This window comes from Zwartia sp. (assembly GCF_049655405.1).
GTDB lineage: Bacteria > Pseudomonadota > Gammaproteobacteria > Burkholderiales > Burkholderiaceae_B > Zwartia.
The window spans coordinates 172,077-229,747 of sequence record NZ_JBASJR010000016.1; the positions used below are offsets into that span (position 1 = coordinate 172,077).

The following is a 57,671-nucleotide window of genomic DNA, read 5'->3' on the forward strand; positions in this document are numbered from 1 at the left end:
TCAAAAATGTGCGGATTTGTTTCTGGATACGCTGCCTTACAACGCACACACGACCACTAGCGATGCGTTGTGGGTGGGTCTTCCCGTCCTCACCTGCATGGGCGAGGCGTTTGCCAGTCGCGTTGCAGCCAGTTTGTTGCGCGCGATTGACCTACCAGAGCTGATTACAGCAGACGGTCAGGCATTCGAAGCGCGTGCGATTGAGTTAGCTTCCGATCCGACTCAACTCAATGCCTTGCGCGACCGTCTGGCTGTCAATCGTATGCAGGCACCTCTGTTTGATATTGAGCGTTTGGCGCGTTCAATCGAAAGTGCTTACGAGCAAGTTCATGCGCGTCGGCAAGCGGGGCAGCCACCCGTGGCGCTTCGCATCGCCGACACGCATTGAACGAACGTTAGATGGCTTCTGGAAAGGGCAGGGTTTTGCCCTCTGGAATAGGCTCTTCGCCCAAGCTCAGCAGCATGGCAATCGTCACATAGGTGCCGCTGACAGCGATGAGATCGACAAGTTGCTGTTCGCCTAGCACTTTCTTGGCATGTTGAAAGAGCTCTTCGCTGATTTTGTGATTTTTGCTCATATTCATGCACACGTCATAGACAGCGTCTTCGTCAGGCTGCATATTGCGTGGACGAATGTTTTGCTTGAGATCATCTGCAACATGTGCGGGCAAATCGTGGCGTAAGGCGATTGGATAGTGCGCCACCCATTCCACTTGCGAACTCCAGAGGCGGGCCTGAATCAAAATGGCAAACTCGCTCAGGCGCATGGGCAGAGAGTTGTTAAATCTCAGGTAGTCGAGCAAACGCTTCATACGATCTGCAAAGACGGGGCTGCGCAGCATCACGTTGTAAGGACCCGCAAGACCCAGGCTGGAAATGTCCAAAATTTCTTGAGCAAGACCGCGCGACTCTTGTGGCAAAGTCTCAAGCGTCACTTGTGGGAATCTTTTTTGTTTTGCGTTTGACATAGGACATCCGAAGTTATGTGGAATTGAAATGTAGTGGTGCTCTTGAGAGCAAATGCAGTCCGACGCTCAAGAGCACAACAGGTTTTATAGCCTAGATTTAACGAATAGATGTTTGCGTGCGCTGCAGCAATTCTTTGTACTTAGCCGCATCAGTTTCGAGACGCGCTTTGAACTCTGCCGGCGTGGACGTCTGAACCTCCATCCCTTGCGCGGCTAACTTCTCGTAAAACTTAGGGCTCAAGGCTACTTTTTTGATCGCATCATTCAGCTTGTTCACGACTGCAGGTGGCGTATTGGCGGGTGCGATTACACCTTGCCATGTATAGGCCTCGTAACCTGGAAGCGTTTGTGCAACGGTAGGCACTTCTGGCGTGGAGGTGCCGCGCTTAGCACCTGTTGTGGCCGCGAGCGTCAGGCGTCCCTCTTTAATGTGATCCGTATTACCGACAAGTGAGGTGAACATCATGTCCACACGACCTGCCAATAAGTCAACGAGGGCAGGGCCTGCGCCTTTGTAAGGTACATGGACCAGATCAATGCCGGCAGCGACACGAAACGACTCACCCGCCAAATGTTGGGCGGAACCATTTCCTGAGGAGGCAAAATTCAATTTACCCGGATTCTTTTTGGCATAGTCGATTAACTGTTCGACTGTTTTAATGTTGAGTCCCGGTGTGACAAGCAAGCCAAGTGGTTGAATGGTTGTGAGTGAAACCGGAGCAAAGTCTTTGACCGCATCATAGGTTGGTGTGGTGTGGAGCAAAGGCGTGATCACAAAGGCATTGGTGCCAAACAAAAGGCTGTAACCATCAGGATTCGCACGCTTGATGGAATCGGTACCAACCAGTGTTCCGCCACCAGCCCTGTTCTCCACAATCACGGATTGCCCCATGAGTGCCGTCAGCTCTTGGGAGAGCATGCGTGCCACGATGTCTGTTGCACCACCTGGAGCGTAGGCCACAATTAGTCGGATTGGTTTGTCAGGGAATGTGTTGTTGCTTTGAGCGGAAACTGCACCGCTCATTAAGCACATAAGTGCGAATAGTCCGTTTAGAAAAAGTCTCTTATTCATTTTCTTATATCCTGGCTTTAAAAACTAAAGGTTCACTTGTGCCTCTTGGTCCAAACAGGCGATCTGCCATGACCTGACAACGTTGCATGTAGCGGTGCTCGTCAGGTCCATAGTCTGCAACCGCATTGTGTGTTGTCCCGATGTTGTCCCACATCAGGACAGAGTCTTTGCTCCATTGATGCGTATAGAGATACTGAGCTTCGAGCTGACGCGCAAATAACTCCTCTAGTACCTCGTCGCTTTGCGTCTGAGACAAACCGTTGATGGAGATCGCGTAACCTGGGTTCGCGTACAACACCTTTTTACCCGTCAGGGGATGAGTCAGAAAAGCAGGGTGGCTGGCAGGGGGTCTTGCATTTCTTTCTTTTTCGCTCAGGGGCGGGCGCGTACTACCTGGACGTGCCCGCATCATGTCCCAAAATTTATTGAAATCGTGAGTGATCGTTTTATCGGCCAACAGCGTTTTGAGGGTCTCTGGAAGATCCTCATACACGGCATGCATATTTCTGAATTGCGTGGCGCCCAGAGGTTTTCCATCACGATGGGGAATCTGAGTGCCATACAGAATGTTGGCCAGGGCGATCACGGGTGCATAAGACATGTCAGTATGCCAAGACTGACCAGCGTCTTTTAGACCAAGCGCTTGACCATTTTCGACGATGTTTGACAGGACCATCACCTCAGGAAATCCGGGCACTTGCGCACGACCGCCGGGGCTGATGTAGAGCCCACCAAAACCTTGGCTAAACGACTTGAGCTCAGCGGTGGTTAAAGATTGCTTCGGAAACTCTAATACGCCATAACGACCAAGCGCTAATAACAGCGCATCTGTTTGCGCCGAACTCAAAGGTTGAGATAAATCCAGATCCTCAACGCGAGCACCGAGTGTTTCAGGCATCGGAGTAATGTTCAATCTGTTGTCTCCTAATGTTTTTATGTCAGACGATTAAACAGGGGGACGCGCCTGATGCCAGGTCGTGTCGCGCTGATACGCATCTGCAACTTTTAAAATAGTACTTTCTCCAAATGGTTTACCAACCAGCTGAAAGGCTAAAGGCATTCGGCGGCTGGAAAATCCTGCGGGTACGCTCATTGCGGGTAGCCCCAAGTAATTGATCGCCCGGTTAGTGGAGGTCAGCTGGCTGATAGACTGAAGAACATTGTCGAGATCGCCGGAGGTGGTGGCTGCTATCGTGGGCGTATGCGTGCGCGCCACCGGAATATGCAACGCGTCACAGTCTCCGAGACATAATTGCAAATACTCCCTCAGGAATTCATCTCTAGCGCGTAGCGCTTCGACATAAGCAATCCCGGATTGCTGAAAACCTGGCGCAATGCGCGCGCGCACCTGATCGCTATAGTCTTGGGGCCGCTGTTCAAACCATTTTTTATGAATGTGTCCGGCTTCGGCTGTCAAGACAATCGCTAGCATTTCGTGCATTCGCAACATGTCTGGAACTTTGACTTCAGCCAGTGTCGCCCCACGACCTTTCAACACTTCCAAGCTTGCCTCAAGACAAGCGGCCATCTCAGGATCCAGATTTTCACGATAAAAATCTTGTGGAACGCCAATTCTTACGCCCCTCAAATCTCCCGTTAATCCCTGTTCATAATCCTCATTGGGATGCAAGGTACACCAGGGGTCATTTGGGTTCGGACGGCTGATGTGCGTCAATAGACGTGCACAGTCACGGGCAGATTGAGCAAGTGGTCCAACGCAGTCCAAGGTGTGTGACAGAGGAAACACCCCGTCGATGCTGACCCGTTTTGAGGTGGGTTTGATGCCAGTGACACCACACATGAATGCGGGTTGTCGAATCGAGCCTCCGGTATCGCTTCCTAAGGAGCCAAAGACGAGCCTGGCCGCAACAGCAATACCTGAGCCACTCGACGAGCCGCCACAGGGGTATTCTGGGTTCCATGGATTGAGGCCATGACCGTAATGACCATTAAAGCCAGTTGGACTCATAGCAAATTCTGCCATGTGCAGGCTACCCACATTCACTTGTCCAGCGGCATCCATCTCATCAATGACCCACGCATTTTTCTTGGCGATATTGCCTTTTAAAATTTTGGAGCCAACATGCATTTCTTTGTCAGCGACTTCAATCAGGTCTTTGTGCGCCAAGGGAACGCCATGCAGAGGGCCGAGTGACAGGCCACTGGCTTGAAGGGCATCGAGCGCTTTCGCGCGTTTAAGCGCTTCCTCATGATCAATCCGAAAAACAGCGTTGTATTGACGGCCAACAGTTTCTAGTCTGTTGAGCGACCAAGCGGTGAGTTCATGTGAGGAGAATTCTTTTTTTGCAATACCTTCTGCCGCGCGAACAAGGTCTAAATTCTCAAACTGACTCATGAATACGTTCCTGTTGGATGTGTCTATGTGAAGTTTTAACTTTATCTAAAAAATCACCTTCAGTGTCCAGCATAACGCCGAAAATGTGGCTTGAGCAGAGTGGTTTCTCTATGTGGGCGCTTATTCAAAAGGTAAATCAGGCTGATGGAATGGGGCGAGGTGATCCAGAGAAGATAAGGGTAATAAACTGCCCGCCCGTACGCCAAGCAAACGAATTCTTTGCTCAAGCGGTACGCGGCGCAAACATTCCGTTGCAGCATTTCTGATGGATGCTCCGTCATGTATCGCTGCAGGTATCGTTAAATCTCGGGTAATCACTTGAAAATCAGCATATTTAACTTTGATGCCAATAGTTTTTGCAGCGTAGCCCTTGCGCGCCAGATCATCTGCCAGGCGATGGCAGAGATCTGTAAAAACCTTCGATAAACGGGTGCGGTCTTGCTTGACGTGTAAATCTCGTTCAAACGTGGTTTCACGACTCAGAGATTTGGGTTCAGAAGACGTGACAACAGGTCGATCGTCAACGCCATGCGCGGCTTGATGCAGCCATTGTCCTGTGGACCGACCAAAATGTTCGATCAGTATTTCAGGCGCGGCTTTGGCGAGTTCGCCAATTGAGTGGATACCTAATTGAGCGAGCTTCTCGTTGGCTTTGGGGCCAATGCCATTGATTTTTTTTGCAGCCAAGGGCCAGATTCTTGTGGAAATCTCCGCTGGCTTCAAAATAGTGACGCCATTTGGTTTGTCTAAGTCAGAACAAATTTTTGACAGTAATTTATTTGGACTCACCCCAATCGAGCAGCTAAGACCTGTTGCTTGACTCACCGCCTCTTTGATCCGGATTGCCAGTGGTTCTGTCTCTTCCTCAATGTCAGTGAGGTCGATGTAAATTTCATCGATACCGCGATCTTCAATTAAAGGCGCAATACTGGCGACGGTTGCTTTGAACAGCCTAGAGTAGTGACGATAAGCTTCAAAGTTGGCGGGTAAAAGAATTGCCTCAGGTGCGAGGGCCGCAGATTTCATCAAGCCCATACCGGAAAATACCCCCATTGCCCTCGCTTCATACGTGGAGGTAGTAATGACTCCCCGGCCGACATAATCTCTGAGACGCGCGTAAGTTCTGACGCCTTGCGCATTGACGGTGGGTGCCTCCGTGCTTCTGCCGCCTACAACAACAGGGTGCCCCTTGAGTTCTGGGTAACTCAATAATTCGACTGATGCAAAAAATGCATCCATATCCAGGTGGGCGATTCGGCGGCTAGACGGCATTTTTCAAGTGTATTTGAAACTTACAGGCTTTTGAGAGGAGTCCTCAGATCAAATGTCTTAAACTAGGAAACTTACATCGTGCACGTCTCATTACTGTCACATAACCCGACTCTGAACATCATGAACTCTGCTTCTTCTGACTCTTCAACTGAAAACCTGCACGTTGCTGCTTTTCTTGCGATGCCTACACCGCAGCAGCTTCATGAACAGCTGCCGCTGACCAAGCAGGCGGCCAATACTATTGAGGTAGGACGCGAATCGCTGAATAAAATTTTGCGCGGCGAAGATAAACGTCGGTTTGTGGTGGTGGGGCCGTGTTCAATCCATGATCCGATCGCAGGCATGGAGTACGCCCGTCGTTTAAAAGCCTTGGCAGACGAGGTTTCGGATGTCTTACTGATCGTCATGCGGGTGTACTTTGAAAAGCCTCGCACGACTGTCGGTTGGAAAGGCTACATCAACGATCCGCATATGGACGACTCCTTCCGAATCGACGAGGGTATGTCTTTGGCCCGCAAGTTTTTGCTCGAAGTCAACGAATTGGGCTTGCCTGCAGGTTCAGAGGCGCTTGATCCAATTTCTCCACAGTATTTGGGTGATTTGATCGCATGGAATGCCATTGGTGCCCGAACGACGGAGTCGCAAACCCATCGTGAAATGTCTTCAGGCTTATCTACTCCGGTTGGCTTTAAAAATGCGACGAATGGTGACACGACGGTTGCCGTCAATGCTATTTTGTCCGCCGCCAGACCCCATCGCTTTCTAGGTATCAGCGCCCAAGGGCAAGTCTCGATTGTGCACACGACAGGTAACCCTTATGGTCATTTAGTCCTGCGCGGTGGTGATGGTCGTCCCAACTATGACACCGTATCCATTTCTTTGGCTGAGCAGTCAATGGTCAAGGCAAAAATCCAGCCCAATATTGTGGTGGATTGTTCGCATGCGAATAGTTTTAAAAAGCCTGAGTTACAGCCCCTCGTGATGTCAGACGTTGTGAGTCAAATCGTTGCAGGCAATCGTTCGATTGTCGGCGTGATGATCGAGTCAAACCTAGTGGCGGGCAATCAATCCATTCAGGCGGATCACAGCAAAATGACGTATGGCTGTTCTGTCACGGATGGCTGTGTGGATTGGGCCACCACAGAAAACATGATCAAAGAAGCTGCGCAACGCTTGCGCCCCGTTTTAGCCTAACGCTCAAACCCGTACAGTTGTGCGGGATTGTGCACTAATATTTTTTCGATAATGTCTTGATGCTGGGTCCAACGCATTAAACGATCCAGCATTTTTGCATCGTCAGGCTTGTGTGTTTCGGTAGGGTGTGGCCAATCGCTACCCCAAACGAGACGATCAGGTGCCTGAGCGATCCAGTGGCGCGCCACTGCGTCGACATCACTAAAGCCATTCACCTCTCCGACCTGACTGTCTAGATACGCACCAGAAAGCTTAATCCAAGTGTTTCCATTGCTGAGCAGTTGTTCAATCAGTTTCACCGCAGGGTGACTGAGCCCAAGGGGTTGGGGCAGTCTGCCCATATGATCAAGCACCAGTGGGCAGGGAAGTCGCTTCAGCATTTCAGCGTGCTCCACAAATTGATCTGCAGTCCAGTGCAGTTGCAGATGCCAACCAAGACGATGAATGCGGTTGGCAAGGGGTTCGACCATATCAAAACTTGCTGCTGCATTTTTAGGCGTATAAAGCGAAAATCGGAGCCCTCGAATACCCGCACGATCAAGCTCATCCATGGACTGGTCCGTGGCATCGCTTCGCAGCACGGCTACGCCGCGCGCATTGTTTAGGCCTAGCTGAGCAATCGCATCCACAGTCACTCGGTTATCCGTGCCATAGCTTCGAGGCGTCACAATGACTGCACGACTTGTGCCCAAGCGTTTTTGTAAAAGTCGATATTGATGCACTGTCGCGAGTTCAAGCCCAGCTGCCGCAGCGACGGCTTGTGGAAAACGATCATCATAAATATGAAGGTGCGCGTCGCAGGCATTGTTTGGTACGAGAACACTCGGGCTGTCGGTGCCCGCACTATTGGGCACGGGCGTGCGAGTCGCCGCTGCATTGGTATGTGTCATGCCATCAGTCTTTATAGTTGCTTCTTAAGCAGACGAAGCCTGTTCGCCTCTGCCTGAACGAGTTCAGTATGTTGACCAAGCGTCGGGGCGGCAAAAGGTTCTGGACCCGGCGTGCGCTCGAAACGCACTCCGCGCTTGAGGCCCCGATACTGACCGACCACAGGATGTTGGTAGGTCGCAATCATGCCTTGGCTCTGCACTTGTGGATGATCAAACATATCCTCCACCGAACGCGCCGCCGCACAAGGCACTTCCTCTCCAAATAAGACCTCCCATTCAAGGGCAGTCTTTGTGGACAGAGCTTGATGAAGGGTGGGGACAATCTCAGGCTGGTGTAACGCGCGCTTACGAACCGTATCGTAACGCTCGTTGCCTAAAAACTCTGTCATCCCTGTTTTTTCACACAACGCATTCCAGAAGTGTGGCGTGTTGGCGGAAATGTACAGATAACCCTCTTTGGTTGGATGAATACCTGTAATGCCACCGGACCGCATGTCACGACCGACCTCTCGACCCTCGTTTTCCGCCCAAACCAGACGACCCGTTTGAAGTGTCATCGCGGCCGCCAATAGTGACACGCCTACAAATTGACCCATGCCAGAGCGTTCTCTTTCGAACAACGCCGAAGAAACTGCACCTGCCACAAGCGCCGAGGCATAGTAGTCAACAATTGATCCGTACAAAATCTCAGGAGGCCCTTCTTTTTTTCCTTGCAGAGTCGCCATCCCAGTCATGGTTTGTAAAACTTGATCAAACCCTGCCTTATCTTTTAAAGGACCGGACTCCCCATAACCACTCACGGCACAATAAATGAGACGTGGATTGCGTGCTTGTAATTGTTCGTATCCAATTCCAATGCGCGGAGCAACCGTTGGTCGAAAGTTGTGCACGAGCACATCGGCACTCTCAATCAGAGTCAGCAGCGTTTCGAGATCTTCTGGCTGCTTAATATCCAGCACAGCCGCTAATTTGCTGCGGTTCACGCCTAAAAATGCACGACTTTCAGTTTCCAGGGTTGAAGGATATTTTCGGAGATTGTCACCGGACGGAGGCTCAACCTTGATAATTTCCGCACCTTGATCCGCAAGCAAAGAGCAGCCATATGGACCCGCAATGTAGGCCGACATGTCGATCACGCGTATCCCGGAGAGGGGGCCAGGCGCGCCGGTCCTCCTCGGTAGACATGATGCGAGTTGAGTTTGCTCGGCCGGTTTGCCTGATTGCGTTGTCATTGCTTTGTTATTCCGCTTGAATGTTTGCAGCCGCGGCAACGCGTTTCCAGCGGGCGAGCTCATTTGAAATGTACTGACTAAATTCGGTGGGTGACATCGCGACGGGGCTTGCGCCTTGCTTGAGGAAAAAGGCTTTCATATCATCAGAACCAATAATTTTATTGATCGTGGTGTTGAGTTTTTGGACAACATTCTCAGGCGTTCCGGCAGGAGCTAGTACACCCCACCACAAGTCAACGGCACCCGCGCTGTAGCCATACTCACCTAAAGCAGGAATCTTAGGCGCAATTTCAGAGCGCTTGGCTGTTGTCACAGCGAGGCCGCGAATCTTTTCGTTATTGACGTGATTTAACAGCGAGGGAGCGCTTGCGATAATCATATCAATCTGACCGCTCATCAGATCGTTGACAGCAGGACCCATACCTTTGTAGGGTACATGTGTCATTTTGATTTTTGCGACATCTGAAAAGATTTCGCTCGCAAATTGATTAATACTGCCGACGCCCGAAGTGCCAAAGTTTAGTTTGCCTGGATTGGCTTTCGCAAAAGTGACGAGTTCAGGCAGTGTTTTAAAGGGTGTGTTGTTACCCACCGTAATCAATAACGGTCCTTTTGCCAGCATGGAAACAGGTGCGAAGCTTTTGACCGCATCGTATTGCAAATTATTTCTAACTGCTGCGCCAGTTGTAAAGGTCGAGGACAACACCACAAGGGTATAGCCGTCAGCGGGTGCTTTCGCGACCAGTGTGTTGGCAAGTACACCGCCCGAGGCAGGTTTGTTTTCAACTACTACTGAAACACCTAAAACATCCTGCATATGTTTGCCGATTGTGCGAGCAAAGATATCGTTTGATCCGCCAGGTGCACTTCCTACCAAAAGAGTGATCGGTTTGCTTGGAAAACTTGGCTGAGCCATAAGTGTTGCAGGAAGAAGGCTGGCGAGACAAAGCAGTTTGATTATTTTTTTCATGATGTTTCCGTAAATAAAATTTAGATTAAGCCAAGTCGTTTTGCGTGTTCAACCAATTTGACAGCACTTTTGTAGAAAGGCGGATCGATCATCTTTCCATCTACAACGTAAGCGCCTATGCCTTGAGCGTCCGCATCTTTCGCTGCTTCCAAGATACGCAAGGCATGCGCAATGGCCGCATCACTTGGACGAAATGCCTCGTTGGCCATGGCCACTTGGCTTGGATGAATACAGCTTTTTCCCGTAAAGCCCAGTCTGGCAGCGAAGCCTGCTTCTTCCTGAAACCCTTCGGTATTTTTAATGTCTGCGAATGCTGCATCGTAGGCCTCAACACCCGCTTCAGCCGCGGCTAATTTCATCTGCATCATGGCGTATTGGACAGCAAAGATCTCTTTGCGTGACACACTGATCGGTTCAAACAAATCAGCCAAACCAAGTTGAAGTCCTGCCACGCGAGGGTGTGCGCTGGCTAAATCAAACGCCGTTCTCAAGGCTTTCGCTGTTTCGATATTCAACAGGATTCGGATGGGCTTCTTGCCATCCATGTTGACACCATTTTTTCGCTCGGCCTGTTCAATTGCCGCGACGGCTTGCCGCACTGCCTCAGGGCTTTCTGGCTTTGGAAGGTTGATCATATCCAGACCCGCACGCACGCACTGTGCAATATCTTGCTCAAAGTGGGGTGTGTCCATGCCATTGACACGAACAATGATCATTTTTTTGCTTGCGCGAACGCTCTCTGCGTCCATCCACGCGCTTAAAATTTCTCGCGCTTCGGATTTTTTTGACTCTGCCACGGCATCTTCAAGATCGAAGGACAGGCCGTCTGCCGGACTGCTAAGTGCTTTATCAAATAGCTCTGGGCGCGAGCCAGGTACGAAGAGTTTGCTTCTCATATGATTGATTGCCGAAAAAGGAAAGTTCCTACTCCCTTATAGAATAGTTTCTGGCTGACAGCTACATGTTCTTTTTGCGTGTTCCTGTTGCGCTGCAGCATATGAATCTCTATACCTGACCTTTGAACTTGTATAGATTGCTTGCTTATCTGCGTAGTATTCTTCAGACATCGATTTTTGAGGATCCCTCATGTTTGCGACTCAAGTAAAAAAACTATTTGTTTACTCTGCACTAGTGGGCATGGCTGCAAGCATGTCCTCCAACGCTCTGGCTCAAACAAGTGCGGCGGCCACCTATCCCAACAAACCAATTAAGTTGTTGGTGGGTTTCGCGCCAGGAGGAGGTACGGACGCAGCCGCGAGAACAATCGCGATCAAACTGACTGAAATTCTGGGTCAAACGGTGGTGGTGGACAACAAACCCGGTGCTGGTGGAAATATCGCAGCAGACCTGGTGGCGAAAGCGCCTGGTGACGGATACACCATTGGCTTAGCAAATATTGGCTCTTTGGCTGTCAATCCCCACATGCCTAATGGTACGCCCTACAACACGTTGAAAGACTTCGCCATGTTGGGAAATGGTGTGTCCTTCGGTAACGTTTTGGTTGTCAAAACAGACTCAGATATCAAAACTTTTGCTCACTATCTGGTGGCAGCAAAAAATGCAGATAAGCCATTGTTTTATGGCTCATCGGGCTTTGGCAGCGCGGGTCATATGTCAGGTGAGCTGCTCAAACAGCGCGCCAACACAACCGCACAGCACATCAATTACAAGGGGGGTGGTCCAGCGATGAACGGACTGCTCGGCGGTGAAATTCAAGCGATTTTCGCAAGCGCTCCCACCGCGATCCCTTTAATCAAGGCGGGTAAACTTCGGGCGCTTGCCGTGACAGGCGCCAAGCGTGCTGCAGACTTACCCGATGTGCCCACCATCGCCGAACTTGGTTTTCCAGGGTATCTGGCGACAAACTGGTACAGCTTCATTGCACCGGCCAGTACGCCGCCCGCGATTGTGAAAAAGCTCAACGCAGCGATCGTGTCTGCAATCAATGACCAAGCAACGCTGACACGCTTAAGCGCGCAAGGCATGGAACCAGATCCCTCGACTTCTGAAGAAATGCGTGCGTTTGTGACCAAAGAGTACGACACCTGGGGCAAAGTAGCCCGAACCCTCAAATTTTAATTTTGTCAGGAAGCATCTTGGGCTCAACCATTGTTGAAAAAATTCTGGCTAAACACGCTGGACGAGACCGCGTGCAGGCGGGTGAAGTGGTGGTCGCTGAGGTTGACTATGCCATGGTCACGGATACGCGCGCAGTCAACACCATCAAAATGATCGATCGCTTTGGTGATCAACCGCTACAGTTCGCCAAAAAGACCTCGCTGGTGCTGGATCATTATTCACCTCCACCCAATCAAGAGGCTGCGGATATTCATTCGGAAATGCGTGCGTTTGCGGCTAAGCGTGGCACAGGTCTCTATGATATTGGTGATGGTATTTGTCACCAGGTACTGCCCGAAGGTGGCCATCTGACATGTGGTGATTTGGTTGTGGGTACAGATACGCACTCGGTGACCTATGGTGCGTTCAATGCTTTCGGAACAGGCATAGAGGGCACAGATGTCTCTGCGGTCATGATGAGTAGCAAGCTGTGGTTTCGAGTGCCTCAAACAGTGCGGATTGACCTACAGGGTGTGCTCGCGCCGGGAGTCTGGGCCAAGGACATCACCCTTGCCATGTTGGGAAAATTTGGCGCCGAGGGTTTGAATTATCGGGCCATCGAGTATGTGGGCGATGCCGTGCGTGCGATGGAAATTGATGATCGCATGACGCTTTGCAATCATGCCGCCGAGCTAGGTGCCAAGGCTGCCATCCTTGAAGCGGATGAAAAAACGTTTGCTTGGCTTGCCGCCCATGGCGCGAAAAAACCAGAGCCAGTTTTCGCAGATGCAGATGCCAAGTATTTCGAACATTTCAGCATTGATGTTGCAAATCTCGCGCCTCAGTTAGCGCGCAAACACGAAGTGGACGACATTGTGGGTGTGGATCAGATCGAGCGACAAAAAATTCAGTTCGCGCTGATTGGCACTTGTACAAACGGTCGTCTGGACGACATCCGTCAAGCTGCCTCAATCCTCAAGGGACGTAAGCTCGCCGCGGGTGTCCGCATGATTGTGACGCCTGCCTCCAGACAGATATACCTGGCTGCTCTTAGAGAGGGACTGATTGAGATTTTGACAACAGCAGGGGCTTCGTTTGAGTCTGCGGGTTGTGGAACCTGCGTGGGAATCACCAATCGTTTGGTCCCCGGCGATGGTGACACCGTCATTTCAACGGCCAATCGTAACTTTAAAGGCCGTTTGACCAATAAGAATGCGGATATCTGGCTAGGTTCGGCGGCAACAGTGGCAGCCTCTGCGCTGACTGGCTTTATCACCGACCCGCGTTCGGTTGAGGGCGGGACATGGAGGTCTGCAGCATGAGCGATAGTTTATTGATTACCGGTTCAGCATTCATGCTCGGAGATGATGTCAACACGGACATCAATTGTTCAAATAAATACTTGCCAGGTAAAGATGTCGCTTATGTTGCGCAACATGCCTTTGAACAGTTATCACCAGATCTGGCTAGTCAGATTGCCAGCCAAGGCGGCGGGATCTTAGTGGCGGGTGAGCACTTTGGCATCAACTCTTCCCGCGAGCAAGCCACGCATGTCCTGCATCAAATGAAGGTACGCGCAATTGTCGCCAAGTCATTCGGCCGACAGTTTTTTCGCAACGCCATCAACAACGGCTTACCCGTATTCGAATGTGACACCTCTTCGCTTGTTCAGGGCCAGTCTCTAGCGCTGGATTTAGCCAAGGGCGTGTTGTGCTCACAAGGACGCGTGCTGCAAGAGACGCATCCATTACCACCAGAGATCCTCGCGATTCTGTCGATGGGCGGACTGATACCTTTTTTACAAAAATATCCTGATTGGAATTTCGCATGAGCATGATTTCCGCATCACAAAAACGTCGGGTGTTACGACAACTGTTGCAAGGCGCACAGGCCGTTCAAGCACCTGGTATCTATGATGGTTATGGTGCTCGTTTGGTCGAGCAGGCGGGTTTTGCCGCGGCATACATGACTGGAAATGGTGTCTCCGCAACGTTGTTGGGACGCCCGGATGTGGGCTTGGTCGATCTCACAATGATGACGGATCATGCGCGTCGCGTGGCAGCGAGTGTCAATATTCCTTTGATTTGCGACGCAGATACTGGCTACGGAAATGTGGTCAATGTACGCCGCGCGATCATGGAATTTGAAGCCGCAGGTGTAGCGGCGATCCACATGGAAGATCAAGTCTCCCCAAAGCGGTGTGCCCAGATGCCTGGAGACCGAACCGTTCTTGATTTTGATGAGGCTGTTGCAAAAGTCGCAGCGGCGAGTGCGGCACGTTCAGACCCTGATTTCGTCTTGATCGCACGGACGGATTCGGCGGGAGCGCTTGGCTTGCAAGAAGCGATTCGACGTACGCAGGCGTTTGCAAAAGCAGGCGCTGACGCAGTATTTGTCGAGCTCAAATCAAACCCAAATATCCTTCAAGACATCTTGGCGATCAAAGCAGGTGTCGCAGTCCCAGTTGTGGTCAATGTAGATAGCGCTAAAGATTTGCGCAATCTGCAAGCCTCAGCGCTCAAGCAAGCAGGTGTGGACTTGGCGATTTATCCGGCTATGGCACGAGGAGTGTTTGGTTATGCCATGAGCGCCGCTTTGTCTCACTTGCAGCAGGCCGGTAACATGGCAGGATACGAGGGCAACATGTTTAGCTCCGCGCAATACAACGAAGCGCTGGGCTTAAGTGAAGTCGAAGCCTGGGAAAAGCGCTTCGACTAATCACTGAGCGGGTTTCAGCTGTTTACAGAAATTTTGTAAACACTGAGACCGGTTCGCGGTCACTAATGAGTGAGTTCTCGATCTTAGACATGTCGGCATAGCCAAGTGCCAGACCGCACATCAGGACTTCGCTTTCAGGAATGCCGGTCACTGCGCGTATCGTGTTGTGAAAGCGATTAAAGGCAGCCTGCGCGCAGGTATCCAGTCCCCGTCCTCGTGCCGCAATCATGAAACTTTGAAGAAAACACCCAAAGTCCAGCCATGAGCCTGTATTCATTGTTCTGTCTACAGTAAAAAATAGACCGACCGGGGCATCAAAGAAGGTGTAGTTTCGACTGTGCTGTGCACTCATACCTTCTTTGTCATCGCGCCCCAGTCCCAACAGTTTGTAGAGATCGAGCCCGACTTTACGGCGACGTTCAATGTAGGGAGATTCCCATTGTGTAGGGTAGTATTTGTAGTCTTCCTGAAGTGCTTCAAATTGAGCTTTGTCGTTGTAAATCTCAATCAGCGCATCAGAAACTTTCTGTTTGATTTCACCCGTCACGACATACACTTTCCACGGCTGCGTATTCGACCCTGAAGGCGCGCGCGCAGCGACCTCTAGCATTTGTTCGATGTCCTCACGTGGTACGGGTGTCTGAAGAAACGCACGCATGGAGTGTCTCGAGGTGATCGCGTGATCGACAATTTTTTGTTCGTTGCTCTGAATCATTATTCTGGTTCTCTTGGAGAAAATTGGCTCCCGTTACTGTAGTACATTTTTAGATTCAGACAAGCCGCCTGTTTCAGGATTTTTTAGGTTGGCGTTGTGATCGCACTTTCTAGGAGACAAAGCTGTGGAAACCATTCAGTTTGAAATACAAGAGGGCGTTGGCACACTGATCTTAAATCGCCCCACGCGAAAAAATGCGATTGATGCGGTGATGCGCGAAGAGCTCAAAGAGGTCGTGTTTTCACTTCCGCAACAGCGGGACTTGCGCGCATTGATCATTACAGGTGCCGGCGGCACGTTCTGCGCTGGAGGTGATATCAGCGTCATGGGAGCCGGGACACTTGCACCAGAGGATGGTCGCCACCGCATGCGTCACGATTACCTGTCATGGATCGAAACCTTGCTGCGTTTGGAAATTCCTGTGATTTCAGCAGTGGAGGGGGCTGCGTATGGTGCTGGTTTTAGTCTTGCGTTAACCGCGGATATCGTTCTTGCAGATCCTACAAGCCGATTTTGTATGTCTTTTATGCGTTTAGGGCTTGTGCCAGATTGTGCGGCCTTTTACACATTGCCACGCATCGTTGGTACCCAGCGAGCCAAGGAGCTCGCATTTTCCGCACGTGAGCTCAATGCCGACCAAGCCCATGCCCTTGGGATCGTGCTTGAGGTGCTGCCTCAAGGTCGTGTATTGGAGCGGGCTCAGCAAATGGCGCGCTGTTTTGCAATGGCCGCACCCGCTGCCCTGGCGATGACCAAGCGGGCGATGAACGTATCCATGAATAGTTCTCTAGATGCGATGATGGACATTGAGGCGGACGCGCAAGCCGTAGCGCGGACCAGTCAATGGCACACGGATGCGGTACAGAGATTCCTCAACAAAAAACCCTCAGCCTTTCAATGGCCTGGAAGCCTGGATTGAATCTGTTTCAGACCTCCCGACAAATCGGGCGGATTCCTCTTGTTTTGGTGCTGGGTGAGTGCGTCGAGGCCACGCGCGCGTTCTTGAAGCTTCTTTTAGTTCATCAAGCCTTTGATGACTCTGTTGTCATCAGTACAAAGAAGCCTCATGTTGCGCCGTTGGCGCATACGCACCTGATTGAATTGGAGCGTATGGAGGCGAACGCTCAGGACAGTTGCCTGTGTTGTGGGCTACACGGCGCGCTAGGAGACACGCTGCGGACACTTTTTTTTGGTGCGCTCAATGATCGTACTAAGCGACTGGACCGTATTCTGATCGAGTCTGATTCGATCAGTTCCCATCAGCTTGCTCACACCTTGAAACACACACCCTTTTTGGGTCAGCGTTATGTGCATCAGTTGACCTTCAGAGTGGTCGATGCCGCGCAGTTCTTTTTGGCTGGAGTAGATTCGCATAAAGGACTGGATCCTGTTCAGCATCGCTCGCACCAGTTTCTTGTGTTGGTGGATCAAGGCATGTCATTGCCCCCAGCATCCATGCCCGTTCCATTGTCTTGCCTTGAGCGTAAAGATTGGTCAAATCTGATTAAGGAGAAGCTGCCCTATCAAAAAGTGTTGTTTGTGAGCGCTCAAGCGTTGACAGAGTCAGGGGGTGGAGAGGGAGCTTTATTAGCGCTGGCGCAGCTATCAGAAGACTTCGATGAAAAAATCGAGACAAAATAGTTTTTGTAAAAGCTTGAAGATTAAGTAACGGATGCGGTAGAATGAGTTCATTGATTGGGTTACACCCAACTTAAATACAAGACAAGTTAAACAACGAGTCCATTAAAGCGCTTTGAGTACGGCGTTTTGCGTTCCGATCATGTGAAATCATGAATGACATCTAAGACCTTGATATTTAAGGCTTTGTTTGCACGAAATCCACGACTACACATTCAAGTTTTGTGCCGTAATCGGTGGTCATAGACTCCGTCTATGAGTTGAGCATGATCAAACAGCAACGGTTTTAGTCACGACTGAGCACTCTGGGCGCTATTCGCTTACGTTCGACAATGTTGTGTGATGGTTGATGTGGATCTTGGATGATGAGATCCATCAAGACATCGTTTTGTTATTTTGGTGAGTGAATTTGTTTTGATGCGAGGTCTGCACAAAATAAAACTGGCCGAGCGCTAGAAGCGATCGACCAGTTGTATTTGGTTGCGGGGGCAGGATTTGAACCTACGACCTTCGGGTTATGAGCCCGACGAGCTGCCAGACTGCTCCACCCCGCGTCTGAAGAATGAAGTATAGCGTATATCCCGATTCGGGACAAGTTGCCATTAGGCGAGCACAGGAAAAAGAACTTTCATGAATGATCGGTTAGACAAAAATAATGAAGCGCCAGAGGGGCGCAGCGATGCGCAGCCATCAGATGAGCGACTGGATGGCGGCTTGCAAACGCATTTAGATACGCAGGAAAACGAACAGCCGACTGAGCAGATAAGTGTTCATGCTGATTCAACGCAAACCGATGAAGCGGTAGAGATTGAGTTAGCAAAGTGTGTCATTGAGACCGCGCTTTTGTGTGCGACAAGTCCGATGCCTATTGCCGAGCTTCGTAAGTTGTTCGAAGAGGAGTCGCAATCTTCAAAGCGTTTAATCGATGTCTTAGAGTCGATTCAGCAGGACTGGCTGGATCGTGGCATGGAGTTAGTTGAACTCGCCTCAGGTTGGCGTTTTCAAAGCCGCGCTTCGATGCAGCGTTATCTCGAGCGGCTCAGTCCGGAGCGCGTGCCAAAGTATTCTCGCGCTGTGATGGAAACGCTTGCCATTATCGCGTGGCGCCAGCCTGTGACACGCGGTGACATCGAAGACATTCGGGGCGTGACGGTTTCCTCGCAGATCGTTAAGACCCTAGAAGATCGAGGCTGGGTAGAGGTCATTGGTCATCGAGATGGTCCAGGTCGACCAGGCTTGCTGGGTACAACCAAGCAATTTTTGGATGATCTTGGCTTGCGTGCATTGGATGAGTTGCCCGCACTTGGCGCGAATGAAATGACAGAAGCGATGCAATCACTCACTTTGGAAGCTGCTGCGCTCGCGGCCCAGAGCGCGCTACTGTCTCAAGAATCTCAAGAGGATGTTGCATTGACCGTCACTTTAGATCCAAACACGGCTGAGCTCGATTTTGCCGAGCCTCACAATCAAGAACAAACAGAACAAACAGAACAAACGGAACAAACAGAACAAACAGAACAAACAGAACAAACAGAACAAACAGAACAAACAGAACAAACAGAACAAACAGAACAAACAGAACAAACAGAACAAACAGAACAAAAGCAGACAGGCGAAGAAACATCGGCATCCGCTGAATCGCCAGAGTCTAACGAAGAACAAAGTACACATTATCCAAATCTGGAGTCCAAGTGACTAAACCGAATACCGAAGACGCAGTATTGAGTTCACAAGAAGCGGGGGCCGTGGCGGTTAAAAAAGCCGTGCGTAAAACGCCTGCGCGCAAAAGTGCAGCAAAAACGACGTCCGTCTCCGAGACATCTTCCCCTGAGCTCATTGCAGAACCAACAGCAGCGCCTCGCAAAACGACTGCGCGTAAAACACCTGTTCGTAAAACTGCAACAAAAACAGCCAGCATTGCAGCAGAGCCAATTGTTCAGGAGTCTGCGCCTATCTCTTCAGAGGCAGCAGGCGCGCCTGCTGAAAAGACTGTCCGCGCGCCTAGAAAGCCGCGTGCTCCTAAGCCCGTCGAGGCGGCGCAGGCAGAGCCTGCCCACTCGCGTGAATCTGTGAGTCGGGATGCCGTCGAGGTCCGCATGGATGTCGCTCCCGAGGCACCTGCAGCCGCATTTGTACCGAACGAAGTCAGCGATTCAGGATCTTTTACTGATGCGGCATCTTCCGCACCTAAATCACGTGGTCGAAAATTACGCACACCGTTTCGTCGTCGTCGCAGTGATGCGCCCGAGGCAGGTCGTTCATTCGAAGAAGGTAGCGCCCCAGCTCGCGCAGACTTTGTGTCGTTTGACGAAGATGCACGAGACACTGTGGACTTTGGTGATCCGGTTGAGGCTGAAAAAGAAGCTGAACAGGCTTTGTCATATTTGAGTCAAGCAGACCGAATTGAACAACGCCTGAACAAGTACTTGAATAGTGATGTTTTGATGCCAAAACTTCACAAGGTGCTTGCGGATGCTGGTATTGGCTCACGTCGCGAGATGGAAGAGTTGATCATCGCAGGTCGAGTGTCTGTCAATGGTGAACCGGCTCACATCGGTCAACGCGTAGGCGCCAATGATGCGGTGCGCGTCAATGGCCGACCCATTACACGGACCAATACAAAAAAACCGCCACGCGTGATTCTCTATCACAAGCCCGCTGGCGAGATCGTCAGTCATGATGATCCAAATGGTCGTGCAAATGTGTTTTCACGTTTGCCAAAAATGAAAGTTGGCAAGTGGCTGTCCATTGGGCGTTTAGACCTCAATACCGAAGGATTGCTAATTTTCACCACGTCTGGTGATCTTTCTAATCGTTTGCTGCATCCTCGTTACGGTAATGAGCGTGAATATGCTGTTCGTGTGCTCGGCGAGCTTGGTCCAGAGCAAAGACAGTCCTTGCTTGATGGCGTAGCACTAGACGATGGTCCTGCAAGTTTTGGAATGATCGAGTTTATTGGCGGTGAGGGAAGTAACCGTTGGTATCGTGTGACGCTGAACGAAGGAAGAAACCGCGAAGTGCGTCGCATGTTTGAGTCTGTTGGTTTAACGGTGAGTCGTCTGATTCGTACACGCTTCGGTGACATCGTTTTGCCAACCACGTTGCGACGTGGGCGCTGGGAAGAACTGGACTCAAAACTTGTGTCTGCTCTGATGGTTCAAGTTGGTCTGATTCGCGACGATGACTCTACGGATGGGCGGTCACGCTCGCCCAAACAACCCGTTTCGCACGATAGCGCCTTACCCCCTGGGTTTGGTACGCTCGAGCGAAACGGTACACACGGTGCCAAAATGGGCCGTCGCGGAAAAGTGCAAGGTGGTCGTTCTGGTAAGCCAGGGCCTTTTGTCCATCCATCTGAAAATGCTGCAGCTGTTCTGACGGTCGGAGGCGGTTATGCCAACGGTCACCCCCAAGGTGGTCAGGGGCAGGGAGCTGGGCGCGGTGGCCGAGGCAAACCTCCTGGTGCAGCGAGTGCAGGTCCTCGTGGCCCAGGGCAGCATGGCGGTGCCAATAAATTTGGTCCCAAGGGTGCTGCCCGGCCAGGGCGTCCCGCTCGTCCAGGTGGTCGAGGTCCGCAAGGTGCCGGCGCGCAAGCCGGTCAGGGTAGCTCGGCAGGTCGGGAGTTCGTTCCAGGCGCGGGTGCCGAGCAAGGTCGCGAACACAATCAATTTCGTGAACCCGGTCAAGGTAGACCAAGGGGGCCGGGTGGTCCTGGCGGGCAGGGGCGTCCACCCAAGCAAGGCGGCTCTCGCGGGCCGGGCACAGGCTCGGGCAAGCCGGGAGGTCGTGCCAAGTCCGGACCGGGCAATCCATCTGCCCGATCGGCACCCAAGGGTGATGATTGGCAGCCACGTGGTGCCTCTGCGCACGAGTCGCGTTTAGGATTTACCAAGTCTTCGCGTGGCGATCGATAGGTTGTTTCTCATGGCTTAGGGGTGAAAAGTTACTTTGTTGCACATCAATCTGTCGTAAATCGTTGCTGCAACAAGACTTTTTCCCCTGAACATGCTAAAATTTAGGGCTAATGAGTATTGACTAATGAGTATTGTCTAACCGAGATTGACTCACTTTTTAGCAGTCTTGATGTTTATTTGTTGCAAACGGGCTGTTTTCAGCCCTTTTTTTTTGGACGTATGGCAGATCTTTTTACAATTTCGCAGCAGGCACTAGCCTCCATGGATATCGAGTTTATCGATATTGAGCGCGCAGCGCTTGGTCTTTTGCGCGTCACGATTGATCGACCCGAGGGTATTCGAATCGAAGACTGCGAACAGGTATCCAAGCATTTGTCACGTGTGTTTGAGGTCGAAAATATTGATTACCGCAGGCTTGAGGTTGGCTCGCCCGGTGTCGATCGACCACTTAAAACCGAAGCGGATTTCAAGCGCTTCATCGGTGAGCGGATCGAAGTCAAGCTTCGCGAAGCCGTCGATAACCAAAAGATTTTTTCTGGCGAGTTAGTGGATCTGAGTGGATCTGTTAGCGCTACGGGTACCGAGGCGGTTTTGCCTTTCGGTATTGAGTTTGAGGCAAAAAAGGGCGAGGTCAAGCAGGTCGCATTTGCGTTTTCCGACGTAGAGCGCGCCAAGCTGAATCCCGTTCTGGATTTCAAGGGCAAAAAGCGATGAGTCGCGAAATTCTTCTGTTAGTTGACGCGTTGGCGCGTGAGAAAAACGTCACAAGAGACGTCGTATTTGATGCACTCGAAGGTGCTTTGGCTTCGGCCATGAAAAAGCGCTTTAAAGAGGACGCTGACATCCGCGTGTCTGTCAATCGCACGACTGGAGATCACGATGGTTTTCGTCGCTGGTTAGTCGTCCCCGACGAGTTGGGGCTCCAAGAGCCAGACCAGCAGGAAATGCTTTCAGATGCCCGCGAGATTGTGGCTGACATCGAGGTCGGTGAGTACATCGAAGAAGCCCTCGAGCCAATCGAGTTTGGGCGCATTGGTGCTCAGGCTGCCAAGCAAGCTATTTTGCAGCGTATTCGTGACGCAGAACGTGAACAGATTCTGAATGACTTCTTGGATCGCGGTGAGATGATCGTCTCAGGCTCGATCAAGCGTATGGACAAGGGCGACGTGATTGTCGAGACTGGCAAAATCGAAGCGCGTCTGCCACGTAGCGAGATGATTCCGAAAGAAAACTTGCGCGTGGGTGATCGCGTACGTGCCTGGGTGCTCAAGGTTGATCGTACTGCTCGTGGACAGCAGGTCATCTTGTCGCGTACTGCCCCCGATTTCATTCGTCAACTGTTTGAAAACGAAGTGCCCGAAATTGAACAAGGTTTGTTAGAGATCAAAGGCGCTGCCCGCGATCCAGGTATTCGCGCCAAGATTGCTGTCGTAGCCTATGACAAGCGCATCGATCCGATTGGCACCTGCGTGGGTATGCGCGGTTCGCGCGTGACCGCGGTGCGTAATGAGTTAGGTGGTGAGCAGGTTGATATCGTTCTCTGGTCCGAAGACCCAGCCGAATTTGTAATCGGAGCACTCGCACCGGCCAACGTTGAGTCGATTGTGGTGGACGAAGACCGTCATGCAATGGATGTTGTGGTTGACGAGGAAAACCTTCCCAAGGCTATTGGTTCAAAAGGCCAAAACGTTCGTCTGGCCTCTGAGCTCACGGGTTGGCAGATCAATATCATGACTCCCGAAGAAAGTCAGAACAGACAAGAAGTTGAACGCGCCCAGTTGCGCAGCACGTTTATGTCTCGTTTGGATGTCGATGAAGAAGTTGCCGACATCCTGATTGATGAAGGCTTCACTGGACTTGAGGAAATTGCCTACGTTCCGATGCAGGAACTCTTGGAAATTGAGTCTTTTGACGAAGACACGATCAACGAACTGCGTACGCGTGCCCGCAATGCTTTGCTGACAGAAGCGATCGCTCAAGAAGAGCGCGTTGAAACTGCACAAGACTTGTTGTCACTTGAGGGCATGACGCCTGAGTTGGTCGCCAAGCTTGCCGCAGGCGGTGTTACAACCCGCGATGAGCTCGCTGAACTCGCAACCGATGAGCTGGCTGAAATGACGGGTCTGGACGAGGCGGCATCAAGTGATTTCATTATGGCTGCGCGTGCACATTGGTTTGAAGATCAGTAAAAAATATCAGTTAGTAGGGCAACATGCGTTGCCCCGCACTTGAAGTTGTCACGCTGTAAAAAGGTAAGAGAGAGTCTAATGTCGAGTAACACAGTCGCCCAGTTCGCTATCGAGCTGAAAATGCCTGCCAATGTGCTGTTAGAACAGCTGCGCGCTGCAGGCGTCGAACTCACTTCAGTCGAAGATAACGTCACTGATGGCGATAAGGCTCGCTTGCTTGAGTCGCTGCGTCGCTCGCACGGAGCGACTGAGGGCAAGAAAATCACCTTGACCCGCCGTCAGACCTCGGAAATCCGTCAAGCCGACGGTTCTGGTCGTTCGCGTACGATTCAGGTCGAAGTACGTAAAAAGCGCGTCTTCGTCAAACGTGATACTCCTGAGCTTGGTGATGCTGCTCAAGCGCTTGACACGGATTCAGAAAAGGCTACTCAGCCCGAGACGCTTGAGGTTTCAGCTCCCGTGCAAGCGGTTGAGATGACTCCAGAGTTGGCCGCTCCAACAGCGCCAATAGTGCCTGCTGAGACCGCTCCTGCAAAAGCTGAGCCTGTGGCCCAAGAGCAGACTGCCGAGCCTGTTGTGGCGCCTTTGGCTACGGAAGCTGTGGATCGCGTGACTGAACAAGCCGCCGCGCAGGCTGCTGCAAAAGCCGCTGCGAAAGCATTGAACCAAGCTCTGAATCCCTCGCCAGCATCGCCAGTCGCCGAAGCTGCGGTTTCAGCTCCCGCTTCATCCTCATCCGTCGCTGCAAATGTAGAAGTCACCCCAGCGCAAGAGACTACATCTACTGCCTCGAGCGATAAGGTTTTAGCGACTGAGTCTTTGCCTCAGGCAGATGCCTCAATTGAGGCGCCTGCTGCTGAAACGAAAGTTTCTGCCGAGGCGGTCGCTTCAGCCCCAATCGACGCAACGCCTGAGCAGGCCTCCGCAGCTCCTGACGCATCAAAGTCTTCAGATGTTGCTGCGCCTGTCGACTCAGCCAAGCCTGCCAAGTCAGCGCGTGGACGTGCCATTCCTCCCGTGCATGCAGCACCGATCGAGGGCGAGGCGCGTGATGAAGCTCGTCGCGCCTCCGAGGCCGAGGCAGCAGCCTTACGAAACATGCTCAATCGTCCCCGCAAGGTGTTACGACCTGAGCCCGAAGCCGCCGCTCTTTCCGGCACGCTTCACAAACCGGCTGCCACGACTGCACCCGCCAAAGGTGCCAAGAAAGAAGGCGCTGTCGATACTGCTGGTAAAAAAGTGCTCAAGTCAGGCGAAATGGCCTCGACATGGACGGATGACGCTTCACGTAAAAAACCTGCTGAAAAGCGGGATGCTCCTGCGGCACCTGGTCGTGATGGCTGGCGTGCGGGTGGCAAAAGCAAAACAAGTGGCAAGAAGGGCGCACGTGGACAAAATAATGTCACCCAAGATCGCCGTGAGCCCGCTCCAGTTGAATTCATCGCGCGTGAAATTCACGTGCCTGAAACCATCAGTGTGGCTGATCTCGCCCACAAGATGTCCGTCAAAGCAGGTGAGGTGATTAAGCATCTGATGAAGTTAGGTCAGATGGTCACTATCAACCAAGTACTTGATCAAGAAACTGCGATGATTGTGGTCGAAGAGCTCGGACACAAAGCCATTGCGGCGAAGTTGGATGATCCTGAGGCTTTCCTCGACGAATCCGTACCGCACGAGGACGTTCAGCTGTTTGCGCGTGCTCCTGTGGTCACTGTCATGGGACACGTTGACCACGGTAAGACTTCGCTGTTGGATTACATCCGCCGTGCCAAGGTCGCCTCTGGCGAAGCTGGTGGAATTACCCAGCACATTGGTGCCTATCACGTACAAACAGAACGTGGCATGGTGACGTTCTTGGATACTCCTGGACACGAAGCCTTTACGGCAATGCGTGCACGTGGTGCCAAGGCGACTGATATTGTGATTTTGGTGGTCGCAGCTGATGACGGCGTGATGCCACAGACCAAAGAAGCGATTCACCATGCAAAAGCAGCAGGCGTGCCTTTAGTTGTAGCGGTCAACAAGATTGATAAGCCCGATGCCAATCCTGAGCGCGTCAAGCAGGAGTTGGTCGTTGAGGAGGTGGTGCCTGAGGAATACGGTGGCGATGTGCCCTTTATTTCTGTATCCGCCAAAACGGGTCAAGGCATTGATGAGTTGCTCGAAAACGTTTTGTTGCAAGCTGAAGTGCTTGAATTGAAAGCAGCGATCGAAGCTCCAGCCAAAGGCATCGTGATTGAAGCGCGACTCGATAAGGGGCGTGGTCCGGTCGCTACCATTTTGGTTCAGAGCGGTACTCTGCATCGCGGTGATGTGGTTCTTGCAGGCGCCAGTTATGGTCGTGTGCGTGCCATGCTGGATGAGAACGGCAAGCCTATTCAATCGGCAGGGCCTTCTATTCCAGTCGAAATTCAAGGCTTGACCGAAGTGCCTTCAGCGGGTGACGAGTTGATGTCGCTGGCAGATGAGCGTCGGGCCCGTGAGATTGCGCTATTCCGTCAGGGTAAGTTCCGTGACGTGAAGCTTGCGCGTCAACAGGCCGCCAAGCTCGAGTCAATGTTTGAAAACATTGTTGAAGGTTCACAGACCTTGTCCTTGATTGTCAAAACAGACGTTCAGGGTTCGCAAGAAGCTCTGGTCGCCTCTTTGCTCAAGCTGTCCACCGAAGAAGTGCGTGTTCAGGTGGTGCATGCGGCAGTCGGTGGTGTGTCCGAGAGTGATGTCAACCTGGCAATCGCCTCTGGTGCTGTGATTATCGGCTTTAACGTCCGTGCGGATGCGAGCTCTAAAAAGCTGGCGGAAAACAACGGCGTGGATATCCGCTACTACAACATCATTTATGACGCAGTCGATGAGATCAAGCTTGCCATGTCTGGCATGCTGGCACCTGAGAAACGTGAAGAGATCATCGGCATGGTCGAGATTCGTGAGGTGTACACAATTTCACGTATCGGTACTGTGGCGGGTTGTATGGTGACCGATGGTGTGGTGCGACGCGACTCACAGATCCGCTTGCTACGTAACAACGTGGTGCATTGGACTGGCTGGCTCGAATCATTGCGCCGTTTCAAGGACGATGCCAAAGAAGTTAAATCAGGCTTTGATTGCGGTATCACCTTGCGTGGTAACAACGACTTACAAGTTGGCGATCAACTCGAAATTTTTGAAATCAGGGAAGTGGCTCGTACGCTTTAATGCCCATTAATGAGTCGTCATAAACAAAAAACCTCGCCCGGCCGCAATTTAAGGCTCGCTGACCAGATCCAAAAGGATCTGGCCATCATCATTCAGCGCGAAATCGATATGAGTCGTGCTGGACTGATCACGCTTTCTGGGATTGAGTTGACCACTGATTATGCACACGCCAAGGTTTATTTCACAGTGCTTGGGGCTGAAGCCGAACTCGCCCAAGCATTGTTGAATGAAAAAGCGGGCTGGTTTCATTCTCAGTTATACAAGTTACTGCATATCCACACTGTGCCTACCTTGCACTTCTTTCATGATCCGCGCCTCAAGCACGGTATCGCGATGTCCGCATTGATTGATCAGGCGAATTTGCCTGGCCAATACGCTGGCGTCCCTGACGAGCCTGATGACAAGCCTTAAGGCTGTCGTTTTGGAAAACTGACGATGGCTAAAAAACGCGGGCGCGTGCTCGATGGTGTGTTGTTGCTGGACAAGCCTGTGGGTTTGTCGAGTAATCACGCGCTTCAGCGCGCCAAACACGCCATGGATGCCCAGAAAGCAGGTCATACCGGCACGCTTGACCCCTTTGCAACCGGATTGTTAGTGTGTTGTATGGGACGTGCCACCAAGATTTCTGGTGCAATGTTGAGTGCAGACAAGGGCTATCGAGCCACGATCGCGTTTGGTCGTGAAACGGACTCTGGCGACTTGACTGGAATTGTAGTGAGTGAAGCCTCAGCGGATTTTTCTGGAATGACTGAAGCGACATTGCGTCCTGTGCTTGAGCGCTTTATGGGAACCCAATTGCAGATTCCCCCAATGGTGTCTGCGTTAAAGCGAGATGGTAAGCCGTTATATGAATATGCGCGTCAAGGGATCGTTCTTGAGCGCGAGCCCAGAGAGATCACGATTCGGCAGCTTGAATTGCTCAGCATGACCCCGATGTCGGCTGAGGTGCAAGTGTTGTGTACAAAAGGCACTTACATCAGGACGCTCGCACAAGATATTGGTCGTGCACTCGGTTGTTTCGCACACTTGTCCGCATTGCGTCGCACTCAAGTCGGTCCTTTTTCGCTTGAGGGTGCGATTGAATTAGAAACATTACAGACGATGGAGTCACCAGAGAGTGTCTTAATCGCGATGGAAGATTTACCCGCTGAGCTTGTGCCAGCGAAAAAAAGCACAGCTTCGCCAGGCGTTGTTTCGCCTGGTTCCATTCATGTATCACCCGCGGACGATTTGTCCGCTCAGACTCACTAAAGGATTTGTATGTCACGCGCATTGCGTAACGTTGCGATTATTGCCCACGTCGACCACGGCAAAACGACACTCGTCGACCAACTTTTGCGTCAGTCCGGTACCTTCCGGACAAACGAACGCATGACTGAGCGCGTGATGGACTCCAACGATCTTGAAAAAGAGCGTGGCATTACGATTCTGTCCAAGAACTGTGCTGTTGAGTACGAGGGGACTCACATCAACATCGTTGACACCCCCGGACACGCTGACTTCGGTGGTGAGGTCGAGCGTGTGTTGTCGATGGTGGATGGTGTCTTGTTGCTGGTCGATGCTGTCGAAGGCCCAATGCCACAGACTCGCTTTGTGACTAAAAAAGCGCTGGCGCTTGGACTCAAGCCTATTGTCGTGATCAACAAAGTGGATCGCCCGGGCGCACGTTGCGACTTTGTGATCAATGCGACGTTTGAACTGTTCGACAAGCTCGGTGCAACGGAAGAGCAGTTGGACTTTCCAGTCATTTACGCGTCAGGTTTGAACGGCTATGCCGGTCCTTCCGAAGACGTCCGTGAAGGCGACATGCGCCCACTGTTCAATGCCATTCTTGAGCATGTGCCGATGCGTGAAGATGATCCTGATGCGCCTTTGCAGCTTCAGATCACCTCGATCGATTACAGCACCTATGTGGGCAAAATCGGTATTGGCCGGATTCGTCGTGGCCGTGTGAAAACCGGCATGGACGTGGTGTGCTTGAACGGCCCAGATGGTGCAACCTTTAAAGGACGCGTCAATCAGGTCCTGAAATTCAAAGGCCTTGAGCGCGAAATCGTGGACAGTGCGATTGCAGGCGATATCGTGTTGGTCAACGGCATCGAAGATATCGCAATCGGTACCACCTTGTGTGCGCCTGAAAAAGTTGAAGGTCTGCCGATGCTCAAGATTGACGAGCCGACATTGACCATGAACTTCATGGTGAACACCAGCCCGTTGGCAGGTCGCGAAGGTAAGTTTGTGACGAGTCGTCAGTTGCGTGAGCGTCTGGATCGCGAACTCAAGTCCAACATGGCCTTGCGTGTGCGTGACACGGACGACGATACTGTTTTCGAGGTGTCAGGTCGTGGTGAATTGCATCTGACGATTTTGATCGAAACGATGCGTCGCGAAGGCTATGAAATGGCTGTATCGCGTCCACGTGTAGTGTTCAAGGAAGAAAATGGTGTCAAACTTGAGCCATACGAAAACTTGAGCATTGACCTTGAGGACAATACTCAAGGTGGCGTGATGGAAGAGCTCGGCAAACGCAAAGCCGAATTGCTCGACATGGTCAGCGATGGTCGTGGACGTACCCGTCTCGAATATCGTGTGCCAGCGCGCGGTTTGATCGGCTTTCAGGGCGATTTCATGACGATGACGCGTGGCAACGGTTTGATGAGCCATACGTTTGATGCCTATGGTCCTGTCAAGGACGGCATGCTCGGAGAGCGTCATAACGGCGTGCTGATTAGCCAAGACGATGGCGCAGCTGTGGCGTATGCACTCTGGAAACTTCAGGATCGCGGTCGTATGTTTGTTGTTCACAACGATCCCGTGTACGAGGGCATGATCATCGGTATTCACAGCCGTGACAATGACTTGGTCGTGAACCCCATCAAGGGCAAGCAACTGACAAACGTGCGTGCTTCAGGTACGGATGAAGCCGTTCGCTTGGTTCCTCCTGTCGACATGAGTCTTGAGTATGCAGTCGAATTCATCAGTGATGATGAGTTGGTCGAGGTCACACCCAAGAGTATTCGTTTGCGTAAGCGTTATCTCAAAGAGCACGAGCGTCGCAAGATGTCGCGTGATGGCGCCTAATCACCGCCTGAGTCAATAAAAAACGCAGCCTAGGCTGCGTTTTTTTATCCGGCTACGATATTAAACCGTAGCCCCCCGAAAGGCTTAGATACCGCGGCTTAGATGCCGCCTAAGCACACGTATTTCATTTCCATGAAGTCGTCCATGCCATAGACAGAACCTTCGCGTCCTAGGCCGGATTGTTTGACACCGCCGAAAGGTGCCATTTCATTAGAAATCAGACCGGTATTGACACCGACCATTCCGTACTCAAGCGCTTCGGCGACGCGGAAAATACGGCCGATATCGCGACTGTAAAAATAGGAGGCCAAGCCGTAGTCGGTATTGTTCGCCAGACGAATGACTTCGGCCTCATCGGTAAACTTGACGATGGGTGCCAGAGGACCAAACGTCTCTTCACGCATGCAAAGCATATCTTCGCTGACTTGCGTGATAACAGTAGGTTGGTAAAAACGCCCACCGCGCGCATGCTTTGAGCCACCGCACAAGATCTTGGCGCCTTTGGCGACGGCGTCTTGAACGTGCTCTTCGACTTTGGCAACAGCCGCATCATCGATCAACGGGCCGGTTGTGACCTTGTCCTCAAAACCTTCGCCCACGGACAATGAGCCTGACACGCGCGCGGCAAGTTTTTCTGCGAAGCTATCGTAGACCTTGGCGTGGACATAAAAGCGGTTCGTACAGACACAGGTTTGACCTGCATTGCGGTACTTGGACACCATGGCGCCTTCGATGGCTGCATCGATATCGGCATCTTCGAAAACGATAAAAGGGGCATGACCGCCAAGCTCGAGTGACATTTTCTTGAGGGTCTGTGCAGACTGCTGCATCAAAATGCGACCAACGGGTGTTGAGCCTGTAAAGGTCAGCTTGCGAACAATCGGGCTATTGCACAACACTTTACCGATGGCGATCGATTGGTCGCTATCGGCGGTAATGATGTTGAGTACGCCTGCAGGGATGCCTGCTTGCTCGGCCAATACAGCCAGAGCCAACGCTGAAAGAGGCGTTTGCTCAGCAGGTTTGAGTACGATTGTGCAGCCAGCTGCCAAAGCAGGTGCGACTTTACGCGTAATCATTGCAGTCGGGAAATTCCAGGGCGTAATTGCTGCGCAGACACCAATCGGCTCTCGCAGCACCAGCATGCGGTTCGTGGCAATCGGTGCCGAGATCGTATCGCCCATGACGCGCTTGGCCTGTTCGGCAAACCACTCAACAAACGATGCACCGTAGGCGATTTCACCCTTTGCTTCTGCAAATGGCTTGCCTTGTTCGACGGTCATAATCCGTGCCAAGTCATCTGTATTGGCGATGATTAAATCAAACCACTTGCGAAGAATTGTGGAGCGCTCTTTGGCTGTGCGTGCACGCCAGGCTGGAAAGGCCGCATTGGCGGCTTCGATCGCGACTTGCGCGTGATCCGCCCCAAGGTTTGCAACGTGTGCAATGTGTCCACCGGTTGCGGGGTTGTCGACTGCGAATACGCCACCGTCTTTGGCATCGACCCACTTACCGTTTAAATAGGACTGCGAGCGCAGCAAGTCAGGGTTGTTAAGTTTGATTGGAAATACGGCGCGATCCATGTTGTCTCCGACAATAATCAATAAACGAACGTCAATAGATAAATATAAATCATTCTAGTGCAGTCGCAGGTTTTAGACGGGCGCATTGGGCTGGCGACTGACGATCCCGGGGTGATCACGGTAAAAATCCACTAAATGTTGCACGACGCGTGCTGGGTCGTCTTCAATGAGCAGCGTGTGACGATCCAAAGGGTTAATCAGGGCTGTTTGCTCGAGCTGCGTCCGGATCCAGTTCATGAGTCCCCCCCAAAAGGCCGAGCCAACCAAAATCACCGGTCCAGGTGGAATTTTTCCTGTTTGAATCAGTGTGACAGCCTCGAAAAGCTCGTCGAGCGTCCCAAAGCCCCCGGGCAATACAACATAGGCCAAGCTATGCATGAAAAAGGTGGCCTTGCGCGATACAAAGTGTTGAAAAGGCAGGGTAATCGTCTGAAAATCGTTATGTTTGGCTTCTTTTGCTAATTTGATATGCAAACCAATGCTCGCGCCACCCGCCTCAAACGCCCCTTTATTCGCGGCCTCCATAATGCCGGGCCCGCCCCCTGCAATGATCGTGAAGCCAGCCTTTGCCAATCCGCGCGCAATCTGCTCACTTGTTTCGTAATGCGGGGAGTCTTTTTTGATCCTCGCGCTGCCAAATATACTGATAGCAGGCCCTATCTTGGCCAGAGTCTCGGCTGCATGCAGCATCTCTGACATAATTTGGGTTGTTTGCTGGAGTGCCGGCGAAACTACTTCTTCTTTGTGGCCCATGAAAAAAACCTTGTTGCTAGTCGATGGATCGAGTTATTTGTATCGTGCCTTTCACGCGATGCCAGATTTGCGCAATGCGCAGGGCGAGCCGACGGGAGCCATCTACGGCGTCGTCAATATGATGCGCAAAATGTTACATGATTACCAGGCGCAGTATGCCGCATGTGTGTTCGATGTGCGCGGTAAGACCTTTCGCGAGGACCTCTACCCAGAATACAAGTCGCATCGTCCTCCCATGCCCGAGGATCTGGCTGCTCAGATTGAACCGATCCATGAGGCGATTCGCGCAATGGGTTGGGCGGTCATCGGTGTCGAAGGGGTGGAAGCGGATGATGTGATCGGAACCCTCGCACACTGGGCAACCGACCACGACGTTCATACGGTGATTTCAACTGGCGACAAAGACTTGGCGCAGCTCGTCACGCCTCATGTCACCTTGGTCAACACCATGTCCAACGAAAAACTTGATCCAACTGGCGTGGTGCGCAAGTTTGGTGTGGGCCCGGAGCGAATCGTTGACTACCTGATGTTAGTGGGGGATACCGTCGATAACGTTCCAGGCGTTCAAAAAGTCGGTCCTAAAACAGCCGCCAAATGGATTGATGAGTATGGCTCGGTGGATGCCTTGGTGGAGCGGGCAGCTGAGATCAAAGGTGTGGCAGGCGAAAATTTGCGTGCCGCGATTGCTCAGTTTCCTCTCACGCGAGAGTTGTTAACGGTCAAAATTGATTGCGATCTCACGCAGCAAGTCCCAAACATCGAGACCTTGGCACCCAAGAGTCCAGACCGCGAGGCTTTAATTAAGCTTTACGAACGGTATGGTTTTCGTTCTTGGTTACGCGAACTGACTGGTGAGCAAGAGCGCGTGCCAACAGGCGATGCGCGCGTGCCCGTCGAGGCTGTCAAACCGGTCGCACCTACCCATCAGCAGTATGAAATGGTGACGGACATGGCACAGCTTGATGCCTGGTTAATCAAGCTTGCTGGCGCCGACTGCGTGGCGCTCGATACAGAGACAACCTCTCTAGAGCCCATGCAAGCGCGGTTAGTCGGCATTTCCCTATCTGTCAAAGCGGGAAGTGCCTGCTACATTCCCGTCGGTCATCGGAGCACGGACTCGCAAGGCCAGCTTTCCAAGGAGGAGGTGCTTGCGCGGATGAAGTCATGGCTTGAGGATACTCGTGCCACTAAGTTGTTACATCACGCTAAGTACGATACACATGTGTTTGCCAATGAAGGCATAGACTTACGCGGTGTCGCCAACGACACAATGCTGCAGGCTTATGTTTTAGAGTCGCACCGTGGCGTTGGGCTCGAAGAGTTGTGCCAGCGGTACTTGGGCATCAAGGGCGTGTCCTACGAGGAGATTTGTGGCCGTGGCGCGCATCAGATCGGGTTTGACCAGGTTGATCTCGAGCGTGCGACCCAGTACGCCTGCGAGGATGCTGACTTTACGATGCGTTTGCATGCAGTTCTGCGCCCACAGATACGCCAAGAGCCAAAGCTTGAGTACATTTACGCACTTGAAATGCAAGCTTCACGGGTACTGTTTGAAATTGAGCGAACAGGAGTGGGGATTGACTCAGCGGAGTTAGGCCGACAAAGCCATGTACTCGGACAGGAGCTACTTGAGCTTGAGAAGCGCGCCTACGAACTGGCGGGTCAACCTTTCAACCTCAACTCGCCTAAGCAATTGGGAGAAATACTGTTCGGCAAAATGCAGTTGCCCGTGGTGCGCAAAACTGCAGGCGGAGCGCCTTCAACCGACGAAGAGGTGCTAACCAAGCTCGCCGAGGACTATCCTTTGCCCAAAGTTTTGCTGGAGTATCGTGGACTCGCCAAGCTCAAGTCCACCTACACCGACAAGCTCCCCAAAATGGTCAATCCGGCGACGGGCAGGGTACATACCCATTACTCTCAGGCCTCTGTGATCACTGGTCGCCTTGCGTCTTCTGAGCCTAATTTGCAAAACATCCCCGTTCGGTCAGAAGCGGGGCGTAGAGTGAGGGAGGCATTCATTGCCACCAAAGGGAAAATCGTCTCTGCGGACTACTCGCAAATCGAATTGCGCGTGATGGCGCATGTATCGAACGACGCCAATTTACAAAAGGCTTTTGCTGCGGGAGAAGATATTCACCGCGCAACCGCTTCAGAGGTGTTTGGTGTAGCGTTAGCTGATGTCACAGCAGAGCAGCGCCGCGCCGCCAAGGCGATTAACTTTGGTTTGATTTACGGCATGGGCGCCTTTGGTTTGGCGACCAATCTCGGTATCACTCGCGATGCCGCTCAGTCATACATCGACCGTTATTTCACTCGCTATCCCGGCGTCGCGCAGTACATGGCGGAAACTAAAACACTGGCGCATGCACAAGGCTTTGTCGAGACGGTGTTTGGCCGACGGCTATGGTTGTTAGACATTAATGCGGCGGGTGCCCGAAGGGCGGGGGCAGAGCGTGCCGCCATCAATGCCCCCATGCAAGGCACCGCAGCTGATCTCATCAAACTTGCCATGGTGGCCGTGCAAAATTGGCTCCACGATCAGCATTTGAACAGCAAGATCGTGATGCAGGTCCATGACGAACTGGTGTTGGATGTGCCAGACGATGAGCTCGAGCAAATCAAACAAAATCTCCCTCGTTTAATGTGCGAGGTGGCAAGTTTGAAGGTTCCTTTGGTCGCCGAAGTGGGTGTAGGACCAAATTGGGAGCAAGCGCACTAAGGCCACTTTTCACTGATTGGCTTTTATTGTTGAAAAAAAAAACGCGCCAATGGCGCGTTTTTTTAGCATTCGCCCATCAGCGCATTAGCGCACAGGCATATGTTGCAAAGCCTGAATACGTGCCTGGATAGGTGGATGTGTGGCAAACATGGCGCTGATGCCACCACGCCCAGCGATACCCGACGCCTCAAAGCTCTTAGGCAGATTGCCTGGCTCCAAACCGCCTAAGCGTGCGAGCGCGCGAATCATAGGCTCACGGGAGCTCAGCAGTTGGGCTGAGCCCGCGTCTGCGCGGTATTCACGTTGACGTGAAAACCAAGCCACAATCAAACTCGCAACAATGCCGAAAGCGATTTCGCACACAATCACGGTGATGTAGTAGCCCATGCCCAGACCCTTGTCATTTTTAAGGAGCACGCGATCTACAAAATAGCCGACGATGCGGGCAAAGAACACTACAAACGTATTCACGACACCTTGAATCAGCGTCAGGGTGATCATATCGCCGTTCGCAATGTGAGCGACTTCGTGTGCCAGAACTGCGGAGATTTCTTCTTCGGTCATGCCATCCAGCAGACCTGTGGAGACCGCCACCAGGGAGCTGTTACGAAACGCACCCGTTGCAAAGGCATTTGGCTCGCCTTCATAGATCGCGACCTCGGGCCGACCAATACCCGCCCGATCCGCCAGCTGATGAACGGTATCGACCAGCCATGCCTCACGCGGTCCGCCGGGGGCTTGTGGGTCAATGATCTGTGCACCCGTACTCCACTTGGCCATGGGTTTGCTAATCAGCAAAGAAATAATGGATCCACCAAAGCCGACAATCAAAGAAAAGATCAACAACATCTGCACATTGAGACCTTGTGCAGTAATAAACCGATTAACACCCAAAATGCTGAGCGTCACGCTGAGCACCAGCATCACAGCCAAGTTAGTGATCAAAAATAGGACAATTCTTTTCATGTTTTTAAATGATCTTTGAACGTTAAGGGAAACCGCAGCTCATGATAACTTAGCTGTGACACTCACGGATTGAAAGAGTTCCCGGAAGGGAAGTTGGCAGGGTGATCTTCGAGATCCTGGCCCATGGCAGCGCGATACCACTCGTGAAAGTGTTGCATCCCATCTTCCATGGGAGACTGATAGGGGCCCGTTTCAGAAACACCACGCTTGAGGAGGGCAAGCCGTCCTGCATCCATACGTTCTGCAATCTCGTCATCCTCAATAGCCGTTTCCATGTAAGCCTCTCGTTGCGCTTCGACAAACTCTCGCTCAAAAAGCGCGATTTCTTCGGGGTAATAGAACTCAACGATATTGACGGTTTCTTGCGGGGACTTAGGATAAAGCGTAGATAGCACCAGCACATGCGGATAGAGCTCGATCATATGTCCCGGAAAATAGGTGACCCAGACGGCGCCAAAATCAGGTGTCCGCCCCTGACGGAACTGCATCAGTTTTTCGTGCCAGGTTTTGTAGGCAGGCGAACCAGGCTGAGAAAGCGCTTGGTGCACACCGACTCTTTGCATGCTGTAGAACTCTGCAAACTCCCAGGATAAATCGTCGCAGGTGACGAAATGACCTAAACCGGGGTGAAAAGGAGCGACGTGGTAATCCTCAAGGTAAACCTCGATAAAGGTTTTCCAGTTGTAGTTGCATTGATGCACTTCAACGTGATCGAGCACATAGTCTGAGAAATCAAACTCAGGACGTTTAAACAGGTTGCCAATATCCTTCAGCGGATCGCGAGGACCTTCAAACATCAAACCGTGGCATTCCTTGATCGGAAAGCGTTCGAGATTGAGGCAGGGTTTGTTGTCAAACTGAGGGGCACCAAGGAGCTGACCCTTTTTGTCATACGTCCACCGGTGCAAGGGGCATACGATATTTCCGCCAGTACCCACAAGATTGCCATGGGTATTGACGTGGCCAGCAACGTTCCCGGTTTGTCCGCCGAGCATGAGCGCTTGACGATGGCGACACACATTGGACAAGAGTTCGACGCCATTTTCGCCGCGCACGAGTACACGCCCATTGTTTTCATGGGACAAACTCCGCCAGTCTCCAAGATTGGGCACACCTTTGTGGTGCCCGACATACATGGAGGACTGTTTAAAAATATTAGCTTGCTCGCGTGCAAAAAGCGCTTCGTCAGAATAGGCGTTGACGTGCAGCTGAGTGCGAGCTGGGGCTAAGTGCACCATCCGACCAATGTCGGTCATGATTCCCTCCGCATGGAAGCATGCCAATGCGTTCAGTGCCGCGCTGGCGCGAAGAAAAATCGGATTGGCCGATCACCATCACAAAGACCTGATTGTAACCCAAGCTATCGGGTACTTTGCCGGCGCTGATCTCGTACAATTGCTAATTATTCAAGTGTGTCTTTCCCAAGGTGGTTGTCCTCTATTTTCATCATCTTGTTTGGTCCGCGTGCTTAGCATTGTTTGTTAGGCATTGTTTATTGGAGTGTTGTTTGAACAAACCCGCAAAAGTTACAGGTACAGCGTCCGGCACAGAAGCGCCGTCTGACCTGCCTCAGGATTTTGAAACGGCGCTTGCGCAGCTCGAAGAACTTGTCGCAAAAATGGAATCTGGTGTCCTGCCACTAGAGGAGTCTCTCGTGGCGTATCGTCGAGGGGTCGCGTTGACCCGCGTGTGTCAGGAGCGTTTGGCCCAAGCTGAACAACAAATTAGTGTGCTGGAGGCAGGTTTGCTGCGCCCCTTTGATGTCTCGGATCGTCAGGCGGAGTGAAGCAAAACGTGTCTGCCTTTTCTGATTGGCTGAGTGAACGGGCCGCTCACATCCAGCAAGTGCTGGACAGGGAGATGCCGCAGTCTGATGTGGTTCCCGCGCGTTTGCATGAGGCCATGCGCTATGCCGTGCTTGGGGGAGGCAAGCGCGTGCGCGCAGCCTTGGTCTATGCGGCCGGCTTGAGTTGTTTGAAAAATAGCGCCGAGCCTGGTTCAGAACCTGCTTTGATGCGCGCACTAGATTGTGCGGCCGTCGCGGTGGAGCTGATTCATGCATATTCTTTGGTGCATGATGATCTGCCTTGTATGGATGATGATGTGTTGCGCCGCGGTCAGCCAACGGTTCATGTCCAGTTTGACGAGCCGACGGCTTTACTGGCTGGCGACGCTCTTCAGCCCTTGGCTTTCGCGTTTTTAGCGCAGATGCCCATTGCCCCAGAACGGGTGGTTCAAGCCACTCAGGCGCTTGCGCAGGCAGCCGGTAGTCTCGGTATGGCGGGCGGTCAGGCGATTGACTTGGAGAGTGTGGGTGTCAACCTGTCTCAGGACGAACTTCAGCACATGCATCGTCTGAAAACAGGTGCGTTACTGTCTGTGAGCGTCATGTTAGGTGGTTTGGCAGCAAGCGCTAGCGCACTGCAACAGCAAGCATTGATGCGCTATGCCGGTGCGATGGGATTAGCATTCCAAGTCGTAGATGATGTGCTGGATGTGACCGCAGACACCTCAACACTCGGCAAAACTGCCGGTAAAGATGCTGCGGCCAACAAGCCCACCTATGTGAACTTGTTGGGGTTGGAGCCAGCGCGAGTGTTGGCAAAAGAATTACATCGGGAGGCGATCGATGCGATCGCGCCCTTGGGCGAATCCGGTCGACACTTAGTCGGATTGGCGGACTTTATTGTGTTGCGTGACCACTGACGAGAAATATGTCTACAGATTTGCTTGATCGTATTGCACAGCCCTCGGACCTCAAAGCCTTGGATCGACGTGAGCTTAAAAAGCTTGCTGACCAATTACGCGGCTTCATTTTGGACTCGGTCTCCAAGACAGGCGGACACCTATCCTCCAATTTAGGTACGGTTGAATTAACCGTCGCGCTTCACCACGTCTACGACACACCGCATGACCGTATCATTTGGGATGTGGGGCATCAATCCTACCCGCACAAGATTTTGACCGGCCGAAAGGCTGAGATGGGAACGTTGCGTCAGTTTGGCGGTATCTCAGGTTTTCCCAAGCGCTCCGAGTCTGAGTTCGACGCTTTCGGGACAGCCCACTCGTCCACCTCAATTTCAGCCGCACTCGGTATGGCCGTGGCCTCGCGCAATGCGGGTATTTCCCGCCAACATATCGCAGTGATCGGGGATGGCGCCATGTCTGCGGGCATGGCCTTCGAAGCGATGAACAATGCGGGCGTGACACCGGGCATCAATTTGTTGGTGATTTTGAACGACAATGACATGTCGATTTCGCCACCTGTGGGGGCCCTCAATCGCTACCTTGCGAGGCTCTTGTCAGGTCAGTTTTATGCGGCGGCGAAAAACATGGGCCGCGCCGTCTTGCAGCATGTGCCGCCCGTACTAGAACTTGCCCGTCGCTTGGAAGAACATGCCAAAGGCATGGTCATGCCCGCAACCCTGTTTGAGGAAATGGGATTTAACTATGTCGGCCCGATTGATGGCCATGACTTGGATGCCTTAGTGCCGACCTTGCAAAATATGCGTGCCCTCAAAGGGCCTCAGTTTTTGCACGTGGTGACTAAAAAAGGGCAGGGCTACAAGTTGGCTGAGGCTGACCCCGTGCTCTATCACGGTCCCGGCAAGTTCGATTTGGCAGTTGGCATTCAAAAATCAACAGTGGTGCCAAAGGTCACATTCACCCAGGTGTTTGGACAGTGGCTCTGCGATATGGCTGATCATGATCCCCGCCTCAATGGTGTGACGCCTGCTATGCGTGAAGGCAGCGGCATGGTGGAGTTTGAGCGCCGGTTTCCGACCCGCTATTTTGATGTGGGTATTGCGGAGCAGCATGCCGTGACTTTTGCGGCTGGCATGGCCTGCGAGGGTCAAAAGCCCGTGGTGGCCATTTACTCAACCTTTTTACAGCGCGGCTATGATCAGCTCATTCACGATGTGGCCTTGCAAAATCTGGATGTGACGTTTGCGCTGGATCGGGCAGGGCTGGTCGGCGCAGACGGTGCAACCCATGCAGGCAATTATGACATCGCCTTTTTGCGTTGCATCCCGAATATGGTGGTTGCAACCCCCTCAGATGAAAACGAAACGCGTTTATTGTTGACGACCTGTTATCAATACCCTGGACCGGCTTCCGTGCGTTACCCCAGAGGCTCGGGCGCAGGTGTGCCGGTTCAAGCGGGACTTGATACGGTTCCTGTCGGGCGAGGCATTGTTCGTAGGCGTGGAACAGGTGTGGCAATGCTTGTCTTTGGCACGCTTTTGCCAGCGGCGCTGCAGGCAGCCGAATCGCTGGACTTGACCGTCGTCGACATGAGATTTGTCAAACCCATTGATACTGAACTCGTGCTGGAGATGGCAGCAGCGCATCCGCTAGGCCTAGTGACGCTCGAAGAAGGTTGCATCATGGGGGGGGCAGGGGGAGCAGTGTCTGAGACCCTTGCTGCGCATGGAGTGGTGATGCCCATTTTACATTTAGGCTTGCCAGATCGATTTATCGATCATGGAGACCAAAACGCTTTGCTTGCGGGCGTAGGATTGGATGCGTCTGGGGTTGAGCGCTCGGTTCGACTTCGTTTCTTTGGGGGTTGAGGTCTCTTTTTACCCTATCCGTTTGCAAAAAAGCGCTAAATGCGCGAAAATAATAGACTTTCTTGCTCGATTGACTTGTTTTGACTTGGTTACACAGAGTCTGATTCAGGTTCGACGGGCTGCCCCCGGTCTGAGCGTTTTGCTCAGTTCGGATATCCTCAGGAGTGCATTGCATGCGCCATTACGAAGTTGTTTTTATTGTTCATCCCGACCAGAGCGAGCAAGTGCCCGCCATGGTTGAGCGCTACCAAGCGCTGGTGACCACTCAGGGTGGAAAAGTCCACCGCACCGAAGACTGGGGACGTCGCCAGTTGGCATACCCTATTCAAAAGCTCGTGAAAGCACACTACCTGTGCTTCAACATTGAGTGTGGTCAAACAACTCTTGACGAGTTGGAGCATTCTTTCCGCTACAACGACGCCGTTCTGCGTCACCTTGTCATCAAGACGAAAGCTGCTGAGACAGAGCCTTCCATCATGATGAAACAAGTTGAGCGCGAAGAGGCTCGTAAAGCTTCCGCAGAAACAACACCTGACGACGCCGAGTAAACCGGAGTTGTCGTGCAGCAGTCAGAAGTCAGTCGGATAGAAGTCGATCCGAAAGATGTGAGTCGGACAGAAGTCAATCAGTTCATCGTACAAGGTTTGATCTCTGAACTTTCACCTCTGCGGTACACACCCGCAGGCGTCCCAGTTCTTGAGTTTTTGCTCTTGCACGAGTCCGAGGTCACTGAGGCAAGTCAACCACGCCGCATCTCTTTCAGTATTGGAGTGGTCGCGATGGGAGATTTAGCTCAAATGGCTGGCACGATGGGTTTAGGTTGCAAGGTCCGGCTTCAGGGTTTTCTGGCTCCGGTACGAAAAGATTCTCAAAAATATAGGCTGCATGCGCAGCGTATTCAACAAATTTGAACAAGGCATATCATGGCTTTCTTCGGTAAACGTAAAGAAAAAAAGAAGTTCACGCAACAGAACCCGCTTTTCAAGCGTCGTAAGTTCTGTCGCTTTAGCGCGGCTAATGTCGACCAAATCGACTACAAAGACCTCGACACACTGCGTGATTTCATTCAGGAAAACGGCAAGATTATTCCTGCTCGTTTGACTGGCACAAAAGCAATTTATCAGCGTCAGCTGGACTCAGCGATCAAGCGTGCGCGCTTCTTGGCTTTGCTGCCCTTCACTGATAACCACAACTGATCCCGGGGCCACTATGCAAATCATTCTGCTCGAAAAAGTCGTTAACGTTGGAAACCTCGGTGAAGTTGTTCGCGTGCGCGATGGCTATGCTCGCAATTTCCTGATTCCTCAGAAAAAAGCACGTCGTGCAACTGAGGCCGCTCTCAAAGAGTTCGAACTTCGCCGCGCTGAGCTGGAAAAAGCCCAAGCCGAGAAGTTAGCCGCTTGCCAAGCAATGGGTGAGCGTCTCGAGAGCTTCTCTCTGAGCATCAAACAAAAAGCTGGTGTGGATGGCCGTTTGTTTGGCTCTGTCACCAACATGGATATCGCGCTTGGTTTAGTCGCTGCCGGTTTCACAGGCATTGAAAAGTCGCAAATCCGTTTGCCAGAGGGTCCCCTCAAAGTCGTCGGTGAGACAGCCATTCAGGTTGCTCTCCATCCTGACGTCGTCAGCAGCATCACTGTTGTTGTGGTGGGTGACTTGGTCTAATTTAGACCGATGCACGCCTGATAAAAAGCCGGCTGTTGCCGGCTTTTTATATTTGATCTACCTGAAACACTGAACTCTTCACAGATGAACGCTCCTTCAAACTTTGAGCATGATCTTCATGCTTGGCTCGCTCGTCACGCTAGTCAGTCAAACGGCGTACACATGGCTGAATTGGGTGGGCGCGTCTGTGTGATCAAGATCAGAAGACCTTCTGCACTGGGCGCAGTGAGTTATTTCATTCGTTATCTTCGTGCCTCACTTATTTCGCTCTTTTGCTGGTGGGGATTCAAAGAGCGGCCTTCGGCCCGGGTATTGCTGCGAAATGGCGTAGAAGCCGAGACGCAACGACTACTCGACCTGCATGCTCAGGGCTATCCTGCTCCCGAAGTGCTGTACCACGCACCTGGTGTATTGGTGCTGGCCTTCGTCGGTGAGAATCTTCCAACCGAAATCCGCGAGTCTTCGCTCCAGCAGCGACTCGCCTGGATGGATCTTGCCGCGCAGGATCTCGCCAAGTTTCATCAGGCAGGCTTTGTGCATGGTGGCGCACAGTTACGTAATTTGATGGTGCTGGAGGGGCAGTTGACCCGGATCGATTATGAGGAAAACATCGGTGAGGCTCTCTCGAAATCGGTCGGCCAAGCCTATGATGTTTACCAAATGATTTCTTCGATGGCGGGCCTGCGCGGTGAGCAGTTTTCCGAGCAGGAGAGACGTCTGTTATGCGCACGCTTATTGAGTACTTATTTACAAGCCAATCCCGATCTCGCCGTCCGCAGGCAAGTTATTCGGTTTGGTCAGTTGTTTGCGGTGGTTGAGCGCTATGCAGGTTGGCTCTTACGTCGTTTACCCGGTCGCGATGTGCGCGGTTTCTTGTACGTCACGGATACCTTGAGGTTATGATTCATCTATGAACAATCAGCCAGATCCACAGCTAGAGTACCTCCGTGTCCCGCCGCATTCTGTCGAGGCAGAGCAGTCCGTCTTAGGCGGATTGTTACTCGACAATGGCGCGTGGGAACGCGTCACCGATGTCGTCAACGAAGAAGACTTTTACCGCTACGATCACAAGCTGATTTGGCATCATATTTCTCGACTGATTAATCTTTCTCGTCCTGCCGATGTGGTCACGGTTCACGAGTCGATTGCCAGCGTGGGTAAATCCGAAGAAATCGGTGGGTTGGGTTACCTCAATGCGCTCGCTCACAACACACCTTCGGCGGCCAATATCCGACGCTATGCTGAAATCGTCCGCGAGCGCTCCATGTTGCGCAAGCTTGTGACTGTTGCAGATGAAATCGCGGCGACCGCCTTTAATCCTCAAGGCAAAGAAGCCCGTCAGTTGCTCGATGAAGCAGAGTCAAAGGTTTTTAAAATTGCCCAAGAGGGCGCTAAAGCTAGTGCTGGTTTTAGAGAAATTCAACCTCTGCTGTCTGAGGTGGTAGAGCGCATCGATGAACTCTATCACCGCGAAGGCGATACCGACGTGACGGGTGTGCCGACTGGCTTTACCGATCTAGATCGGATGACCTCGGGCTTACAAGGTGGAGATTTGGTGATTGTGGCGGGTCGACCCTCCATGGGTAAGACTTCGCTGGCCATGAACATTGCCGAACACGTTGCAATCGAACAGGGACTTCCTGTTGCAGTGTTTTCCATGGAGATGGGGGCGGTGCAGCTCGCAATGCGTATGCTGGGTTCGGTGGGGATGCTGGATCAACACCGCATGCGAACAGGCAAACTATTGGCGGATGATTGGCCTCGGGTGACGCACGCGGTGCAGCGCATGCAAGATGCTCAAATGTATATTGATGAAACGCCTGCGTTGAGTTCAGTCGAGGTACGTGCGCGAGCCCGTCGTCTTGCGCGCCAATGTGGCAAGCTCGGTTTGATCGTGATCGATTACTTGCAGTTGATGGGAGCTAGCTCCGCAGGAGAAAACCGCGCAACCGAGATTTCAGAGATTAGCCGTTCGCTCAAGGCGCTTGGCAAAGAGCTTGAATGCCCCGTGATAGCGCTGTCGCAGCTCAATCGAAGTCTTGAGCAAAGGCCCAACAAGCGTCCTGTGATGTCCGATTTGCGTGAATCCGGCGCTATCGAACAAGACGCGGATTTGATCTTGTTTATTTATCGTGACGAAGTGTATAACCCCGACTCACCAGACAAGGGAACCGCTGAGATCATCATTGGTAAACAGCGTAACGGTCCGATTGGGACCGTACGCCTGACCTTCCAGGGCTCTAGTACAAGGTTCTTGAATTTTGCGGGCGGAGGCGGTGCAAGTTACTAGTTCAGCTCTGCACGAGACATAGCAACGGCTTGGCGATTTTGTACGATTTGTCTGATTTTGACGGCATCGCCGATGCGCGTGCCTTTTCCGTCTGCATTGAGCAGAACGATTGCCGTATCACGGTTGTTGATGCGAGCCACCATCACCAAGCACTGACCGGCTTCGTTGATAAAGCCCGTCTTTGACACTCTGATATCCCAGTTAGGATTCGTCACCAGCATGTTCGTATTGCGGAATAAGGTTGCATGTCCGCGCGAAGAAATTTCGTGCTGTTGATTGGTGGTGTAGTAACGGATGCTAGGACGTGCAGCGGTCGCTTGCATCAGCTTGACCAGATCACGTGGAGTCGCAACGTTTGCGCTTGATAAACCAGTCGGTTCAACAAAGCGGCTGTCATTCATACCGAGCTCGCGCGCCTTGTTGTTCATGGCGGCAACAAAGGCCGGCATTCCACCAGGATAGTGACGTCCCAAGGCATTGGCTGCGCGGTTCTCAGAGGACATCAGCGCCAAGTGCAACATATCACCGCGGGACAGTTTGACGCCCACTGCTAAGCGTGAGCGACTAAATTTCACAACATCCACATCGGCTTGGGTCACTTGAAGCATTTCATCAAGTGGTTGCTTGGCATCTACGACCACCAGAGCCGTCATCAGTTTAGTAATAGAGGCGATCGGGCGTGCCACATCGTCGTTACGAGAAAAAATGACAGTCTTGCTATTGAGATCTTGGACAAACACAACATTCGAGCGCAGGGCGGCGGTCGGGTTGCCAGACTTACTCTCTGCTTGTGCGCGTTTGGCACTCGCTGCGCTCGTGACGGCGGCCGTCGTGGCACCAGCTGCCAGCGCTTTTTGGTTGGTTGAGTTTGACTTGGTGCCACGCGAACCTTGTGGGGTACCGCCCGGAGCTGCTTTCTTTTGCGTGGAAGCTGTTTTATTGGACGACTTTTTTGACGAGCTTGCGCTTTTCTTTGTCGTTGTATTTTGTGAGGTTTTTTTAGGCTGTGTGGGTTTAGCTTTAGCCGTTGACGGCGTCGAAGTCGTGCTCTGAGCAAAACTAGGGGTGCCAGCCAGTGCCACACTGATGCAAACGAGGCCTGTCAGGCAAGCATTGCGAAGGGGTAAAAAAAGACCTGCACGCATTCCCAGCGCCCTTTAAAGTATAAAAACTATGCAAATTATATACTTAGCAGGGTTAGTTAAACCAATTATTTATTTACATTTCTTAATATACGGGTTTACACCTATAACTTTTGGTTGAATTTTGCCTGAGTGAGCGAGATGGCTAAATCAAACGCAGTCTTGAGTGAGCCAGGATCCGCGACACCACGACCCGCGATATCAAAGGCAGTCCCATGGTCAACGCTGGTCCGAACAAAAGGTAATCCCACTGTCACATTGACCCCCTCATCGACGCCCAAGTATTTGATGGGAATCAATCCTTGATCATGGTACTGTGCGACACAAATATCGAACTCACCCTTGCGCGCCCGCATAAACACAGTATCTCCCGGCCACGGGCCTGTCGCATTGATTCCTTTTGCACGGGCAAGTGCGATGGCAGGCGCAATGATGTCAAGATCTTCGCGACCAAATTTTCCTTGTTCACCTGCGTGAGGATTGAGACCTGCGACAGCGATACGTGGGGAGACAATCCCCATGCCGTGGCACGCTAAAGCGGCAAGCTCAATTGTCCGCAACTCTAGGTCGATTGAAAGAGAGGGGGAGACTTCGGCGAGTGCGATATGGATGGTGGCCAAGATGACGCGCAACTGATCATTGACCAACATCATGGCAACATGAGGGGTCTGTGAGCGCGCGGCAAGAATTTCGGTATGACCTGGAAAGTCAACGCCTGCGGCATGCATGGACTCTTTGTTCAGCGGGGCCGTCACAATGGCGCGTACGCGTCCCGCCATGGCATCCTCAATAGCCATCAGCAGCGCATCGACCGAGGCTTGGCCCGCTTGCGCATTGACCACGCCAAAAGGCAGATCCACAGGCAACGCTGGCGTCGTGGGCCGCACAAACATGCAGCCTGGCTCTTGGTAATGGCCTGTAAGAGGATCATCGGCCTGGAGCACGACGATCTTGACCGATACGTTTAGAAATGCGCACGCACGCTTTAACGCGCCGACATCGCCATACACCACGCAAGGGGCGGAGAGCCCCTGCGCGTGCAACTTAACAATGATCTCGGGACCAATGCCTGCCGCATCCCCTACGGTCATTGCGAGAGGCGTGCGAGAACTGGGCGTAGGAGCTGGCGTGTTCATGTGCGGTGCGATTAGAGGACTTCGCCAGCGTAGTCGGCCAGTCGTGAACGCTCACCGCGCTGCAAGGTGACGTGTCCTGCGTGGGGCCAGCCTTTAAAGCGATCCACTACAAAGGTTAGTCCAGAGCTCCCTTCAGTCAGATAGGGGGTGTCGATTTGGGCGATATTACCCAGACAAATTACCTTGGTGCCTGGGCCTGCACGCGTGATCAAGGTTTTCATTTGCTTGGGCGTCAGGTTTTGCGCTTCATCAATGATCAGATATTTATTTAAAAATGTGCGACCGCGCATAAAGTTTAAAGACTTCACTTTGATGCGTGAGCGAATCAACTCCATGGAGCCGGAGCGGCCCCAGTCGTGCGTCTGACCGCTTGCGATCGAAGATCCACCATCGGTTTCGCCCATCGTCAACACCTCAAGGTTGTCCTCGAGCGCGCCCATCCATGGTTGCATTTTTTCTTCTTCGGTACCGGGCAAAAAGCCGATATCTTCACCGACAGGAACCGTGACGCGCGTCATGATAATCTCGGTATAACGCTTGGTTTCAAGCACTTGAGCAAGGCCGGCCGCGAGTGTCATGAGGGTTTTGCCAGTGCCCGCCTGACCGAGCAAGGACACAAAGTCACAGTCAGGATCCATTAGTAAATTCATCGCAAAATTCTGTTCGCGATTACGCGCAGTGACACCCCAGACATTATTTTTGCCGTGCGTAAAATCGCGCAGGGTGGCCAGCACAGCCGTTTTTCCATTGACTTCTCTGACCTGTGCATACAAGGGCATCGGACCTTCAAAATACACAAATTGATTCACCATAAACTGGTGACACAAAGGTCCTGAAATTCGATAAAAGGTTGTCCCGCCTTGTTGCCAAGACTCAACGCCTTTGCCGTGCTTGTTCCAAAAGTTATCGGGAAGCGCTAGAGTACCGCTGTAGAGCAAATCAGAGTCCTCCAGAACCTGATCATTGAAATAGTCTTCTGCTGAAAGCGAGAGTGTGCGCGCCTTCAGGCGCATGTTGATGTCTTTGGAGACCAACACAACTTCACGATCAGTAAACTTGTCGTGCAGGGCACGCACCACGCTCAGGATCTGGTTGTCGGCTTTACCCATCGGCAAATCGGGCGGCAAGGTGCTTGCCATCGCGGTGGTCTGAAAAAACAAACGTCCGACTGCGTCTTTGTGCCCCAAACCATCCAAGGAAAGCCCGAGATCGAGGTCGCGATGCTCGCCCACAAGTGTATCGAGTGAACGACTCACTTGACGCGCGTTACGTGCGACTTCCGACATGCCTTTCTTTTGATGATCGAGCTCTTCAAGCGTCATCATCGGCAAAAAGACATCGTGCTCTTCAAAGCGAAAGAGGGAGCTTGGATCGTGCAGCAAGACATTCGTGTCGAGTACGAAAAGTTTTCGTAAACCGGTGCCCGAGGTCTTCGCTTTTGAAGCGCCTGATGCGGGCGCTTTAGGTAGTTTTTGACGAGCAGGTGATGCAGCTTTGCTTTTTGTTTTTCCCGAGCTGGATGCCACAGGCTCTTGCTCAGCTGTTTCAGATAAACCAGAAAGATCCAGTGTGATGGATTTTGATGGCTGATCTCGATTGGGTTCGGCTTGAACAGGCGAAGATGTCTGAGCGACTGCCGCAGAGGAGGGCAGAGAGACTTGCGCCGATACACCCATGCTGACAGGGGACGACTCTATTGGTTCGAGCTTAAGGTCTGTGACTTCGAGAATGGCGGCAGGGCGTGTGGGCAGCTTTGGCAACGGCATACTAGAAATCTCCCAGGGGTCGAGCAATGAAATAGCGTGAGGTCAAGACTGTTCAGGTCAGGCTGCGCGCGGCTTGGAGTACCTCTTGGACGTGTCCCGGTACTTTGAGTCCACGCCAGGCTTGTACCAATTTGCCCTCGGCATTGATTAAAAACGTGCTGCGTTCTATGCCACGCACCTGCTTGCCATACATTTGTTTAAGCTTGATTACACCGTATGCGTTGCAGACGCTCTCGTCTGTGTCTGCAAGCAGTGGAAAAGGAAGTTCGAGTTTTTTGGAAAAGTTTTCATGCGATTTCAAGGAATCGCGCGAAACACCAATCACCACACAGCCCATGGCTAAAAACTCATCGTGGCAATCGCGAAAGTCTTGAGTTTCTGTCGTGCAGCCGGGGGTGTTGTCTTTGGGATAGAAATAAAGAATGACGCCTCTTCCTAAACAGCGTTCAAGAGAAATTTCGCCAAAGGTACTTTGGGCTGAAAAGACTGGTGCAGGTTTACCGATCAGGGCAGTGCTCATCAACGTTTCTCCGGTAGTAAGGCTGCAATGACTTGACGGCCTTCGGCCATCAGAATGTTGTAGGTGCGGGCCGCAGCTTCTGTGGTCATGCACTCAACCCCAACGCCCGCGCGCAAAAGTGGCGCGATCACTTTGTGATCCAACATGCGTTGACGCGCACCCATCCCAACCAGTAGCACTTCAGGCTTGGTGCCTTCTACCTCCGGCTGGGGAGGTTGGTCCGAGTCCAAAAAGGCCATGGGATCAATGGGCTTGAGTGTCAGACCCGCAGCTTGTAGAAGCAGCGCAGTAGAGATATCGTCTGGATGCTCGGCGGGCCATTGGTGCACAGGACCTTCCGGACCAAAAGCAATGGCGTGGGCAAAACTTATTTTGTTAATTTCGACGAAGCCATCACCGTACCCGGTGACGGTATTTAGCGCCGCATTTGTGTCAGTATGAAGCTTCAATCAATACTCCAGCAAGTTCAGCCGATGATAGCGCACTCGTTTGTATGCTGTGATGACAACGTTGCGCATCTAGGGGGTTGAAAAGGCTGATTTTTTGACCCCACTCAGCGCGATTTGCGGCATCGGTCCTGATGCGCTAGATTACAGGGTTTTGCTGCGCTGCAAATAAAGCAAAGTTAAGCATTTCTTATATAAGGACTGAAGATGAGGAAGTTTTCTCGCATTGAGCGTCTGCCCCCCTATGTATTCAACATTACTGCAGAGCTCAAAATGGCTGCGCGTCGCCGGGGGGAGGACATCATCGATATGTCGATGGGTAATCCCGATGGTGCAACCCCTCCTCACATTGTGAGCAAGCTGGTCGAGGCATCAGAGCGTCCAACTACCCACGGTTATTCAGTTTCAAAAGGTATTCCACGCTTACGCAAGGCCATCACGGACTGGTATGCACGACGCTTTCAGGTGCAGTTTGATCCGGACTCTGAGGCCATTGTGACCATCGGCTCCAAAGAGGGGCTCGCGCACCTCATGCTGGCCACGCTTGATGCCGGGGATACCGTTTTGGTGCCCAATCCAAGCTACCCTATTCATATTTATGGTGCGGTGATTGCGGGTGCAAACATTCGCTCCGTGCGCATGACACCAGGTACGGATTTTTTTGAAGAGCTCGAACGCGCAGTGCGCGAGTCGATTCCCAAGCCCAAAATGATGATTTTGGGCTTTCCCAGCAATCCAACCGCGCAATGTGTCGATCTCTCTTTCTTTGAAAGAGTCGTCAAACTTGCCCAAGAGCACAACATTATTGTGGTGCATGATTTAGCCTATGCGGATATCTGCTTTGATGGCTATCAAGCACCTTCGATTATGCAAGTACCTGGTGCCAGAGACGTCGCAGTTGAGTTTTTTACGATGAGTAAAAGCTACAACATGGCAGGCTGGCGTATTGGCTTCATGGTCGGAAACGCCGAGTTGGTCAATGCCCTGGCGCGTATCAAGAGTTATCACGACTACGGAACCTTCACGCCGATTCAAGTGGCGGCCATTGCCGCACTCGAGGGCCCACAAGATTGCGTAGCCGAAGTCGTTGAAAAGTATCAGAGTCGTCGAGATGTGCTGGTCAAAGGTTTACATGAGGCCGGCTGGATGGTTGAAAATCCCAAGGCTTCAATGTACATCTGGGCACATATCCCTGAGCCATACCGGGCCGCAGGCTCACTCGAGTTTGCCAAGCGTATCCTCGAAGAAGCCAAAGTTGCTGTTTCTCCCGGCATCGGGTTCGGTGATTATGGTGACGAGTACGTGCGTTTTGCTTTGATTGAAAATGAGCAGCGGACCCGGCAAGCGGTTCGCGGCATAAAAGAAATGTTTCGCAAGGATGGGCTGTTGTAATGGAATCAATCAAGGTCGGTTTATTAGGGCTCGGCGTTGTCGGGGGTGGTACCTGGAAAGTGTTGGCACGCAACGCGGGTGAAATCTCTCGTCGCGCCGGCCGCAATATTGAGGTCACGCGTGTTGCCGTGCGAGATATTGCCAAGGCGCGTGCGTTACTCGGTCAAAAAATCGAGCTTGGTACTGATCCGTTTGCGGTGGTGCGCGATCCCTCCATTGACATCGTGGTCGAGTTGATTGGTGGCGATACGCTCGCACGTGAATTAGTGCTAGAGGCGATTGCCCAGGGCAAGCATGTGGTCACGGCCAACAAAGCCTTGTTGGCCAAGCACGGCACAGAGATTTTTGCAGCAGCCTCTGCCAAAGGCGTGATGGTGGCGTTCGAGGCTGCTGTCGCGGGCGGCATCCCGATCATCAAGGCCATGCGAGAAGGCTTGACGGCCAACCGTATCGAATGGGTGGCGGGCATTATCAACGGCACGACCAATTTCATCTTGTCCGAAATGCGCGCGCGTGGATTACCTTTTGCGACAGTATTGGAACAGGCACAAAAGCTCGGCTACGCCGAGGCGGATCCAACCTTCGATATCGAAGGCGTCGATGCGGCACACAAGCTCACCTTGCTGGCTTCACTGGCCTTTGGCATTCCTGTCCAGTTCGACCGCGCACATATCGAAGGCATCTCCAAACTCGACTCAGTGGACATCAAGCTCGCAGAGCGGTTAGGTTATCGGATCAAGTTACTTGGCATCACCAAACGCCGCTCCAACGGAATTGAATTACGTGTGCATCCCGCGTTGGTGCCGAGCGCCTCTCTGCTCGCCAATGTCGAAGGTGCGATGAATGCTGTCCTCGTGCGCGGCGACGCGGTCGGGCAGACGCTTTATTACGGCAAAGGTGCAGGCGAAGAGCCAACGGCCTCCGCTGTGGTGGCTGATTTGGTCGATGTGACCCGCTTGCATACGGCGGATCCCGAGCATCGTGTCCCGCATTTAGCGTTCCAGCCTGATGCCATGGCAGATACGCCGATCTTGTCGATCGAGGACGTGGTGACCTCATATTATTTACGCATGACCGTGGCCGATCAGCCTGGTGTGTTGGCCGATATCGCCCGGGTATTGGCCGATGCGGGGATCTCGATCGGATCCATGATTCAGCAGCCTTCGGATGCGGATGGCAGTGCAGACCTGATTTTCTTGACCCATCAAGCGCTTGAGCGCAATATCAATTCAGCCATTGCACGCATCGAAGCCCTTGCATTTGTGCGTTCGAGCGTGACCCGTCTAAGAGTGGAAAGTTTGTCATGAAATACGTTTCGACACGTGGGGGAATGAATCCCCTGGAGTTTTCCGATATCTTGCTAGAGGGCTTGGCGCCCGATGGTGGCTTAGCCGTGCCTGAGCGTATCCCTCAGGTATCTGCCCAGACGCTGGAGTCATGGCGTGCCTTGCCTTACCACGCGCTTGCGACTGAGGTGTTGTCTTTGTTTGTCACGGATATTGATCGTGCCACCTTGGCCGCGATGACTGAGGCAGCCTACTGCAAGTCATCATTCAAGACCGAAGCGATCGTGCCTGTTCAGCCTTTGTATGATGGTATGTCTTTATTGAGCTTGTCCGAAGGACCCACGCTGGCCTTCAAAGACATGGCGATGCAGTTTCTGGGTCAAGTGTTTCCACATGTCCTAAAGCAACGTGGCACAACGCTCAATATTTTAGGCGCCACTTCTGGTGATACCGGTTCGGCGGCTGAGTATGCCATGCGTGGCAAAGATGCCGTCGCTGTGTTTATGCTGTCTCCACACGGTCGCATGAGTGCTTTTCAACGTGCGCAGATGTATTCGTTACAGGATGCCAATATTCACAATATCGCTGTAAAAGGCGTGTTTGACGAAGCCCAAGACGTTGTGAAAGCGCTTGCAGGCGATTTGCCCTTCAAGTCCAAGTATCGTCTGGGTGCAGTCAACTCCATCAATTGGGCGCGAATCGCTGCTCAAGTGGTGTACTACTTTCATGGATGGTTGCGTTCGACCTCCGGCCCCGGCCAAGAGGTGTCGTTTACAGTGCCTTCTGGCAATTTTGGCAATATTTTGGCTGGTCATATTGCCCGCTCCATGGGCGTGCCGATTCGTCGCCTAGTGCTGGCGACCAACGAAAACAACGTCCTCGAAGAGTTTTTCCGCACCGGTATTTATCGACCTCGTGCCGCGGCGCAAACCTTTGCGACCTCAAGCCCCTCAATGGATATTTCGCGCGCCTCCAATTTCGAACGTTTTGTTTTCGATCTGGTGGGGCGTGATGCAGAGCGTGTGGCAGGACTTTGGCGTGAGTTGTCGCGCGAGGGATTCTTTGATCTCTCGAGCATGAAGCCCGAATTAGAACGTCGTTATGGCTTTGTGGCGGGTTGCAGTACCCATCAAGATCGTCTCGCGACCATTCGGGCGGTTCATACCCGAACAGGCGTGTTGATTGATCCTCACACCGCTGATGGCGTCAAGGTTGCAGCTGACTTTGTCGAGCCAGGCATTCCAATGCTGGTGCTGGAAACGGCTTTGCCTGCCAAGTTTTCAGAGGTCATCGAAGAGGCACTTGGCATGCCTGCGCCGCTTCCGCCTGGCCTAGAAAATATCGAGTCCTTGCCGCAACGCTTTACCGTGCTGCCTTGCGATGTCGCAAGCGTGCGTGCCTACCTGACTGAACACGCGAGTACCTGACCAAGATGCAGATGCTCACCTCCACGCACTTTTTGGCTGTGGCGCTTGGTGCCACGGCAGGCGCGTGGCTGAGGTGGCTGCTCAGCTTATGGCTGAACCGGCATGCGGATATGTTGCCTTGGGGGACCTTTGCCGCCAACATGCTGGGTGGCTATCTGGTTGGGCTCATTCTTGGGCTAGTAGCGGCCAATCCCGAATGGCCTCAGTTTTGGCGCTTACTGTTGGTCACAGGTTTTCTCGGCGCGTTGACCACCTTTTCGACTTTTTCAGCAGAAGTCATGGGTTTCGTCGAAGAAGGGCGCTTGGGAATGGCGCTGACGTATGCGGGCGCCAGTCTGACAGGCTCTTTGGTGTTAACGTTTCTTGGCTTGCTGACGGCGCAGAGTCTTAGAGGTTAAAAGTATTTTCTAAGAGCTTAGCGGCACTCAAGCCGCTACGCACAGCACCCTCAAGCACGGCAGGATAGCCCGTATCTGTCCAATCACCCGCTAGAACAATGCGAGACCAGGGGCTCCTGTTTGAGGGTCTTGCCAGTCCTGTGACTGCATCAAACGTTGCACGTTTTTCTACAATGAGTCGTTGATGTTTGATCGCTGGCATCGGTTTGAGATGGTCGGGGTGTTTCGCACTTTGCTCACGAATCTGGGTGGCGATGGCCTCTACAAAACGCTCTCTGTCATACTTTAAAAAATCGCTTGCATCGCTGATGACGACTGTGAGCTGTTTGTCATGATCGAGTCGATTAAAGACCCATTGCCCCACATGCCCGCGGGCAGGTTCCTCCTCAAGCATCATCATGGCATGAGGCAATTGCCAGCGATCCTCGAGTTCAAGCGCAAGTGTGGCGATGGCACGATACTCAAAGCCCTTTAAGATTCTGTGTAAAGAAGCCTCCGATTGTTGCTGTGGCGATTGCAATGGCTGTCGATATGCGTCCTCTAGGTGTGATGGCTCAAACAGCACGCGTGCGGCAGCATAGGGCGGTATCGCCACCACGCACGCGTCGAAGTACTCACCATCGACTTCGACTCCTGTGTCTGTCGCGCGCACTTGACGCACGATATGACGATAACGCATCGTGAGGTCCTCCGCAGCAGCGGCGGGCCATAGGGCTGTAAGGTCTACGCGCGGAATCAGGCAGTCGCTGGCATGACGTGGTCCATTCAGGCTGTCACGCAACACATTCAGAAAAAGCTGTGCGCAACTTTTTTCTGTGGGTGTGTTTAGTGCGGCCAAGCACAAAGGTATCCAGAGTTTGAGGCACAACCGATCGGATTGTTGATGGCGTGACAAAAACGCAGAGACTGTTTCGCGCGGTCTGGCGCGCCAGCCTGACAGTCTGCAACGCACCATCATGTTGAGCGCTTTCATGCGGTCCGCAGGTGAAAGACCCCGTGCGCGGATAAGCGCCATCAACGTATTCCAAGGGGCGGGCAGTGCGGGTGCACGGACCCTAAAGGAACCATCCGCGCTTTCTAGATGCAGCGGCTCGCGCAGTATCAGTTGATCAATCTGCTGACTGCCTTGCACCCGTTCGATGAGTGCGAGCGTCTCTGTATAGGCACCTAGCAGTAGATGTTGACCATTGTCGATGCGTCCCATATGGACATCATCCACGCCGCGCGCGCGTCCACCCGTCACGGGTGCAGCTTCAAAGACTGTGACGTGCATACCAAGTTCTTTGAGTGAGACTGCAGCGGCAAGCCCCGCCCAACCCGCGCCAATGACTGCAATATTCAACTTGGATCGCTCGAGCGCTTGATTTGCTTGAGTACAGCGCGACCTGCACCGACAAAGTTTTTCCAGGCTAACCAAAATTTGCGCAGAGGGGTGAGTGAAATACGCTGGTCGAGTACCTGCCACTTTTCGTGTTCGATTTCACCAAGCAAGGCGTGATAAATGGCCGCCATCATCAGGCCTGGTCGTTGCGCGCGTCGATCTGCTTCTGGTAAAGCATCAATCGCTTCGCGATAGAGACCGCGCGCGCGTTGCGCCTCAAAAGCCATCAGGGCAGAAAAGTGATCAGAATATTGACTATTTAAAACATCAGCCGCTCTGACGTTAAATTGTTGCAAATCGCTAATGGGTAAGTAAATTCGCCCGCGACGTGCATCGTCACCGACATCGCGAATAATATTGGTCAGTTGAAAGGCGATGCCAAGCTTGCTCGCATACTTGAGTGTCGCAGGGTCATGGTAGCCAAAGATCCCTGCAGAGAGTTCTCCCACGACGCCTGCAACGTGCCAACAATATTTTTCTAAGCCTGGCCAATCGAGGTAACGCGTTTGATCTAGGTCCATTTCCATACCATCGATAATTGCAAGCAGGCGTGCTTGCGTCATGTCAAACGGTTTTAAATGTGGAGCAAGTGCTTGTGTGACGGGGTGGTCTGGTTTGCCTTCGAACATCGCATCAATTTGGGTGCGCCACCATGCCAACTTAATCCGGGCGATCGAAGTGTCCGTGCATTCGTCCACCACATCATCGACTTCGCGACAAAAGGCATAGAGTGCCGTGATGGCCTGACGCCGCTCGGGAGGCAGAAACAGAAAGGCGTAATAAAAGCTTGAACCGCTTTTGGCTGCTTTTTCTTGACAGTATTCGGTAGGGGTCATTGCATCAGGCTCTAAGGGCTCGCCAGCACATCAATGCCCAATCATGGGCGTGTAATGTTGGACGATGCCGGAAAACATCAAAACGGACATTCTCGATTTTGTCGAGAATTCTTAATCCACCCTCAATGATCAGTCTGAGCTCAAGGCCGATTCTGCCTGTGAGTGTCCGACCAAGCGGTCGACCAGAGTTTAACAAGCCGCGGGCGCGATCGACCTGAAATTGCATCAGTGCGCACCAAGCGGCATCCGCTTGCGCCTGCGCGATGTGACGCTCAGAAACACCAAAGCGCCTTAAATCCTCTTGGGGTAGATAAATGCGCTCTTTTTTCCAGTCAATTGCGACATCTTGTAAAAAATTAATCAGCTGTAGTGCTGAACAGATTGAATCAGACTGGGCCATGGAGACCGCATCCGTCTTCTCATAGAGGTGCAGCATGAGTGTGCCAACGGGATTGGCGGAGCGTTTGCAATAGTCAAGCAGAGAAAAATAGTCCTCGTAACGCGTTTGCGCGATATCTTGGTCGAAAGCGGACAATAAATCTAAAAAAGGCGCGACTGGAAGGGCATGTTGCGCGATGGTCTGTGCCAGAGGCTGAAAAAGGGCTGCGGGCGTGTGGCCTTCGCTGATTGTGAGGATGGCGTCCCGATATATCTGTAAGGCGGCTAAGCGCTCGACAGGTGGGGCATCCCCTTCGTCCGCGAGGTCATCTGCGCCGCGCGCAAACCGATAGATGTCCGTCACCGCTTTGCGCAGGTGCTTGGGCAGCAGCAGGGAAGCCACGGGAAAGTTTTCGTAATGGTCAACGGCCATGTATCAATCACACTCAATGACGTAAAAGCAACGGTCAATTTCAAAGTGTAGTGGTTCACCCCGTCGTGATTGGGGGTTTGGCAGGATATTTTCAGGTCTTTTAGGGTAAGTCCCTGCGTTAGACTAGAGGAATGCGGTGCATCGTGCGCCAGAGACTTTCATGGCCAAAATCAAAACTATCTTTACTTGCTCCGAATGCGGAGGGATCAGCCCAAAATGGTTGGGACAATGCCCGCACTGCCAAGCTTGGAACACACTCGAAGAGACCCGTGATGCGGGTCTGTCGGGACAGGCCGAGCAGCATCGTTACGCGCCGCTAGCTGCCTCTGCTGCCTTACGCAGTTTGTCTGATGTTGAAGCGCTGGAGTTACCCAGGATTTCTACTGGGATTCCAGAGTTTGATCGGGTGTTGGGTGGCGGGCTCGTCGCGGGCGCTGTCGTGTTGATTGGTGGCGATCCCGGTATTGGCAAATCCACGCTCCTGTTACAAGCGCTTGTGGCAATGTCGGGTGAGCAGCGGGTCTTGTACGTGACGGGTGAGGAATCTGCCGAGCAAGTGGCCTTGCGCGCCCGTCGACTGGGCCTCTCGGGTGAGGGCGTTGATTTATTTGCAGAAATTCGTCTTGAGGCGATTCAGTCTGCTCTTTTAGAGCAAAAACCTGCCGTTGCAGTGATTGACTCGATTCAGACCATGTATTCCAGTGAGCTCTCTGCCGCGCCTGGCTCGGTCTCTCAGGTCAAAGAGTGTGCTGCCCAGCTGACCCGGCTGGCCAAACAGGCTGGTATCCCAATTGTCATGATTGGTCACGTCACCAAGGATGGCGCGCTCGCCGGTCCCAGAGTGCTTGAGCACATCGTGGACACGGTGTTGTACTTCGAGGGTGATACGCACTCGTCGTTTCGTCTCATTCGCGCATTTAAAAACCGTTTTGGTGCGGTCAACGAGCTTGGCGTGTTTGCGATGACTGATCGAGGCTTGCGGGGGGTAGCCAACCCCTCAGCATTGTTTTTGTCTCAACACTCCGCGCAGGTCTCTGGCTCTTGTGTAATGGCAACCCAAGAAGGGACTCGCCCATTGCTGGTAGAAATACAAGCACTTGTCGACACGGCGCATGTGC

Annotated in this window: 53 protein-coding genes and 1 tRNA gene (2 of these 54 cut by a window edge); 31 read left to right on the top strand and 23 right to left on the bottom strand. The window is 52.4% G+C overall.

All coding sequences use genetic code 11. The features are described 5' to 3' along the window. Positions 1–388, top strand: the end of a protein-coding gene (locus tag WBJ47_RS15060; protein WP_422244995.1) for a tetratricopeptide repeat protein. 1,637 nt of this gene lie to the left of the window's left edge; only the last 388 of its 2,025 coding nucleotides appear in the window; its start codon lies beyond the left edge, outside the window; the stop codon is at positions 386–388. 7 nt (positions 389–395) lie between these two features. Here the strand turns inward: WBJ47_RS15060 and WBJ47_RS15065 are convergent, their stop codons facing one another. The 5 genes from WBJ47_RS15065 to dinB all read right to left on the bottom strand — a co-directional run bounded on the left by WBJ47_RS15065 (position 396) and on the right by dinB (position 5,668). After that, complete coding sequence (locus tag WBJ47_RS15065) at positions 396–968, bottom strand: carboxymuconolactone decarboxylase family protein (RefSeq protein ID WP_422244997.1); 573 nt, start codon at positions 966–968, stop codon at positions 396–398. A 97-nt stretch (positions 969–1,065) separates the two neighbouring features. Beyond that, positions 1,066–2,040, bottom strand: a complete 975-nt coding sequence (locus tag WBJ47_RS15070) for a tripartite tricarboxylate transporter substrate binding protein (RefSeq protein WP_422244999.1) — start codon at positions 2,038–2,040, stop codon at positions 1,066–1,068. Between the two features lie 4 nt (positions 2,041–2,044). Continuing rightward, complete coding sequence (locus tag WBJ47_RS15075; protein WP_422245000.1) at positions 2,045–2,953, bottom strand: TauD/TfdA dioxygenase family protein; 909 nt, start codon at positions 2,951–2,953, stop codon at positions 2,045–2,047. A gap of 33 nt (positions 2,954–2,986) precedes the next feature. Continuing rightward, complete coding sequence (locus tag WBJ47_RS15080) at positions 2,987–4,396, bottom strand: amidase (RefSeq protein WP_422245001.1); 1,410 nt, start codon at positions 4,394–4,396, stop codon at positions 2,987–2,989. Positions 4,397–4,516: 120 nt separating this feature from the next. Beyond that, positions 4,517–5,668, bottom strand: coding sequence for a DNA polymerase IV (gene dinB, locus WBJ47_RS15085; RefSeq protein WP_422245002.1), 1,152 nt, complete (start codon positions 5,666–5,668; stop codon positions 4,517–4,519). A 120-nt stretch (positions 5,669–5,788) separates the two neighbouring features. Here dinB and WBJ47_RS15090 point away from each other — a divergent pair, with 120 nt between their 5' ends. Then, positions 5,789–6,862, top strand: coding sequence for a 3-deoxy-7-phosphoheptulonate synthase (locus WBJ47_RS15090; protein WP_422245003.1), 1,074 nt, complete (start codon positions 5,789–5,791; stop codon positions 6,860–6,862). On the opposite strand, the gene WBJ47_RS15095 is transcribed toward WBJ47_RS15090, so the two are convergent. From WBJ47_RS15095 to WBJ47_RS15110, 4 genes are read right to left on the bottom strand one after another with little or no spacing between them, the layout of a single operon-like run. Next, positions 6,859–7,752, bottom strand: coding sequence for an amidohydrolase family protein (locus WBJ47_RS15095; protein WP_422245004.1), 894 nt, complete (start codon positions 7,750–7,752; stop codon positions 6,859–6,861). The genes WBJ47_RS15090 and WBJ47_RS15095 overlap by 4 nt on opposite strands. A gap of 11 nt (positions 7,753–7,763) precedes the next feature. Continuing rightward, positions 7,764–8,984: a CaiB/BaiF CoA transferase family protein gene (locus WBJ47_RS15100; RefSeq protein WP_422245005.1), complete on the bottom strand. Its 1,221-nt coding sequence runs from the start codon at positions 8,982–8,984 to the stop codon at positions 7,764–7,766. Positions 8,985–8,991: 7 nt separating this feature from the next. Then, positions 8,992–9,954, bottom strand: a complete 963-nt coding sequence (locus WBJ47_RS15105; protein WP_422245006.1) for a Bug family tripartite tricarboxylate transporter substrate binding protein — start codon at positions 9,952–9,954, stop codon at positions 8,992–8,994. 20 nt (positions 9,955–9,974) lie between these two features. Continuing rightward, positions 9,975–10,850: an HpcH/HpaI aldolase/citrate lyase family protein gene (locus tag WBJ47_RS15110; RefSeq protein ID WP_422245007.1), complete on the bottom strand. Its 876-nt coding sequence runs from the start codon at positions 10,848–10,850 to the stop codon at positions 9,975–9,977. A 190-nt stretch (positions 10,851–11,040) separates the two neighbouring features. On the opposite strand from WBJ47_RS15110, the gene WBJ47_RS15115 reads away from it, so the two are divergent. Genes WBJ47_RS15115 through WBJ47_RS15130 form a run of 4 tightly spaced genes read left to right on the top strand, consistent with a single transcriptional unit; the run spans position 11,041 to position 14,730 of the window. Continuing rightward, positions 11,041–12,033 (top strand): Bug family tripartite tricarboxylate transporter substrate binding protein, encoded by a 993-nt coding sequence (locus WBJ47_RS15115; RefSeq protein WP_424585396.1) that lies wholly within the window; start codon positions 11,041–11,043, stop codon positions 12,031–12,033. A 17-nt stretch (positions 12,034–12,050) separates the two neighbouring features. Then, the gene (locus WBJ47_RS15120) at positions 12,051–13,334 is read left to right on the top strand and encodes a 3-isopropylmalate dehydratase large subunit (RefSeq protein WP_422246377.1); all 1,284 of its coding nucleotides are present in this window, start codon (positions 12,051–12,053) and stop codon (positions 13,332–13,334) included. After that, positions 13,331–13,843, top strand: a complete 513-nt coding sequence (locus WBJ47_RS15125) for a 3-isopropylmalate dehydratase (RefSeq protein WP_422246379.1) — start codon at positions 13,331–13,333, stop codon at positions 13,841–13,843. The genes WBJ47_RS15120 and WBJ47_RS15125 overlap by 4 nt, the downstream gene beginning before the upstream one ends. After that, positions 13,840–14,730 (top strand): isocitrate lyase/PEP mutase family protein, encoded by an 891-nt coding sequence (locus WBJ47_RS15130; protein WP_422246381.1) that lies wholly within the window; start codon positions 13,840–13,842, stop codon positions 14,728–14,730. The genes WBJ47_RS15125 and WBJ47_RS15130 overlap by 4 nt, the downstream gene beginning before the upstream one ends. Before the next feature lie 22 nt (positions 14,731–14,752). On the opposite strand, the gene WBJ47_RS15135 is transcribed toward WBJ47_RS15130, so the two are convergent. Continuing rightward, positions 14,753–15,445, bottom strand: a complete 693-nt coding sequence (locus tag WBJ47_RS15135) for a nitroreductase (protein WP_422246382.1) — start codon at positions 15,443–15,445, stop codon at positions 14,753–14,755. A gap of 124 nt (positions 15,446–15,569) precedes the next feature. Here WBJ47_RS15135 and WBJ47_RS15140 point away from each other — a divergent pair, with 124 nt between their 5' ends. Together WBJ47_RS15140 and WBJ47_RS15145 are read left to right on the top strand one after the other, a co-directional pair. Then, on the top strand, positions 15,570–16,364 hold the full coding sequence (locus WBJ47_RS15140) for an enoyl-CoA hydratase/isomerase family protein (protein ID WP_422246383.1): 795 nt from the start codon (positions 15,570–15,572) through the stop codon (positions 16,362–16,364). Beyond that, positions 16,289–17,086 carry a hypothetical protein gene (locus WBJ47_RS15145; RefSeq protein WP_422246384.1) on the top strand — a complete coding sequence of 266 codons (798 nt, stop codon included), beginning with the start codon at positions 16,289–16,291 and terminating at the stop codon, positions 17,084–17,086. The genes WBJ47_RS15140 and WBJ47_RS15145 overlap by 76 nt, the downstream gene beginning before the upstream one ends. 474 nt (positions 17,087–17,560) lie before the next feature. Here WBJ47_RS15145 and WBJ47_RS15150 read toward each other — a convergent pair. After that, positions 17,561–17,637 (bottom strand) — tRNA-Met (locus tag WBJ47_RS15150). Between the two features lie 307 nt (positions 17,638–17,944). Here WBJ47_RS15150 and scpB point away from each other — a divergent pair. From scpB to typA, 8 genes are all read left to right on the top strand, one after another. Next, positions 17,945–18,778, top strand: a complete 834-nt coding sequence (gene scpB, locus WBJ47_RS15155) for an SMC-Scp complex subunit ScpB (RefSeq protein ID WP_422246470.1) — start codon at positions 17,945–17,947, stop codon at positions 18,776–18,778. 401 nt (positions 18,779–19,179) lie between these two features. After that, a complete protein-coding gene (locus WBJ47_RS15160) occupies positions 19,180–20,997 on the top strand; it encodes a pseudouridine synthase (protein ID WP_422246471.1) in 1,818 nt (605 codons plus the stop codon). A 219-nt stretch (positions 20,998–21,216) separates the two neighbouring features. Beyond that, entirely contained in the window at positions 21,217–21,711 is a 495-nt protein-coding gene (gene rimP / locus WBJ47_RS15165) for a ribosome maturation factor RimP (protein ID WP_422246385.1), read from the top strand. Next, positions 21,708–23,186, top strand: coding sequence for a transcription termination factor NusA (gene nusA / locus WBJ47_RS15170; protein ID WP_422246387.1), 1,479 nt, complete (start codon positions 21,708–21,710; stop codon positions 23,184–23,186). The genes rimP and nusA overlap by 4 nt, the downstream gene beginning before the upstream one ends. A gap of 78 nt (positions 23,187–23,264) precedes the next feature. After that, positions 23,265–26,381, top strand: coding sequence for a translation initiation factor IF-2 (gene infB / locus WBJ47_RS15175; RefSeq protein WP_422246389.1), 3,117 nt, complete (start codon positions 23,265–23,267; stop codon positions 26,379–26,381). Positions 26,382–26,390: 9 nt separating this feature from the next. Next, entirely contained in the window at positions 26,391–26,792 is a 402-nt protein-coding gene (rbfA, locus tag WBJ47_RS15180) for a 30S ribosome-binding factor RbfA (protein ID WP_422246391.1), read from the top strand. A gap of 24 nt (positions 26,793–26,816) precedes the next feature. Continuing rightward, positions 26,817–27,632, top strand: a complete 816-nt coding sequence (gene truB, locus WBJ47_RS15185; RefSeq protein WP_422246392.1) for a tRNA pseudouridine(55) synthase TruB — start codon at positions 26,817–26,819, stop codon at positions 27,630–27,632. A gap of 9 nt (positions 27,633–27,641) precedes the next feature. Then, entirely contained in the window at positions 27,642–29,462 is a 1,821-nt protein-coding gene (gene typA / locus WBJ47_RS15190) for a translational GTPase TypA (protein ID WP_422246394.1), read from the top strand. A gap of 98 nt (positions 29,463–29,560) precedes the next feature. On the opposite strand, the gene WBJ47_RS15195 is transcribed toward typA, so the two are convergent. After that, positions 29,561–31,045 (bottom strand): NAD-dependent succinate-semialdehyde dehydrogenase, encoded by a 1,485-nt coding sequence (locus WBJ47_RS15195; protein ID WP_422246396.1) that lies wholly within the window; start codon positions 31,043–31,045, stop codon positions 29,561–29,563. Positions 31,046–31,117: 72 nt separating this feature from the next. After that, the gene (locus tag WBJ47_RS15200; RefSeq protein WP_422246472.1) at positions 31,118–31,744 is read right to left on the bottom strand and encodes a TIGR00730 family Rossman fold protein; all 627 of its coding nucleotides are present in this window, start codon (positions 31,742–31,744) and stop codon (positions 31,118–31,120) included. Between the two features lie 52 nt (positions 31,745–31,796). Between WBJ47_RS15200 and polA the strand changes: the two genes are divergently transcribed. Further along, complete coding sequence (gene polA, locus WBJ47_RS15205; RefSeq protein ID WP_422246398.1) at positions 31,797–34,517, top strand: DNA polymerase I; 2,721 nt, start codon at positions 31,797–31,799, stop codon at positions 34,515–34,517. Between the two features lie 84 nt (positions 34,518–34,601). On the opposite strand, the gene htpX is transcribed toward polA, so the two are convergent. Both htpX and WBJ47_RS15215 read right to left on the bottom strand, forming a co-directional pair. After that, the gene (htpX, locus tag WBJ47_RS15210) at positions 34,602–35,483 is read right to left on the bottom strand and encodes a protease HtpX (protein WP_422246400.1); all 882 of its coding nucleotides are present in this window, start codon (positions 35,481–35,483) and stop codon (positions 34,602–34,604) included. A gap of 62 nt (positions 35,484–35,545) precedes the next feature. Next, on the bottom strand, positions 35,546–36,739 hold the full coding sequence (locus tag WBJ47_RS15215) for an aromatic ring-hydroxylating oxygenase subunit alpha (RefSeq protein ID WP_422246402.1): 1,194 nt from the start codon (positions 36,737–36,739) through the stop codon (positions 35,546–35,548). A 251-nt stretch (positions 36,740–36,990) separates the two neighbouring features. Between WBJ47_RS15215 and WBJ47_RS15220 the strand changes: the two genes are divergently transcribed. The 9 genes from WBJ47_RS15220 (at position 36,991) to WBJ47_RS15260 (ending at position 44,012) form a co-directional block, all read left to right on the top strand. Beyond that, a complete protein-coding gene (locus WBJ47_RS15220) occupies positions 36,991–37,269 on the top strand; it encodes an exodeoxyribonuclease VII small subunit (RefSeq protein ID WP_422246404.1) in 279 nt (92 codons plus the stop codon). Further along, positions 37,266–38,189: a polyprenyl synthetase family protein gene (locus WBJ47_RS15225; protein WP_422246405.1), complete on the top strand. Its 924-nt coding sequence runs from the start codon at positions 37,266–37,268 to the stop codon at positions 38,187–38,189. The genes WBJ47_RS15220 and WBJ47_RS15225 overlap by 4 nt, the downstream gene beginning before the upstream one ends. An 8-nt stretch (positions 38,190–38,197) precedes the next feature. Next, positions 38,198–40,057, top strand: a complete 1,860-nt coding sequence (dxs, locus tag WBJ47_RS15230) for a 1-deoxy-D-xylulose-5-phosphate synthase (RefSeq protein WP_422246407.1) — start codon at positions 38,198–38,200, stop codon at positions 40,055–40,057. Positions 40,058–40,230: 173 nt separating this feature from the next. Then, positions 40,231–40,605, top strand: coding sequence for a 30S ribosomal protein S6 (gene rpsF, locus WBJ47_RS15235; RefSeq protein ID WP_422246409.1), 375 nt, complete (start codon positions 40,231–40,233; stop codon positions 40,603–40,605). Positions 40,606–40,617: 12 nt separating this feature from the next. Beyond that, entirely contained in the window at positions 40,618–40,968 is a 351-nt protein-coding gene (priB, locus tag WBJ47_RS15240; protein ID WP_422246410.1) for a primosomal replication protein N, read from the top strand. Positions 40,969–40,980: 12 nt separating this feature from the next. After that, complete coding sequence (gene rpsR, locus WBJ47_RS15245; protein WP_312851545.1) at positions 40,981–41,253, top strand: 30S ribosomal protein S18; 273 nt, start codon at positions 40,981–40,983, stop codon at positions 41,251–41,253. A gap of 13 nt (positions 41,254–41,266) precedes the next feature. Beyond that, entirely contained in the window at positions 41,267–41,722 is a 456-nt protein-coding gene (gene rplI / locus WBJ47_RS15250; protein ID WP_422246412.1) for a 50S ribosomal protein L9, read from the top strand. Between the two features lie 84 nt (positions 41,723–41,806). Next, positions 41,807–42,625, top strand: coding sequence for an RIO1 family regulatory kinase/ATPase (locus tag WBJ47_RS15255; protein ID WP_422246414.1), 819 nt, complete (start codon positions 41,807–41,809; stop codon positions 42,623–42,625). A 7-nt stretch (positions 42,626–42,632) separates the two neighbouring features. After that, positions 42,633–44,012, top strand: a complete 1,380-nt coding sequence (locus tag WBJ47_RS15260) for a replicative DNA helicase (RefSeq protein ID WP_422246416.1) — start codon at positions 42,633–42,635, stop codon at positions 44,010–44,012. On the opposite strand, the gene pbpG is transcribed toward WBJ47_RS15260, so the two are convergent. The 5 genes from pbpG to WBJ47_RS15285 form a co-directional block, all read right to left on the bottom strand. Beyond that, positions 44,009–45,157 carry a D-alanyl-D-alanine endopeptidase gene (gene pbpG / locus WBJ47_RS15265; protein WP_422246418.1) on the bottom strand — a complete coding sequence of 383 codons (1,149 nt, stop codon included), beginning with the start codon at positions 45,155–45,157 and terminating at the stop codon, positions 44,009–44,011. The two genes, WBJ47_RS15260 and pbpG, sit on opposite strands and share 4 nt — an antisense overlap. Positions 45,158–45,258: 101 nt before the next feature. Continuing rightward, positions 45,259–46,290 (bottom strand): 4-hydroxythreonine-4-phosphate dehydrogenase PdxA, encoded by a 1,032-nt coding sequence (gene pdxA, locus WBJ47_RS15270; RefSeq protein WP_422246420.1) that lies wholly within the window; start codon positions 46,288–46,290, stop codon positions 45,259–45,261. Between the two features lie 11 nt (positions 46,291–46,301). After that, complete coding sequence (locus WBJ47_RS15275) at positions 46,302–48,056, bottom strand: PhoH family protein (RefSeq protein WP_422246422.1); 1,755 nt, start codon at positions 48,054–48,056, stop codon at positions 46,302–46,304. A gap of 52 nt (positions 48,057–48,108) precedes the next feature. Beyond that, entirely contained in the window at positions 48,109–48,576 is a 468-nt protein-coding gene (locus tag WBJ47_RS15280; protein ID WP_422246423.1) for a peroxiredoxin, read from the bottom strand. Beyond that, positions 48,576–49,025: an Mth938-like domain-containing protein gene (locus WBJ47_RS15285; RefSeq protein WP_422246424.1), complete on the bottom strand. Its 450-nt coding sequence runs from the start codon at positions 49,023–49,025 to the stop codon at positions 48,576–48,578. The genes WBJ47_RS15280 and WBJ47_RS15285 overlap by 1 nt, the downstream gene beginning before the upstream one ends. 204 nt (positions 49,026–49,229) lie before the next feature. Between WBJ47_RS15285 and alaC the strand changes: the two genes are divergently transcribed. The 4 genes from alaC to crcB are packed head-to-tail and all read left to right on the top strand — an operon-like array spanning position 49,230 to position 53,525. Then, positions 49,230–50,414, top strand: coding sequence for an alanine transaminase (alaC, locus tag WBJ47_RS15290; RefSeq protein WP_422246425.1), 1,185 nt, complete (start codon positions 49,230–49,232; stop codon positions 50,412–50,414). Then, positions 50,414–51,721, top strand: coding sequence for a homoserine dehydrogenase (locus tag WBJ47_RS15295; protein WP_422246426.1), 1,308 nt, complete (start codon positions 50,414–50,416; stop codon positions 51,719–51,721). The genes alaC and WBJ47_RS15295 overlap by 1 nt, the downstream gene beginning before the upstream one ends. Further along, positions 51,718–53,127: a threonine synthase gene (thrC, locus tag WBJ47_RS15300; protein WP_422246428.1), complete on the top strand. Its 1,410-nt coding sequence runs from the start codon at positions 51,718–51,720 to the stop codon at positions 53,125–53,127. Before WBJ47_RS15295 ends, thrC begins: the two co-directional genes overlap by 4 nt. An 11-nt stretch (positions 53,128–53,138) precedes the next feature. Further along, entirely contained in the window at positions 53,139–53,525 is a 387-nt protein-coding gene (crcB, locus tag WBJ47_RS15305) for a fluoride efflux transporter CrcB (protein WP_422246473.1), read from the top strand. Here the strand turns inward: crcB and hpnE are convergent. Genes hpnE through hpnC form a run of 3 tightly spaced genes read right to left on the bottom strand, consistent with a single transcriptional unit; the run spans position 53,515 to position 56,553 of the window. Next, entirely contained in the window at positions 53,515–54,867 is a 1,353-nt protein-coding gene (gene hpnE, locus WBJ47_RS15310; protein ID WP_422246430.1) for a hydroxysqualene dehydroxylase HpnE, read from the bottom strand. The two genes, crcB and hpnE, sit on opposite strands and share 11 nt — an antisense overlap. After that, positions 54,864–55,742 carry a presqualene diphosphate synthase HpnD gene (hpnD, locus tag WBJ47_RS15315; protein ID WP_422246432.1) on the bottom strand — a complete coding sequence of 293 codons (879 nt, stop codon included), beginning with the start codon at positions 55,740–55,742 and terminating at the stop codon, positions 54,864–54,866. Before hpnD ends, hpnE begins: the two co-directional genes overlap by 4 nt. A 4-nt stretch (positions 55,743–55,746) precedes the next feature. Further along, positions 55,747–56,553, bottom strand: a complete 807-nt coding sequence (hpnC, locus tag WBJ47_RS15320; protein WP_422246434.1) for a squalene synthase HpnC — start codon at positions 56,551–56,553, stop codon at positions 55,747–55,749. A gap of 160 nt (positions 56,554–56,713) precedes the next feature. On the opposite strand from hpnC, the gene radA reads away from it, so the two are divergent. After that, positions 56,714–57,671, top strand: partial view of a DNA repair protein RadA gene (radA, locus tag WBJ47_RS15325; RefSeq protein ID WP_422246436.1) — the 5' portion only. It continues 410 nt past the right edge of the window; the window shows 958 of its 1,368 coding nt (coding positions 1–958); the start codon lies at positions 56,714–56,716; its stop codon lies off the right edge, out of view.

What these genes read in the sequence shown, in the direction of transcription:
- WBJ47_RS15065 (WP_422244997.1), bottom strand. Translation starts at nt 968, where the DNA reads ATGTCAAACGCAAAACAAAAAAGATTCCCACAAGTGACGCTTGAGACT.
- WBJ47_RS15070 (WP_422244999.1), bottom strand. Translation starts at nt 2,040, where the DNA reads ATGAATAAGAGACTTTTTCTAAACGGACTATTCGCACTTATGTGCTTA.
- WBJ47_RS15080 (WP_422245001.1), bottom strand. Translation starts at nt 4,396, where the DNA reads ATGAGTCAGTTTGAGAATTTAGACCTTGTTCGCGCGGCAGAAGGTATT.
- dinB (WP_422245002.1), bottom strand. Translation starts at nt 5,668, where the DNA reads ATGCCGTCTAGCCGCCGAATCGCCCACCTGGATATGGATGCATTTTTT.
- WBJ47_RS15090 (WP_422245003.1), top strand. Translation starts at nt 5,789, where the DNA reads ATGAACTCTGCTTCTTCTGACTCTTCAACTGAAAACCTGCACGTTGCT.
- WBJ47_RS15095 (WP_422245004.1), bottom strand. Translation starts at nt 7,752, where the DNA reads ATGACACATACCAATGCAGCGGCGACTCGCACGCCCGTGCCCAATAGT.
- WBJ47_RS15100 (WP_422245005.1), bottom strand. Translation starts at nt 8,984, where the DNA reads ATGACAACGCAATCAGGCAAACCGGCCGAGCAAACTCAACTCGCATCA.
- WBJ47_RS15105 (WP_422245006.1), bottom strand. Translation starts at nt 9,954, where the DNA reads ATGAAAAAAATAATCAAACTGCTTTGTCTCGCCAGCCTTCTTCCTGCA.
- WBJ47_RS15110 (WP_422245007.1), bottom strand. Translation starts at nt 10,850, where the DNA reads ATGAGAAGCAAACTCTTCGTACCTGGCTCGCGCCCAGAGCTATTTGAT.
- WBJ47_RS15115 (WP_424585396.1), top strand. Translation starts at nt 11,041, where the DNA reads ATGTTTGCGACTCAAGTAAAAAAACTATTTGTTTACTCTGCACTAGTG.
- WBJ47_RS15125 (WP_422246379.1), top strand. Translation starts at nt 13,331, where the DNA reads ATGAGCGATAGTTTATTGATTACCGGTTCAGCATTCATGCTCGGAGAT.
- WBJ47_RS15130 (WP_422246381.1), top strand. Translation starts at nt 13,840, where the DNA reads ATGAGCATGATTTCCGCATCACAAAAACGTCGGGTGTTACGACAACTG.
- WBJ47_RS15135 (WP_422246382.1), bottom strand. Translation starts at nt 15,445, where the DNA reads ATGATTCAGAGCAACGAACAAAAAATTGTCGATCACGCGATCACCTCG.
- WBJ47_RS15145 (WP_422246384.1), top strand. Translation starts at nt 16,289, where the DNA reads ATGGCACACGGATGCGGTACAGAGATTCCTCAACAAAAAACCCTCAGC.
- scpB (WP_422246470.1), top strand. Translation starts at nt 17,945, where the DNA reads ATGCCTATTGCCGAGCTTCGTAAGTTGTTCGAAGAGGAGTCGCAATCT.
- WBJ47_RS15160 (WP_422246471.1), top strand. Translation starts at nt 19,180, where the DNA reads ATGGATGTCGCTCCCGAGGCACCTGCAGCCGCATTTGTACCGAACGAA.
- rimP (WP_422246385.1), top strand. Translation starts at nt 21,217, where the DNA reads ATGGCAGATCTTTTTACAATTTCGCAGCAGGCACTAGCCTCCATGGAT.
- nusA (WP_422246387.1), top strand. Translation starts at nt 21,708, where the DNA reads ATGAGTCGCGAAATTCTTCTGTTAGTTGACGCGTTGGCGCGTGAGAAA.
- infB (WP_422246389.1), top strand. Translation starts at nt 23,265, where the DNA reads ATGTCGAGTAACACAGTCGCCCAGTTCGCTATCGAGCTGAAAATGCCT.
- rbfA (WP_422246391.1), top strand. Translation starts at nt 26,391, where the DNA reads ATGAGTCGTCATAAACAAAAAACCTCGCCCGGCCGCAATTTAAGGCTC.
- truB (WP_422246392.1), top strand. Translation starts at nt 26,817, where the DNA reads ATGGCTAAAAAACGCGGGCGCGTGCTCGATGGTGTGTTGTTGCTGGAC.
- typA (WP_422246394.1), top strand. Translation starts at nt 27,642, where the DNA reads ATGTCACGCGCATTGCGTAACGTTGCGATTATTGCCCACGTCGACCAC.
- WBJ47_RS15195 (WP_422246396.1), bottom strand. Translation starts at nt 31,045, where the DNA reads ATGGATCGCGCCGTATTTCCAATCAAACTTAACAACCCTGACTTGCTG.
- WBJ47_RS15200 (WP_422246472.1), bottom strand. Translation starts at nt 31,744, where the DNA reads ATGTCAGAGATGCTGCATGCAGCCGAGACTCTGGCCAAGATAGGGCCT.
- polA (WP_422246398.1), top strand. Translation starts at nt 31,797, where the DNA reads ATGAAAAAAACCTTGTTGCTAGTCGATGGATCGAGTTATTTGTATCGT.
- htpX (WP_422246400.1), bottom strand. Translation starts at nt 35,483, where the DNA reads ATGAAAAGAATTGTCCTATTTTTGATCACTAACTTGGCTGTGATGCTG.
- WBJ47_RS15215 (WP_422246402.1), bottom strand. Translation starts at nt 36,739, where the DNA reads ATGACCGACATTGGTCGGATGGTGCACTTAGCCCCAGCTCGCACTCAG.
- dxs (WP_422246407.1), top strand. Translation starts at nt 38,198, where the DNA reads ATGTCTACAGATTTGCTTGATCGTATTGCACAGCCCTCGGACCTCAAA.
- rpsF (WP_422246409.1), top strand. Translation starts at nt 40,231, where the DNA reads ATGCGCCATTACGAAGTTGTTTTTATTGTTCATCCCGACCAGAGCGAG.
- rpsR (WP_312851545.1), top strand. Translation starts at nt 40,981, where the DNA reads ATGGCTTTCTTCGGTAAACGTAAAGAAAAAAAGAAGTTCACGCAACAG.
- rplI (WP_422246412.1), top strand. Translation starts at nt 41,267, where the DNA reads ATGCAAATCATTCTGCTCGAAAAAGTCGTTAACGTTGGAAACCTCGGT.
- WBJ47_RS15255 (WP_422246414.1), top strand. Translation starts at nt 41,807, where the DNA reads ATGAACGCTCCTTCAAACTTTGAGCATGATCTTCATGCTTGGCTCGCT.
- WBJ47_RS15260 (WP_422246416.1), top strand. Translation starts at nt 42,633, where the DNA reads ATGAACAATCAGCCAGATCCACAGCTAGAGTACCTCCGTGTCCCGCCG.
- pbpG (WP_422246418.1), bottom strand. Translation starts at nt 45,157, where the DNA reads ATGCGTGCAGGTCTTTTTTTACCCCTTCGCAATGCTTGCCTGACAGGC.
- pdxA (WP_422246420.1), bottom strand. Translation starts at nt 46,290, where the DNA reads ATGAACACGCCAGCTCCTACGCCCAGTTCTCGCACGCCTCTCGCAATG.
- WBJ47_RS15275 (WP_422246422.1), bottom strand. Translation starts at nt 48,056, where the DNA reads ATGCCGTTGCCAAAGCTGCCCACACGCCCTGCCGCCATTCTCGAAGTC.
- WBJ47_RS15280 (WP_422246423.1), bottom strand. Translation starts at nt 48,576, where the DNA reads ATGAGCACTGCCCTGATCGGTAAACCTGCACCAGTCTTTTCAGCCCAA.
- alaC (WP_422246425.1), top strand. Translation starts at nt 49,230, where the DNA reads ATGAGGAAGTTTTCTCGCATTGAGCGTCTGCCCCCCTATGTATTCAAC.
- WBJ47_RS15295 (WP_422246426.1), top strand. Translation starts at nt 50,414, where the DNA reads ATGGAATCAATCAAGGTCGGTTTATTAGGGCTCGGCGTTGTCGGGGGT.
- thrC (WP_422246428.1), top strand. Translation starts at nt 51,718, where the DNA reads ATGAAATACGTTTCGACACGTGGGGGAATGAATCCCCTGGAGTTTTCC.
- crcB (WP_422246473.1), top strand. Translation starts at nt 53,139, where the DNA reads ATGCTCACCTCCACGCACTTTTTGGCTGTGGCGCTTGGTGCCACGGCA.
- hpnD (WP_422246432.1), bottom strand. Translation starts at nt 55,742, where the DNA reads ATGACCCCTACCGAATACTGTCAAGAAAAAGCAGCCAAAAGCGGTTCA.
- hpnC (WP_422246434.1), bottom strand. Translation starts at nt 56,553, where the DNA reads ATGGCCGTTGACCATTACGAAAACTTTCCCGTGGCTTCCCTGCTGCTG.